At 62.0% G+C, this 57671-nt stretch carries 49 protein-coding genes and 1 pseudogene (2 of these 50 running past the window's edge); 30 read left to right on the top strand and 20 right to left on the bottom strand.

What is annotated here, in order from left to right; all coding sequences use genetic code 11:
• A protein-coding gene (locus LQ220_RS15060; protein ID WP_230189006.1) for a hypothetical protein crosses the window boundary here: on the bottom strand, nucleotides 1–885 show its 5' portion. It extends 243 nt beyond the left edge of the window; the window shows 885 of its 1128 coding nt (coding positions 1–885); the start codon lies at nucleotides 883–885; its stop codon lies beyond the left edge, outside the window.
• Nucleotides 886–1360: 475 nt separating this feature from the next.
• Between LQ220_RS15060 and LQ220_RS15055 the strand changes: the two genes are divergently transcribed.
• Both LQ220_RS15055 and LQ220_RS15050 read left to right on the top strand, forming a co-directional pair.
• Nucleotides 1361–2335 carry a DUF2493 domain-containing protein gene (locus LQ220_RS15055; RefSeq protein ID WP_161731455.1) on the top strand — a complete coding sequence of 325 codons (975 nt, stop codon included), beginning with the start codon at nucleotides 1361–1363 and terminating at the stop codon, nucleotides 2333–2335.
• A gap of 208 nt (nucleotides 2336–2543) precedes the next feature.
• Entirely contained in the window at nucleotides 2544–3122 is a 579-nt protein-coding gene (locus tag LQ220_RS15050) for a hypothetical protein (RefSeq protein WP_230189005.1), read from the top strand.
• Nucleotides 3123–3655: 533 nt separating this feature from the next.
• On the opposite strand, the gene LQ220_RS15045 is transcribed toward LQ220_RS15050, so the two are convergent.
• Nucleotides 3656–3829 (bottom strand): hypothetical protein, encoded by a 174-nt coding sequence (locus LQ220_RS15045; protein ID WP_230189004.1) that lies wholly within the window; start codon nucleotides 3827–3829, stop codon nucleotides 3656–3658.
• A gap of 249 nt (nucleotides 3830–4078) precedes the next feature.
• Here LQ220_RS15045 and LQ220_RS15040 point away from each other — a divergent pair, with 249 nt between their 5' ends.
• Nucleotides 4079–5200 carry an IS110 family transposase gene (locus LQ220_RS15040; RefSeq protein ID WP_096064031.1) on the top strand — a complete coding sequence of 374 codons (1122 nt, stop codon included), beginning with the start codon at nucleotides 4079–4081 and terminating at the stop codon, nucleotides 5198–5200.
• 522 nt (nucleotides 5201–5722) lie between these two features.
• On the opposite strand, the gene LQ220_RS15035 is transcribed toward LQ220_RS15040, so the two are convergent.
• Together LQ220_RS15035 and LQ220_RS15030 are read right to left on the bottom strand one after the other, a co-directional pair.
• Nucleotides 5723–6109 carry a hypothetical protein gene (locus LQ220_RS15035; RefSeq protein ID WP_230189003.1) on the bottom strand — a complete coding sequence of 129 codons (387 nt, stop codon included), beginning with the start codon at nucleotides 6107–6109 and terminating at the stop codon, nucleotides 5723–5725.
• Nucleotides 6103–6642: a hypothetical protein gene (locus LQ220_RS15030; RefSeq protein WP_230189002.1), complete on the bottom strand. Its 540-nt coding sequence runs from the start codon at nucleotides 6640–6642 to the stop codon at nucleotides 6103–6105. The genes LQ220_RS15035 and LQ220_RS15030 overlap by 7 nt, the downstream gene beginning before the upstream one ends.
• Nucleotides 6643–6917: 275 nt before the next feature.
• On the opposite strand from LQ220_RS15030, the gene LQ220_RS15025 reads away from it, so the two are divergent.
• Nucleotides 6918–7142 carry a hypothetical protein gene (locus LQ220_RS15025; protein WP_135965690.1) on the top strand — a complete coding sequence of 75 codons (225 nt, stop codon included), beginning with the start codon at nucleotides 6918–6920 and terminating at the stop codon, nucleotides 7140–7142.
• Between the two features lie 112 nt (nucleotides 7143–7254).
• Here LQ220_RS15025 and LQ220_RS15020 read toward each other — a convergent pair whose 3' ends face one another.
• On the bottom strand, nucleotides 7255–7473 hold the full coding sequence (locus LQ220_RS15020; RefSeq protein ID WP_126849486.1) for a hypothetical protein: 219 nt from the start codon (nucleotides 7471–7473) through the stop codon (nucleotides 7255–7257).
• A 706-nt stretch (nucleotides 7474–8179) separates the two neighbouring features.
• Here LQ220_RS15020 and LQ220_RS15015 point away from each other — a divergent pair.
• From LQ220_RS15015 to LQ220_RS14990, 6 genes and pseudogenes are all read left to right on the top strand, one after another.
• The gene (locus LQ220_RS15015) at nucleotides 8180–8470 is read left to right on the top strand and encodes a hypothetical protein (RefSeq protein ID WP_010405779.1); all 291 of its coding nucleotides are present in this window, start codon (nucleotides 8180–8182) and stop codon (nucleotides 8468–8470) included.
• Nucleotides 8460–10772 (top strand): type IV secretion system DNA-binding domain-containing protein, encoded by a 2313-nt coding sequence (locus LQ220_RS15010; RefSeq protein WP_230189001.1) that lies wholly within the window; start codon nucleotides 8460–8462, stop codon nucleotides 10770–10772. The genes LQ220_RS15015 and LQ220_RS15010 overlap by 11 nt, the downstream gene beginning before the upstream one ends.
• Nucleotides 10773–10775: 3 nt before the next feature.
• The gene (mobF, locus tag LQ220_RS15005) at nucleotides 10776–13838 is read left to right on the top strand and encodes a MobF family relaxase (protein ID WP_230189000.1); all 3063 of its coding nucleotides are present in this window, start codon (nucleotides 10776–10778) and stop codon (nucleotides 13836–13838) included.
• 45 nt (nucleotides 13839–13883) lie between these two features.
• Nucleotides 13884–14084: a hypothetical protein gene (locus LQ220_RS15000; RefSeq protein ID WP_230188999.1), complete on the top strand. Its 201-nt coding sequence runs from the start codon at nucleotides 13884–13886 to the stop codon at nucleotides 14082–14084.
• 52 nt (nucleotides 14085–14136) lie between these two features.
• Nucleotides 14137–14742: a DUF2726 domain-containing protein gene (locus LQ220_RS14995; protein ID WP_230188998.1), complete on the top strand. Its 606-nt coding sequence runs from the start codon at nucleotides 14137–14139 to the stop codon at nucleotides 14740–14742.
• Between the two features lie 84 nt (nucleotides 14743–14826).
• Nucleotides 14827–14925: pseudogene (locus LQ220_RS14990) on the top strand (ferredoxin); the annotation flags it as partial.
• Between the two features lie 51 nt (nucleotides 14926–14976).
• Here LQ220_RS14990 and LQ220_RS14985 read toward each other — a convergent pair.
• Complete coding sequence (locus LQ220_RS14985) at nucleotides 14977–15636, bottom strand: hypothetical protein (protein ID WP_230188997.1); 660 nt, start codon at nucleotides 15634–15636, stop codon at nucleotides 14977–14979.
• Between the two features lie 51 nt (nucleotides 15637–15687).
• Nucleotides 15688–16101, bottom strand: a complete 414-nt coding sequence (locus LQ220_RS14980) for an SOS response-associated peptidase family protein (RefSeq protein WP_230188996.1) — start codon at nucleotides 16099–16101, stop codon at nucleotides 15688–15690.
• A 152-nt stretch (nucleotides 16102–16253) separates the two neighbouring features.
• On the opposite strand from LQ220_RS14980, the gene LQ220_RS14975 reads away from it, so the two are divergent.
• Nucleotides 16254–16868, top strand: a complete 615-nt coding sequence (locus LQ220_RS14975) for an SOS response-associated peptidase (RefSeq protein ID WP_230188995.1) — start codon at nucleotides 16254–16256, stop codon at nucleotides 16866–16868.
• A 100-nt stretch (nucleotides 16869–16968) separates the two neighbouring features.
• Nucleotides 16969–18081, top strand: a complete 1113-nt coding sequence (dinB, locus tag LQ220_RS14970) for a DNA polymerase IV (RefSeq protein WP_290369050.1) — start codon at nucleotides 16969–16971, stop codon at nucleotides 18079–18081.
• A gap of 47 nt (nucleotides 18082–18128) precedes the next feature.
• Here the strand turns inward: dinB and xth are convergent, their stop codons facing one another.
• Both xth and ligD read right to left on the bottom strand, forming a co-directional pair.
• Nucleotides 18129–18929, bottom strand: coding sequence for an exodeoxyribonuclease III (gene xth, locus LQ220_RS14965; protein ID WP_230188993.1), 801 nt, complete (start codon nucleotides 18927–18929; stop codon nucleotides 18129–18131).
• 4 nt (nucleotides 18930–18933) lie between these two features.
• Nucleotides 18934–20823 carry a DNA ligase D gene (gene ligD, locus LQ220_RS14960; RefSeq protein ID WP_230188992.1) on the bottom strand — a complete coding sequence of 630 codons (1890 nt, stop codon included), beginning with the start codon at nucleotides 20821–20823 and terminating at the stop codon, nucleotides 18934–18936.
• Between the two features lie 148 nt (nucleotides 20824–20971).
• On the opposite strand from ligD, the gene LQ220_RS14955 reads away from it, so the two are divergent.
• The 4 genes from LQ220_RS14955 to LQ220_RS14940 all read left to right on the top strand — a co-directional run bounded on the left by LQ220_RS14955 (nucleotide 20972) and on the right by LQ220_RS14940 (nucleotide 23160).
• Complete coding sequence (locus tag LQ220_RS14955; protein WP_230188991.1) at nucleotides 20972–21148, top strand: DUF3606 domain-containing protein; 177 nt, start codon at nucleotides 20972–20974, stop codon at nucleotides 21146–21148.
• Nucleotides 21149–21161: 13 nt separating this feature from the next.
• Nucleotides 21162–21869, top strand: a complete 708-nt coding sequence (locus LQ220_RS14950; RefSeq protein ID WP_230188990.1) for a hypothetical protein — start codon at nucleotides 21162–21164, stop codon at nucleotides 21867–21869.
• A 149-nt stretch (nucleotides 21870–22018) separates the two neighbouring features.
• Nucleotides 22019–22810, top strand: a complete 792-nt coding sequence (locus tag LQ220_RS14945; protein WP_230188989.1) for a hypothetical protein — start codon at nucleotides 22019–22021, stop codon at nucleotides 22808–22810.
• Between the two features lie 152 nt (nucleotides 22811–22962).
• Nucleotides 22963–23160: a hypothetical protein gene (locus LQ220_RS14940; RefSeq protein WP_230188988.1), complete on the top strand. Its 198-nt coding sequence runs from the start codon at nucleotides 22963–22965 to the stop codon at nucleotides 23158–23160.
• A 60-nt stretch (nucleotides 23161–23220) separates the two neighbouring features.
• Here the strand turns inward: LQ220_RS14940 and LQ220_RS14935 are convergent, their stop codons facing one another.
• The 5 genes from LQ220_RS14935 to LQ220_RS14915 form a co-directional block, all read right to left on the bottom strand.
• A complete protein-coding gene (locus tag LQ220_RS14935; protein ID WP_230188987.1) occupies nucleotides 23221–24375 on the bottom strand; it encodes a hypothetical protein in 1155 nt (384 codons plus the stop codon).
• Nucleotides 24368–25180 (bottom strand): hypothetical protein, encoded by an 813-nt coding sequence (locus tag LQ220_RS14930; RefSeq protein WP_230188986.1) that lies wholly within the window; start codon nucleotides 25178–25180, stop codon nucleotides 24368–24370. The genes LQ220_RS14935 and LQ220_RS14930 overlap by 8 nt, the downstream gene beginning before the upstream one ends.
• A gap of 72 nt (nucleotides 25181–25252) precedes the next feature.
• On the bottom strand, nucleotides 25253–28567 hold the full coding sequence (locus tag LQ220_RS14925; protein WP_230188985.1) for an error-prone DNA polymerase: 3315 nt from the start codon (nucleotides 28565–28567) through the stop codon (nucleotides 25253–25255).
• Nucleotides 28564–30108, bottom strand: coding sequence for a DNA polymerase Y family protein (locus LQ220_RS14920; RefSeq protein WP_230188984.1), 1545 nt, complete (start codon nucleotides 30106–30108; stop codon nucleotides 28564–28566). The genes LQ220_RS14925 and LQ220_RS14920 overlap by 4 nt, the downstream gene beginning before the upstream one ends.
• Entirely contained in the window at nucleotides 30029–30760 is a 732-nt protein-coding gene (locus LQ220_RS14915) for a damage-inducible mutagenesis protein (RefSeq protein ID WP_230188983.1), read from the bottom strand. Before LQ220_RS14915 ends, LQ220_RS14920 begins: the two co-directional genes overlap by 80 nt.
• A 75-nt stretch (nucleotides 30761–30835) precedes the next feature.
• On the opposite strand from LQ220_RS14915, the gene LQ220_RS14910 reads away from it, so the two are divergent.
• The 6 genes from LQ220_RS14910 to LQ220_RS14885 all read left to right on the top strand — a co-directional run bounded on the left by LQ220_RS14910 (nucleotide 30836) and on the right by LQ220_RS14885 (nucleotide 37930).
• The gene (locus LQ220_RS14910) at nucleotides 30836–31441 is read left to right on the top strand and encodes a hypothetical protein (protein WP_230188982.1); all 606 of its coding nucleotides are present in this window, start codon (nucleotides 30836–30838) and stop codon (nucleotides 31439–31441) included.
• Between the two features lie 133 nt (nucleotides 31442–31574).
• Entirely contained in the window at nucleotides 31575–32132 is a 558-nt protein-coding gene (locus LQ220_RS14905; RefSeq protein WP_230188981.1) for a hypothetical protein, read from the top strand.
• A 201-nt stretch (nucleotides 32133–32333) separates the two neighbouring features.
• Nucleotides 32334–33314, top strand: coding sequence for a type IV toxin-antitoxin system AbiEi family antitoxin (locus LQ220_RS14900; RefSeq protein ID WP_230188980.1), 981 nt, complete (start codon nucleotides 32334–32336; stop codon nucleotides 33312–33314).
• Nucleotides 33311–34168: a nucleotidyl transferase AbiEii/AbiGii toxin family protein gene (locus LQ220_RS14895; protein WP_230188979.1), complete on the top strand. Its 858-nt coding sequence runs from the start codon at nucleotides 33311–33313 to the stop codon at nucleotides 34166–34168. The genes LQ220_RS14900 and LQ220_RS14895 overlap by 4 nt, the downstream gene beginning before the upstream one ends.
• Nucleotides 34169–34190: 22 nt before the next feature.
• Nucleotides 34191–35300, top strand: coding sequence for a metallophosphoesterase (locus LQ220_RS14890; protein WP_230188978.1), 1110 nt, complete (start codon nucleotides 34191–34193; stop codon nucleotides 35298–35300).
• Nucleotides 35297–37930, top strand: a complete 2634-nt coding sequence (locus LQ220_RS14885; RefSeq protein WP_230188977.1) for an AAA family ATPase — start codon at nucleotides 35297–35299, stop codon at nucleotides 37928–37930. The genes LQ220_RS14890 and LQ220_RS14885 overlap by 4 nt, the downstream gene beginning before the upstream one ends.
• Nucleotides 37931–38049: 119 nt before the next feature.
• On the opposite strand, the gene LQ220_RS14880 is transcribed toward LQ220_RS14885, so the two are convergent.
• From LQ220_RS14880 to LQ220_RS14870, 3 genes are read right to left on the bottom strand one after another with little or no spacing between them, the layout of a single operon-like run.
• Complete coding sequence (locus LQ220_RS14880; RefSeq protein ID WP_290369052.1) at nucleotides 38050–38628, bottom strand: RES family NAD+ phosphorylase; 579 nt, start codon at nucleotides 38626–38628, stop codon at nucleotides 38050–38052.
• 2 nt (nucleotides 38629–38630) lie between these two features.
• On the bottom strand, nucleotides 38631–41438 hold the full coding sequence (locus LQ220_RS14875; protein WP_230188975.1) for an N-6 DNA methylase: 2808 nt from the start codon (nucleotides 41436–41438) through the stop codon (nucleotides 38631–38633).
• Nucleotides 41435–41887: a hypothetical protein gene (locus LQ220_RS14870; RefSeq protein WP_230188974.1), complete on the bottom strand. Its 453-nt coding sequence runs from the start codon at nucleotides 41885–41887 to the stop codon at nucleotides 41435–41437. The genes LQ220_RS14875 and LQ220_RS14870 overlap by 4 nt, the downstream gene beginning before the upstream one ends.
• Before the next feature lie 224 nt (nucleotides 41888–42111).
• Between LQ220_RS14870 and LQ220_RS14865 the strand changes: the two genes are divergently transcribed.
• From LQ220_RS14865 to LQ220_RS14835, 7 genes are all read left to right on the top strand, one after another.
• Complete coding sequence (locus LQ220_RS14865; RefSeq protein WP_290369049.1) at nucleotides 42112–42402, top strand: HigA family addiction module antitoxin; 291 nt, start codon at nucleotides 42112–42114, stop codon at nucleotides 42400–42402.
• On the top strand, nucleotides 42402–45137 hold the full coding sequence (locus LQ220_RS14860; RefSeq protein WP_230188972.1) for a DUF499 domain-containing protein: 2736 nt from the start codon (nucleotides 42402–42404) through the stop codon (nucleotides 45135–45137). Before LQ220_RS14865 ends, LQ220_RS14860 begins: the two co-directional genes overlap by 1 nt.
• On the top strand, nucleotides 45137–46126 hold the full coding sequence (locus LQ220_RS14855; RefSeq protein ID WP_230188971.1) for a hypothetical protein: 990 nt from the start codon (nucleotides 45137–45139) through the stop codon (nucleotides 46124–46126). Before LQ220_RS14860 ends, LQ220_RS14855 begins: the two co-directional genes overlap by 1 nt.
• A gap of 14 nt (nucleotides 46127–46140) precedes the next feature.
• Nucleotides 46141–49365, top strand: coding sequence for a hypothetical protein (locus LQ220_RS14850; RefSeq protein ID WP_230188970.1), 3225 nt, complete (start codon nucleotides 46141–46143; stop codon nucleotides 49363–49365).
• Nucleotides 49362–49859 (top strand): hypothetical protein, encoded by a 498-nt coding sequence (locus LQ220_RS14845; protein WP_230188969.1) that lies wholly within the window; start codon nucleotides 49362–49364, stop codon nucleotides 49857–49859. Before LQ220_RS14850 ends, LQ220_RS14845 begins: the two co-directional genes overlap by 4 nt.
• 9 nt (nucleotides 49860–49868) lie before the next feature.
• Entirely contained in the window at nucleotides 49869–52646 is a 2778-nt protein-coding gene (locus LQ220_RS14840; RefSeq protein WP_230188968.1) for an SNF2-related protein, read from the top strand.
• A gap of 523 nt (nucleotides 52647–53169) precedes the next feature.
• Entirely contained in the window at nucleotides 53170–54171 is a 1002-nt protein-coding gene (locus LQ220_RS14835) for a site-specific integrase (protein WP_230188967.1), read from the top strand.
• Here LQ220_RS14835 and LQ220_RS14830 read toward each other — a convergent pair.
• Nucleotides 54168–55220 carry a nucleotidyl transferase AbiEii/AbiGii toxin family protein gene (locus LQ220_RS14830; protein WP_230188966.1) on the bottom strand — a complete coding sequence of 351 codons (1053 nt, stop codon included), beginning with the start codon at nucleotides 55218–55220 and terminating at the stop codon, nucleotides 54168–54170. The genes LQ220_RS14835 and LQ220_RS14830 overlap by 4 nt on opposite strands.
• Entirely contained in the window at nucleotides 55217–55867 is a 651-nt protein-coding gene (locus LQ220_RS14825; protein ID WP_230188965.1) for a DUF6088 family protein, read from the bottom strand. The genes LQ220_RS14830 and LQ220_RS14825 overlap by 4 nt, the downstream gene beginning before the upstream one ends.
• Nucleotides 55868–56040: 173 nt before the next feature.
• Here LQ220_RS14825 and LQ220_RS14820 point away from each other — a divergent pair, with 173 nt between their 5' ends.
• Nucleotides 56041–56241: a hypothetical protein gene (locus tag LQ220_RS14820; RefSeq protein WP_230188964.1), complete on the top strand. Its 201-nt coding sequence runs from the start codon at nucleotides 56041–56043 to the stop codon at nucleotides 56239–56241.
• Between the two features lie 6 nt (nucleotides 56242–56247).
• Here LQ220_RS14820 and LQ220_RS14815 read toward each other — a convergent pair whose 3' ends face one another.
• On the bottom strand, nucleotides 56248–57671 hold the 3' portion of the coding sequence (locus tag LQ220_RS14815) for a conjugal transfer protein TraG N-terminal domain-containing protein (protein WP_230188963.1). It continues 1402 nt past the right edge of the window; 1424 of the gene's 2826 nt are visible here — the last part of the coding sequence; its start codon lies beyond the right edge, outside the window; it ends in the stop codon at nucleotides 56248–56250.

The following is a 57671-nucleotide window of genomic DNA, read 5'->3' as shown; positions in this document are numbered from 1 at the left end:
CGCCGCCTCGGATTGCGCCGCCGCTTCATGGTAACGATGATGCTCCGCCTGCGCATGATCGATCTTCTGGTTCAGCGTGCTGAACGCTGCTTTCTCCTGCGGGCTCATCGTCGGCTGCTGCGGAATAAGTGCATAAGCACCCAGCAGGGTCAGGATGAAACTGATGAAGCCTACCAGACCCATACGCTGCAACTCGGGCAGGGTGTTGGGACCAAGGCCCTGGAAGAAGCTCAGAACGAGGTCGAACAGAGAGCCTTGCAGGCGGGCCGTGTCTTCGTCCGTCTCTGCCGTGGCGATCGCCACGGCGACCCGCTGCATCTCGATCACCCTGCGCGCCGCAAACGACGTCGCGGTTTCCCGCTCATCGACGCTCGCGCGCAGCGTGAGCGTGTCGATCACGAGCATGCGCTCGGCAATCGCACTGAAGGTCGAGAAACGCGGCAGCGCCTCGGCTATCATGCGTTTGTAGGTCGCGCCGGCACTGGCGGACGCGATCGCCGATGCGACGAGCGACTTGTTCGCATCGAACGCCTTCACGGTGTCGAGAACCGAAGAAGCCAGATGACGTTGCTGCTCGACCAACGACGTATTCTGCTCAGCGAACCGGCGCGCTGTGTCCGTAACCGAAAGTGCCCAGGCGTTGCTGGTCAGGTGCTTCAAGCTCTCGCGGTCCCTCCGATCGCGCTCAAGCGTGTCGAGTATCCCGCGATAGGGTGCGTCGAGATCCAGCCCGCGCAGCATTTCGCTGGCTGTCTTCGCCTGCTTGACCGCGTCGGCGATCGCATTGCCGCCAAGTGCATTGCGGAAGAGGGCGGCACGCTCACGCTCTTCGCGCAGGAAGCGATCGACGGTGCTCTCGGGCAGGCCAAAGGAATTGTTTCTCATGAAGCCATAACTGTCAGATCGGCACGTCCTGCGCGACCAACATCTGGGCAACCAGAGTGCACCGCGGGCAGACAGTTCGACGCATCCCGGCAAAGCCGGGACCGGCGCTCTACTCGGCTATCGCCTCCCGGAGCCCCGTTTCACGGGTCTCCGCCCTTCGGGTGACGATCACCTTGCGATGGCGCCTGGGGCAAGCGGAGTGCCTTAAAAAATCTCTCTCTCTGAATGCCTAGATATGACGTGCGGGGATCCGAGCCCGTCAAGGATGAGCGGTTCCCCCAATTTTCACGCGGCCCGCCACTCTCGCTTCGCTCCCGTTCTGGGCCACGAGAAAATCGGCTCCCCCGCTCCCCGCTCACGCGGCGTTAACAGGGGTCCGGCTGCGCCGGCTTCCCGGTTAACGTCCCTGACTGCCACGACCGCCGCACGTCGAATGAGAAGCCTCATCGAATGGATGAGATTCATGGAGGCTATCATGACCAACTTCACGAACTTCGCCGACCTCGCCAGCCACATTGCGGCAGCGCGCGAGAATGAAGACCTGACCCAAACCTACGAGGGTGCGTTCATCGAGCATAGCGAGATGGCGAAGCTGAGCATCGTCGAAGCGCCCGAAGCTCTCGACATGCCCGATCCGGAGCAGGTGCGAGCGGCTGTCGAAATGATGATGCAGACGATGTTCGATGTGCTGCGCGACACGCGCATGGAGCCATTTGCCACCGATCTGGTCTGGGGGTTCGCCAACAGCTTCCATGTCGTCGCCAAGCGGATCGAAGGCCGCGAGGACGATGCGGCCAAGAAGCTAGGCGAACTCGCCCGTAGCTACGACCCTTCCGAAATCTACGCGACCGAACTGGAGGACACGCAACTGCTCTGCCAGACGCTGCAGGGGTGCCGCGAGGCAATGGAGTGCATGCGCGACCATGCCGCCGAAATGTACCGCGTCGAGACCGGAAAGCCCTTCTCACCGGTGCGGGGAAGCCGGGTATCGAGCGCGCTCAACGCCTCGATGATCGATGCCCGCGACTATCTGGCCTCACGTGCCCGGGAACGCCGGGAACAGTTCGCCCCCGAGGGCCCGGTGGTGGCCTTCTCTGGAGGCCAGGCGTGGGAGGATGCCGATCTGCTCTGGAAAGGCCTCGACGGGATCAAGGCGCGCATCCCGGAAATGATCCTCGCGACCACGGCGCAGGCCAAGGGATGCGATGCCGTGGCGCACGCTTGGGCGGCCTCGCGCGGCGTGAAGGTCATCCAGTTCCGCCTCGACCGCAGCCAGGGAAACCGCGCCGCCTTTGTCCGCAACGACCGCATCCTCAATCTGAAGCCGGTCGAAGCCGTCATCTGCGAAGGGTCGGGCATCCAGCAGAACCTCGCCCAAAAGCTGCGGCAGGCCGGCGTCCCGCTGCACATCGTCCGCCTCGCGCACCAGCGCACCGCACAGCGGGCGTGAGCCCCCTGTGGAGAGGTCCTGGCTTCGGCCGGGGCCTCTCTACTCTTTTCTTGTGTCGACATGCGGCGCTCAGGGGCATCGAGCCCCTTCGCGCCGCGCTGGACTGAGCGCCTGCGCTCGCCGATCGAGACCCGCGACCACAGATCAGGCTCGCGAAGCGGTCAGAGGGGAGGGGGGCAGGAGAAGCGGTTCAACAGGGGAGGACGAGATGTCCATCACGTTCCGCATCGCTACCGCCGCCGACGATCAGCCTCGTCCGATCGCCACCATAAATGCCCGCCAGCTCGCCGCCTTCAGAGCGTTCCTTCGCGAGGAAAGCGAGCGGACGTGCACTGTACTTCTCGATCCTGACGCGGACGAGGACGCGTTCCTGTCCTATCATTTCGAAGCGCGCGTCTGCCCGTTGGCGCTTGCCGCGGTGACTCGCGTCTTCGACTTCCAAACCGACGTCATCAGCGTCGTCGAGGAAGCGCAGTTTCGTTGCCGACGCGTGAGCGTCTATCGCATCGAGCAGACCGGCATGATTCACCTGCGGGTCGCCTTGACGTCCGATCGGGGCTTGGAGCTCGACTTGGCCGCCGCCAACGCCTTTGCACTGCTCGAAGGCCTTGGCCTTCGCCCCGACAGCGTCGGCGAAATCCCGATCGACACGGTGCGCGCCCGGCTCGCCAATCCGGCCGTCCGGCGACGCGCCGCCGAGCACGGCGTGACGGCCTATCTCGACCGGCTCGATCAGCTGCTCGCGACCGCAGATGCTGACGACACTTCGCGGCTGGAATGGGCCTAGCCTCCGTCCACATCCCGCCGACGAAGGAGGGCGCGCCGCTAAGGCTGGCGCGCCCTTTTTTTGCCCCCCTGTCTCAAGCCTTGAAATCGACCCGAACTGTCCCGATCTTCCTTATAAGGGCGTGGCCACGCCCTTCCATGGACAGCGAATCAGAACCAGCGAAACCGAAAACTCGAAACCAGCAAAACTCAGCAAACCGAAAAACAGCCAGCAAAACTCAGATCCAAACAGCGAACCCGAAAAACCAGCAAACAGCGAACCCAGATCCAAAAGCGAGACATGGAAACATAGAGGTTCGGCCTCTTAAAACACCGAGCAAGCGCGTTGCAACGTAATACCCCTTCAATCTGGGGGCGCGTCCCCATCGCTGGAAGTCAAAGCGATGGAATGGCACAATTTCGCAGAGATCCTGTTTGGACTCGCGGCTGTAATCACTGCCCTCAAACAGGGCGGCAAAAAGAAATGAACGACGGGGCGGCAGGTGCGAACCTGCCGCCCTTTCGCGTTCTGGAAAACCCGGACCGCCCCGCGTTTCAGGATGCGCCGGGAGCTTGATCCGGACGCTTCCGCAGGAGCGTGTCGATCGCGCGTTGAAGCTGTGTGACGCTCGCTTCTTCTCTTACGCCCTGGAGCAGGTTTTGAGCCTGCCGCATCAGCGCCAGTGCCATCGCCCGGGTAATGGCCGGGTCCTTCTCGTGATGTTCCATATCGCCCACTCGGAGGCGCGCTCATGTCGCGACAGTGCTGGTGCGCCTTCCCAGACAACTCCCGCGCGCTGGGCGCGGGAGCCGGGGCTGGTAACACGTCGAGACATGCGCCTACGCTTTTAGTGCCGAGGCACCTGGACATATAGGGTCGTTGCGGTGGCGGCGACGTTGAGCGATGATATTGCCCGGACTCGGTCGAATATTGGCTGAGATCTCGCACGCATCACCACCAAACTTCAGGAGGCGACCATGGCTATCAAGGTCAAGCCGGACGAAGTGATCCGGCATGAAGCAGTATACAGCGTCGGTCTGGATGTCAGCCAGCGCAGCACGAGCATCTGTGTTCTCGATCCCGACGGCAAGACCGTGATGGAGGGGCAAGCAAAGACCAATCCGTTCGAGATCGGCCGCTATCTGCAAAAGCGGATGGAAGGACCGCTCAAGCTCGGCATGGAGACCGGCAGCCTTGCATCCTGGCTCTACCATGGCCTGCGCAAGATGGGCTTCGACATCACCGTAATGGATGCAGTCCATGCCCACCGGGCGCTGTCACTCAAGCGTCAAAAGACCGATCGAAATGACGCGCACGGCCTGGCGGAGATGGTACGGCTCGGGTCAGACTGGATGAAGGCCGTGCACATCAAGGAGCAGGCGAGCCAGGAACTGAGAGTGCAGCTCGCTGCAAGGGCGCGTCTGGTGAAGCAGAAGATCGACCTTGAGAACGAACTTTGTGGTTTGCTGAAGCCCTTTGGCTTGATCGTGGCGCGCGGGAATGTCAGCGCCGACACCTTCCGCGATCGCGTTATCGACGCACTATGTGAGGCCCAGGACAACGGCTTCCATATCCGGCCGCTGTTGATGCCGCTACTCGACGTACATCGGATCATCGCCCAGCACATAGCGGAGGCCGACATGCGGCTTGAGATCGCGGCCAAGGCCGAACCGGTCTGCCAGCGCCTCATGACCGTCCCGGGCGTGGGGCCGGTCACCGCATTGGCTTTCCGCGCGACGATCGATGATCCGACCCGCTTCAAGAGCGCATCCGATGTAGCCGTCTATCTCGGCCTCACCCCGCGCCGATACCAATCGGGCGAACAGGACTATCACGGGCGCATAAGCAAGCGAGGGCACTCGCCGACCCGGCTTCATCTTGTCCAGGCGGCCACCGTGCTGCTTATCAGCGTCAAGCGATGGTCTGCGCTTAAGGCGTGGGGGGTGCGCCTCGTCAATCGCATTGGCTTCAACAAGGCGAAGGTGGCGGTGGCCCGAAAGCTCGCCACAGTGCTGTACAGGATCTGGCGTGACCAGAGCGAGTTCCGGTGGGGAAAGGCGACCATGGACCCTGCGGCATCTGCCGCGGCTACCAGTTAGTCGCCCCATCCACGGAACCTGGACGGGAGAATCCAATCCCGGACGGGCGTAACCTGCAGGAACGGCGGGTAGATGACCTTGAGCGCGTATTGTCGGGTCTATCCTTACGGAAGGCATACGGCGTTGTTGACATATGAAGGCATCACTCGTGGCAGAACCCTAAATGACGGCATCCGGCTATGCCTCCAGAAGAGGCTTTCACAATCAACGTCGGCATGACCTCGCAGAGAATAGTGAATCCTGCTCAACGCCCTTACGCACAACCACAAAAGGAAGAAATTATGAGAGACTGATCTTCACTCTTGACCACCGCAACGAGAGAATATGCGCAGGCACCCCGGCGTGAAGCTCACACCGAGTTGCTGCTCTCGACGGGATTACCAGTCCCGGCGCTGCCGCTTCGCAGCGCGGGATCCGACTAACATGAGGGCATGCTTCGAACCATGCTTTTGTGAATCAGCAGGCGACGCCCCAATCATCGACGCCACGGCGGGCGCCCGATTTCAACAGCACGCGCGACACTTATTCCGCCGCCTGCAAGTTAAGCCTTTCCCGCAGCGCGAACGCACGGAGCATTTCATCGAAACCCATCATGATCGCCCGCAGCTTGATATCTGGACCATCCTTGGGATCGCCGCCCTCCCAGATTACCGGAACGCCGTCGTGAGGAATCTCAAAGAGCCGATAAATGGCAGCGGCATAATGCGCCATTTCATCAAGGCGTGTTGAATAGAGACCGAGCACCAGCGCCATCAATCCGTCATGGGCTTTCATGTAGTCCGCCGCGAGCGTCGACAGGTTCAGCGGCTCGGTGCCGAGCGCCTTCAGTTCTGCCCGGACTTTCTTATTGACCCGGCCGCTGGACGCCAGTGTCGCCGGAAAGAGCTGTAGGCCGATCCGCGCTACCATCGACCCATCTGGCCCTCGCTCGGCACGAACGAAATCGGAAGTTCGTGGTGCTGCGCATAGTTTCGCAACTGACACAGGCAGCGATAGGCGAGGCTGGTGTCGAACCAGTGGTTTGTCGCCGCCTCGAAGGCCAAAGCCTCTACGCTCCCCGCGCCGAATTCCGACAGAAGACGCGTCTTCGCCCGATCGCGAAATGCACTGGCTGCGCCAAGGAAGTTGCCGACGCGCCGCTGCGCGCTCGCGTTCGCATCGACCCCAGCCGGGATCGCGATCATCCCAACGTCCAGCAGTTTTGACAGTGTCTCGCCGATCTCCATCTCCGCATTCCTCACCGCTTCAAAATCTGAGGTCAGCGCAAGATAGTCGACCGTGTACGGCCGCAGATATTCGACGACGCGCGTGAGACGCCGGAACTCTACCCAATTATCCTCTTCGAGAGGGCGGGCGATGATGCTGTGGTCCATCGTCGCGTTGGGCTTCGACCGATACCATCCAAACCTTCGGCGGCCGGGCAGGTGGCTATCGTCGTTCATTCGCCTGGCACTCCTGTCGCGCTCCCATCAGAGGATAAAATCTCTCACAGAATTCCGAGTCTGTCGTTGAGGGAGCCGCCGCGTCAAGGACGGCGGGGCCCCACCATTTTCTTCGGCGGAGCGAGCGGCAGTGCTCCCTTTCGGCGGCGGTGGCCGCCGAAGAAAATCGTGACCCCCACCGCCGCTACGCGGCGCCGGCTGTGCCGGCGTCCCTGACCCGGCGGCTCCCTCAACGACGACCTTTCCCCTGTCATTCAAGACGACAGGAGGACCACATGCAGATCATCTCGACCGCCGCCCACGCCGACACCGCCAACTATCTCGCCGCGCTGGCCTTCGCCGAACGCCGCGCTCTGCACAGTTTCTTCGACCAGCACGTCATTGAGGACGCGCCCGGGCGCTACGTCGCCATCGACGAGGGCGACTACAACGCGCTGCCGATGACGCTCATCGACCGGGTGGTCCACACGGTCCCGGGCCGGATGTCCGACGAGTTCTAAGGGATCAAGGGAGGGGCTCCGGCCTCTCCCTTTTTTTGCTGGGAGAGGTACGGACATGGGGGGCATCGAACCCCCCATGTCCGTGCCGCGCCGTTGGCGCGGCGGGTCAGGTTCAGGCTGCCAGCCGCTTCTCGACTGCCTCGATTCCGAGGGTCTTGATCCGGTCGGTGAGGGCCGCCAGCCGTTTGGCCTCGAGCTTGAGCAAACCTGATCTTTCGACCGTCGAAATGGCCTGCTCGCGCTCTTTTTCTTCGAGCCTTCTGCGCCGCTCTTCCAGCCGACGCGCATCCTCTTCGAACGCCAAACGCTCCTGTTCCAATGTTTTTGCCATATGGGCCTCGTGTTCAACGCTAATCGGGCTGTGAACATGGTAACTATAACGGCGATTGCACCGCGCTGGAAGAAGCAGGTGAGGGCGGGGGGCGCATCGGGCTATCCGCCCGATGACGGCTCTATTCGCCAGAGATCCCGCCGCCCTGGACGGCCGCCAGGATCAAAGCTCACGGAGCCAAGGCAGACGCCTTGTCTCCGCCCTGCCGGGTTACGATCCTCGCCTGGCCAATGGGGCCGGTGGCCCCAATTGATGCGCGCTTCGGCACCAAAGTCCCGGCGCGCATGGGGAAGGTATCGCTCGCTTGCCCGTCCCCGATCGCGCAGCCTGACTGCTTCGCAGCAGACGCTATGCACGTTCCGCCCATTGGCGGAGCGGTGCCCAGCCGGCCCCGGTAACGGGCACCCCAGCAGACATCGCCAGACAGTCCAGGGACAGGGTATCGGTCTCTGAGGATATGCACACCCTACGCACCTGAAGGTGCAAGGTTTCCGTTGCTGCGCAACGGTTTAGCGCGGATGGAAAGGCGACTACATTGTAGTACGGTTCTTGCGGCGCGTAAAAGCCACGCAAATCCGCCACTTGGGCGTAGTACGGACGACTACGATGGTTTGGCACTCGACGATCAACTTGCCGCGTGCCAGCCTCTAGGCTATAAGTCAGGACTTCTTCAGTCCCCACCAGCCTCCCTGCTAGGAGGTTGGTCTTGGCTACCAGTTACCGGCACTATAATGTGCGGCTCGAGCGGACCCAGTGGGATCGGCTGAGCACCATCGCTGCGGAGCGCAAGCTCAGCGTCGCCGACATCATCCGGTCGGCGCTGGACGTCTTCCTCTCCTCGTCCGATCTGCTGACCGCCAGCCACCGCCGTCTTGCACGGATCAGCGAGTTCCAGCAGCTCGCTTTGGACATCATCATCCGCGAGCAATATCCCGAGCTTCGTGAGCGGCTCGTCGCCGAAACCGACAAGCGCCTGGTACAATATCATGGCGCGTGAGGACATCCGCTCCAACGGGAAAAACATCCCGCTGACCCATCACTCCGCGCGGGGCCGGGTTCAGCGCAACTCGGGCAATTTCACACGCGGCAGCCAGCTCCTCACCCATGAGATGCTGATGTGGTTTTCGGGCGCGAAGCTGCCCATCATCGCCTGGTTCTTCGCCTTCCTCGCCGCCTGGTTCATCATCCTTTCGCTGCGCCTCGACGAGCATGGATTCCAGCTCGTCTGCATGAAGCTCTATTCGGCGCTTTGGAACTGGGTCGATCTCAATCCCAACAAGCGCGTCAATGTCACGCTGCCGAACGGCGAGATCTACAAAACGATCATGCCGGCCGTGCCCTATATCCCCGCCGTCCAGAAGGCGTGGGCAACCACGGTTCACGCGTTTATCGGCTCGATCCTCGTCTCGGTTTTCGTCATCGCACCGATCACGATCTGGTTTGTCGATATCTCCCGCCGGCGCGGCAAGACCATCCTCCAGGAACGCCACGAACGCGGCGCGATGCTGGTCGAGCGCGACGTCCTTTTCGCCGAAATCGCCCAACATAACGCCGCCAAATTCGAGGAAGATGCGCGTCAATTCTTCCCCCGGCTAAGCCCTTCGGCGGTGCTCCGATTGCCCTTTGCCGAGCGGAAAGCCGGCGGCATTCACCACCCCTATTCGCTTGCCGGCGTGCCCTATCCGCACCGCATGGAGCAGTCGCACACGATGCTCATCGGCACGACCGGATCGGGCAAGACTACCGAGCTTCGCAGCCTCGTCGCGCAGATGCGGGCGCGCCAGGACAATGCGGTCATCTTCGACCTGACAGGCGCCTATGTCGAAGCCTTCTACGATCCCGAGCGGGATACGATCCTCAACCCGATGGACCAACGCTGCCCGGCCTGGTCGATCTTCAACGATTGCCGCACGCATAGCGAGTTCACCGCTGCCGCAGCGGCCTTGATCCCATCCGACGGCGGCTCGTCAGAGCCGTTCTGGGCGCTCGCCGCACGCACGCTCTTCATCGAGATGTGCATCCGGCTGCAGGAGCGCGGGCAGACCACCAACCTGGCGCTCAGCGAGAACCTCATGACGGCCGACCTGAAGCGGGTGCACCGCTTCCTCGCCAACACCATCGCCGACCCGCTGACCGCCCCTGAAGCCGCCCGGATGGCGGAATCGATCCGTGCCGTCTTCAACACCAACGCGCAGGTCCTGCGCTTCCTGCCCGACGAGGGTGAGCAGTTCTCGATCCGCGACTGGATCACCGGCGACAAGCAGCCCGGCTCGATCCTTTTCATCACGTCCAACTATGTCGATCTGGCGATGAACCGGGCGCTGCTCACGCTCTGGATGGACCTGTGCATCAACCGCCTCATGACCATGCCGCGCACCCGTTCCTTGCGCATGTGGTTCATGTTCGACGAGCTCGGCGCGCTTCACAAACTGCCCGCGATCGAGAATGGCCTCCAGACCGCGCGCGCGTTCGGCGGCGCGATGATCCTGGGCATCCACAGCTTCGAGAAACTGGTCGAGGTTTACGGCGAACAGGGCGCCCGCAATCTCGCCTCGCTCGCCCGCTCCAAGCTCATCCTCGCAACCGCAGACCTCGATACCGCCGAGCAATGCGCGCGTTACATCGGCAACCGTGAAGTGCGTCAGATGGATGAGGCGTACAGCTATGGTTATAACAACAATCGCGACGCCTCGACCCTGACCCCGCGCAAGCAGGTCGAGCCGCTCGTCATCGCCGACGACATCACGAATCTGCCCTCGATGCACGGCTTCGTGAAGTTCCCCGACGGCTTCCCGGCGGCGCGCATCCTGCTCGAATGGCAAGACTATCCCCAGGTCGCGCAGGGCTTCATCGCCCGACCCAATATGACCCCCGTGCGGTCGAGGCGCGGAGAGGAAGTGTTCGCCGAAGAGGACGGCGCGGGAGGCGAGGCAGGTGGGCGTGATGGCGCCGTCCAGATCGTGGAGGAGGTGGTCGAGGCGACCAATCTCGCCAAGGAGATGGCGGCGCGGATCCTCAGCACTCCGACCGAAGAGGAGAATGCCGAGACGATGCGCGCGGCGCAGCGCAGCGACGATCGCAACGAGCAGACGACGCCCGCTACCCATGCGGCTGACAAGGCGCAGACAGCGCGCGACAAGCCGGAGGAGCAGGCCGCCGGCACCCGGACCAGCGAGGAGCGCCGCGACGGTCGCGACGCGCAACCGCGGGCTGCCCAGGTCGAGGATCAGACCCTGGTCGAGCTGCGGGAAGGCTTTGCCAGCGGACGGGATTCCGATGGCATGGACATGGGGATCTAGGGCGTGCTCTCGGTCGCCTCGGTCCGCTCCGCCTCGGGTGCCGCGAACTATTTCGCGAAGGACGACTTCAAGGACAATTACTACACCGCCGATGGCTCGGCTGAGCAGAGCGCTTGGGGCGGGGAAGGGGCCGGAGCTCTGGGCCTTGAAGGCGAGGTTTCGAAACAGGCGTTCGAGGAAATCCTGAGCGGGACGCTGCCGTCAGGCGAGGGCGTGGCGCAAGTTGAAAACCGCCGCAACGGCGTCGATCTCACCTTCTCGGCGCCTAAGTCGGTGTCGCTCATGGCCTATGTCGCCGGCGACAAAAGCGTGCTCGCGGCCAACATGGCTGCCGTCCAGAAGACCATGGCGTGGGTCGAGAAGAATCTCGCCGAGGGTCGCAAGGATGTCGAGGGCCGCAAGGTCCCGGTCCAAACTGGCAATCTGGTCTATGCGCTGTTCCAGCACGACACGAGTCGCGCGCTCGACCCGCAGGCCCATGTCCATGCCGTCGTCGCCAATCTGACGCAGATGCCCGACGGCAAATGGCAGGCGCTCCACGCCGACAAGATCTGGAGCAGCAACACGACGATCGGTGCCATCTACCACGCCTATCTGCGCGCCGGCCTCGAGAAGCTGGGCTACCAGGTCGAGCTCAAGGGTAAGCACGGCACGTTCGAGATAGCGGGCGTGCCCAAGGCGGTGATCGACGCCTTCAGCCAGCGCCGCGAGGCGATCCTGGAAAAGGCGGCGGCACTCGGCATCGTCTCGGCCAAGGGCCGCGACGGGATCACCACCAACACCCGTGATCCCAAGCTCAATGTCGATGACCGCGACGGCCTGTTGAAAGGCTGGATCGACAAGGCAGCGGCGCTCGGCTTCGACGGAAAGGGCCTGCTCGCTTCGGCCGAGGCACGCTCAAGTCTGAGCGCCGCCGACGGCCGGCTTGAGCGCGGCTTCCGCGCGATCAGCGACGCGATCGCCGGCGCGCGCGACCTGGTCGGCGGCTTCCTTCGCCCGCACGATCCGCTGGTCGATTCAGGGCTCGCGCGCGTCACCCAGTCTCCCGCGACAGCCCGCTCGCAGCTCGCGGTTGCGTCCGCCGTCCGGATCCTCTCCGAGCGCGAGGCGGCGTTCAACGTCCACCTGCTGGCGAAGACAGCGCTGGACCTTGGGCTGAAGGGCGTGACGGTCGACACCGTCGAGCACCGCATCGGTCAGCTGATCGAGAATCGCCAGCTTATCCCGGGTGTCGCGCGCGCCGGCGACAAAGGCGTGAGCATGGTCACCACGCAGGACGCGCTACGCACCGAAGAGAGCATCCTGAAGGCAGTCGAGGCCAGCGCGGGGCGGGCCGCGCCGGTCATCTCCGCCGCCGATGCCCCGGGGCGTCTGCAGGCTGCCGCTGATCGCCCGCTCAATGCCGGGCAGCTTGCCGCCGCCACGCTGATCATGGCGTCTGAGGATCGGACCGTCACCATTCAGGGCGTCGCCGGCGCAGGTAAATCGACGATGCTGCAGGCGGTCGCCCGGGTCGCCGAGAGTGAGGGCCGCGACGTTTTCGGTCTCGCTTTCCAGAACAAGATGGTCGCCGATCTTGCAGAAGGGGCCGGCATCAAGAGCCAGACGATCGCCTCTTTCGTTCTCGCCAACGAACGGTTCGTGACCGAGCGCGACACGCCTCGGTTCGAGGCGGCGCAGGCGAAGTTCGCAGGTGCCATGCTCGTCGTCGACGAGACCTCGATGGTCTCGAGCGACGACATGCTGAAGCTCCACCGGATCACCGAGGCGCTCGGCGTCGACAAACTCGTGCTGGTCGGCGACCGCCAGCAACTCTCCTCGATCGACGCGGGCAAGTCGTTCGCGATGATCCAGGCGGCCGGCGGCACCATGGCGCGGATGGACGAGAATATCCGCCAGCGCACCGATACGCTGCGGACCGTTGCTGCGCTCGCCAATGTCGGCAAGGCGGGCGAGGCGATGAAGGTTCTGGGCGACAACGTCCATGAAAGCGCCAGCGCGCCCGAGACCGCCGCCGACATGTGGCTGGCACTGTCACCAGGCGATCGGGAGGCGACCGCCGTCTTCGCGTCCGGCCGGGAATCTCGCGCGATCATCAATCAGCGCATCCAGGATGGCCTGGCCGACGAGGGCACCGTGCGGGGGCAGGGCATCCACCTCACCGTCTACGAACGGGTCAATCTGACCCGCGAAGAGCTGCGCTACGCGTCGACGTATCAGGCCGGCCAGACGCTCGATGTCGGCCGCGGCGGCGCGCAGGACATCGGGCTCGAGAAGGGGCGGTACGACGTCACGCGCGTAATGCCGAACGGCAAAGTCGAGCTCAGCGATGGCCGCCGGAAGATCCGCTTCGATCCGCAGAAGCTGTCACCCACCGAGAAACGCGACCGGCTTGAACTCATCCAGAAGAAAGACCTCCATGTCCGGGAGGGCGACCGCATCCGCTGGACCGCCAACGACAAGCCCCGCGACCTCCACAACGCCGCCTTGGCGCGCGTGCTGACGGTCGATGCCAATGGCGTGACCGTCGAGACCGCCGGGCAGCAGCGGCTGACCCTGGATCTGGGCGATCCGATGCTGTCGCGTCTCGACCTTGCCTACGCGCTCAACATGCACATGGCGCAGGGCATCACGACCGACAAAGCCATCACGGTCATGGACAGTCGTGAGCGCAATCTGTCCAACCAGCGCCTGTTCAATGTCGGCGTGACCCGCGTCCGCGACGAGCTGACGATGGTGGTGGACAACCGCGAGAAGCTCGAGCGCCAGCTCGACCTCAACCCCGGCAACAAGACCTCCGCGCTCGAGACGGTCGGTCGCCTCGATATCGACGGGAAAAAGGGACCGGCGCCCGCGGCGAAGTTCGACCCGGGTCCGATCGAGGGCATCAACCTGGTCGATCAGCCCGACATCTTCGCCGATCTGCCACCGGTCCCGGACGGACCGGTCGCGCCGCCCCCGGCCACGGCGAAGGCCGGTGACCTCAAGCCACCGCCCGATTTGAAGCCGGACAAGAGCGACCTGCTGCCCCCGCTGCCCGAGCGCAGCCTGGGGCTCGATTTGTGAGTGCGAAACGCCGGCACGGTGCCGGTCCAATCAAGGAGACAAAGCATGGCATGGGATTTTGACGAAGGCGGCAAGTTCGGCAGCGAAAAAGCGGCCGAGGATTATGCCCGCCGTAACGGCCTTAACGACGCCGATTTCCGCACGCGCCGCAAAGGCGACCAGGTCGAGCTCGAGATCCGCCGCTCCGCGATCGACGGCCGCAACCTCAAAGACAGCAACGAGGGCCGTCGCGACGGCTGGAACTGAAAGGCGCTCCGGCATGGGGCGCCAGCCTCATGTCCTAACCGGGAGATGTTCAATGTCAGAGTATTTCGGCCGGCTTGGCCAATTGCCACATGGCACCCTGGCGCTCGCCATGGGCGCGCTTGTGGTGATCGGTCTGGCGGTATGGATCGCGTCGCGCATCCGCAGCAGGGTCAAGAACGACCCTTTGCCGGTGCCGGTAGCAAAGCCCTTCCTGACGAACCGTAAGCACGCGATGCTCGCCGCTCTCGAGCGGGCCCTTCCGATGTATCGGATCCACGCCCAGGTTTCGATGGGTGCGCTCCTCGCGCCGGGCGGTCGCCCGGGCCACTGGCAGCGGGGGACGGACGGCAACGCATTCCAGCGGAGGATTGTCGACTTCGTCATCGTCGATCCTACCTCAAGTTCAATCGTCGCTTTGATCGAAATGGACGAACGCTTCGCCGAGCCTGACGAAAACCTGCAACGTGAGGCGATGACGACGCAGGCGGGCTATCAGACGATCCGCATTTCCGCGTCGGACCGCGCGACCATCGCCACGGCCCAAGCCGCGGTCGGGCACCTGCGAGACGCTGCGCTGCAGTCAGCCCCCGCGGTGACGCGCTTGCCAATGCCGGTGCGTACATGGCCACTCGAAGGGCGCTTCAATGGGACACGATGATCGGGACTATATGCGCGATCGTCGGCGCGCTGAGCGCGAGGCAGCACGGCTAGGCAGCGTGTCGTGGGTCGACAGGAAAGGGCGGCTGCATCGGATCGCGATGCGTATTCGCGTCTGTCGTGCCAGATTCCGGTGACGGATGCGCTGGATGGCTTGAGGGTTACGATCGCGGCCGAGGATTGATCACCGATGCGGTGCGCGCTCAATATCCCGTAAGCTGCCACCAGTGACACTTTACCCAGAAACGCTTGGTAAAGTGTCATGGCTGACAATTCCTAGGGCCCGACCTTCCTTGGTATAGTCGCGATAGGCGAAATCGATGAGGTCCCGGACGAGCTCGATGAGCCCGCTGGTCGGAAGCCCATCGAACGGATCGCCATGCGCCAGTCCGTTGCGCCGATCCGCGAGCGTCGGCTTCGTCGTCCCGGTCAATTGGCCTACGGCCGTCCCACCACACCGCGCGATCATGGGTATGTCCGCGTCGGTTAGCCCATCGCCGTCGACCATATGCTTTAGCAACGCAGCGAAGGATCGTTGTGGCGGCTTGTCGGTAAGGCTCGGAGCCTGGCCCGATTTGAGCTTCTTCTTCGGCCGGCCGGCCACTTGTCCGCCGTATCGGTCATTCAATGCCAGCTCGAGCGCGGTCAGCGCGACAAGTTCGCCAGCCTTGATCAGATCGCCGTCGATCCATGCCAAATAATGGAGCTTGAGCGCACGCTGGAATTTGAGCCGGACTACGCTCGGGATCAGCGGATCGAGCGCCATGCCTTCGACAAACCTGCGCCACTCATCGAGACTGGCAAATTCCAGCTGCGCCGACGGGACGCCCGGCGCCGGCCAATAAAGGACGAGCGGCTCTGTCCGAGCCGCAAAAGTGATATCAGGAAATTCCATGGCCACCCCGCTACCACGAACCTACCGCTTCGCGTCCATTTAGCAGTTAGATCACAAGACGAGAGCGGGCTGGCGAGGACCGTTCGGAATCTCATCAACGACGAAAATGCGCGCCGGAGGCGTCTCCAGCAGATCGGTCTTACTAAGCCACTGCATGACCTGGCGACGCAGGATGATGGCCCCGTGGCGATCCTGATAGCGACTGACCTCGGCGTTGGCAGCGACCGTGATGATGCGGAAAGCGAGTGGGTAGCCGGCCATCGGCGGTTCCCAGACGCCAGCGAGATAGAAGAAATTTCCGTCGTCGAGCCGAACCCGGTACCGCCGGTCTTTCACCGTCATATGGAATTCGGTAGCTGGCATGAGGCAGCGATGGCTCGGGAAGGTCTTTCCTTCCGAGCGAACGAACCGGTACGACGTCCCATCGCTGAACCGCGGGTTTGAACCCCATGTCGCCTCGACCATTTCAAGCTCTGCGCTATTATCCGGATTGTATCGGATGATGGCGCGTTTGCTCCCGACGGGTGCATCCGAGTCGAATGGAGTTGGCGAGTCCATGCGATGGAACATAATAGGAACGCCGAAGACTCGCAAGGCGCGCCTGAACGGAGCGATCAATGTGTAATGACTATCGCCTGGAGGTCGACATAGCGTCGATCGCGCAGGACTTCGACGATCTGAAAATCAAGATCGATATGCCCGAGGGCACGCCCAACATCGAAGCGCGAGAGGACATCAAGATCAGCGACGTGGCGCCGATCGTCCGCAGCGGCGAGGTTCGCGGAACGGGCCAGCTGATCAATCGTCGCTGGAGCTGGGGAGGGCAGGGCGGCAAGCCGGTCTATAATTTCCGCGCGGAAGGCAGAGAATTCACATCCCACCGGTGTCTTATCCTGGCGGACGGTTTCTACGAATTCACCAAGCCTGAGGATCCCAAGCAGAAGCGTAAGACCAAGTGGCTGTTCACGCTGCGCGATCACCCGTGGTTCTGCATCGCGGGCATCTGGCGCGAGACTCCCGAAGGTGAAGCCTTCACGATGCTGACGATGGAACCTGGCGAAGACGTCGCACCCTATCATTCGCGCCAGATCATCCCGCTCACCCGGGCCCAGTGGTCCGATTGGCTGGACCCAACCGTGCCTGCAAGCGCGGTGCTGAGGGCCCTGCCGAAAGGGAGCCTGGGGGTGACACAGGTCTATCCGCCGCTCACGACGCAGAGTGTCTTGCTTTAGGTCGCGGCACCGGTTCCGAAGAGACCGCGACACTCGCTCAGACGCGTCTGATGACCGTTCGGCGTTCTCTTTATGTTCGGTTCATGTTATTTCACGCGCCATGGTTGGCGAGTCTGCGGTCCGAAAGGTAATCCATGTCGACATGGACGCGTTCTTCGCGTCCGTGGAACAGCGTGACGACCCGTCGCTCAGGGGCAAGCCGGTCGCAGTTGGGCACGGCGCGACGCGCGGTGTGGTCGCCGCGGCGAGCTACGAGGCTCGCACATACGGCGTGAAATCGGCGCTGCCGTCCGTCACCGCGCTCAGGCGCTGTCCCGACCTCATCTTCGTTCCGCCGCGCTTTGAGGTCTATCGCGCTGTGTCGCAGCAGATCCACAGCATCTTCGCCGATTACACAGACCTCATCCAGCCTCTCTCGCTCGACGAGGCCTATCTCGACGTCACCGCCGATCGCCGCTGCCTGAAGACCGCCTGGCTCACCGCCAAGGAAATCCGAGCGCGCATCCTGACGGAGACCGGCCTCACCGCGTCCGCTGGCATATCGTACAACAAGTTTCTCGCCAAGCTTGCGTCCGACCATCGCAAGCCCAACGGGCAATTTGCAGTCACCCCCGACATGGGCGCGGCCTGGGTCGAGACGCTGCCCGTCTCGCGCTTTCACGGCGTCGGCCCGGTGACGGCAGAGAAGATGAAGCGGCTGGGTATCGAGTCCGGCGGCGACCTCCGCTCGAAATCGCTCGCTTTCCTCCAGCAGCATTTCGGCAGTTCGGCCGACTGGTACTTTGCGATCGCGCGCGGCGAGGATGAGCGTCCGGTCAATCCTAACCGGGTACGCAAATCATCCGGATCGGAGACCACATTTCGGCAGGACTTGGTCGCCTCCGACGAGATCGAGGCGGGCGTGGTTCGCATGGTCGAGGAGGTCTGGTCGTGGTGCGAGAAGCGCCAGGCATTCGGGCGGACCGCGACCGTGAAGGTAAAATATGCTGATTTTCAGCAGATCACTAGGCGTCGAAGTCGTCCGTCCGCGATAACATCGTTTGTGGAGCTTCGCGAAGCTGCCCTCGACTTGATCCGGTCCGTCCTGCCAACGGCCAAGCCAATCCGCCTTGTCGGAGTGACCGTATCGACGTTCGAGGATGCCTCTTCGGCGCCAGCAGGGCACCTGTTCGAACAAGACGCGCAACATACCTACGACCCAGCAGCGGCCTGAGCATCATGCCAGGCATGCGCGTCATCATTGCCGGCCTCGTGCGAGCGTCATACGCGCTTCCTTCGCACCGGCTTTGCCGGGGCCAGTTCGATCCAGGTCGGGGCGTGATCGCTGCTCTTTTCCCATCCGCGCACATGACGGTCGACCTGCGCATCAACAAGTCGGTGCGCGAGCGCGGGACTGAGCAGTAGATGATCGATGCGTAGCCCGGCGTTGCGGCCATAGGCATTCCGGAAATAGTCCCAAAACGTGTAGATCGTCTCATCGGGATGAACGGTCCGCAACGCGTCCGTCCACCCTTGTTCCAGCAGCCTGAAATAAGCGGCGCGGACCTCTGGAGCGAAGAGTGCATCGTCCACCCAGCGTTCGGGCTCATAGACATCTCGTTCGGTAGGCATCACGTTGAAGTCGCCGGCCAGGACCACCGGCGCGCCGGTTGCCAGCAAATCGGCCGCATGCTCGATCAGTCGCTCGAACCAGGCGAGCTTGTAATCGAACTTCGGGCCCGGGCGGGGATTGCCGTTCGGCAGATACAGGCCTGCGATAAGGATGCCGTTCACTGCGCCTTCAATATAGCGGCTCTGGGTTGGATCGGGGTCTCCCGGTAAACCGCGCCGTGTTTCATGGATGTCGCCGATCCGGCTCAGCATGGCGACACCGTTCCAGCTCTTCTGCCCATGCCAGCTGACGTCATAACCAAGCTCCCGGATCGCGCTCTCAGGGAACTTCTCCTGCGGCGCTTTCAGTTCCTGAAGCACCGCAATGTCGGGTTGCGCCTCGGTCAGCCACCGAAGGAGCACGGGAAGGCGGCCGTTTACACCGTTCACGTTGTAGGTGGCGATCTTCACCGTGTCACAGATCCGGCAACGTTTGGTCGGCGCGGCCCCAGTCTTTCAGCGCTTTGGAAGCAGCCCGCTTCACGAGCTCGGCGGCATCGCCGATATGAAAATGGTTCGGCGCATCGATCGTCTCCATCTCCTTCCAGCTGATGGGCGCGGCGACGGGCGCTCCCGGGCGTGCCCGGACCGAATAGGGCATGACAGCCGTCGCACCGCGCTGATTGCGCAGATAATCGACGAAGATACGTCCCTTGCGCTGCGCTTTGGGCAGCGCCGCGGTGAAGTTTTGTGGATCGCTTTGCGCAACGGCCTGGGCCAGCCTGTGCGCGAAATCCTTCACCTCCGGCCATTCGGCCGCCGGTACGAGCGGCGCGATTACATGGACGCCCTTGCCGCCGGTGACCATCGGAAAGGTCTCAAGCCCGATCGACTTCAGGATGTCGCGGAAATGAAAGGCGGCCGTGCGCACATTCTCAAAGTCCAGCCCCTCGTCCGGGTCCAGATCGAAAACAAGCCGGTCAGCCTTTTCGACATCCTCGATACGGGCACCCCAGCCGTGGAATTCGATCGTTCCCATCTGGACGCAAGTCATCAGGCCATCAGCGGTATCGACGAAGAGATAGGGCTCCTCGTGGCCGTCCTTCTCGAGAATGCCGACATGTTTGACGGCGTCGCCAAAGCTGCCCGCATCATGTTTCTGGAAGAAGCACTTTTTGGCGCGGCCCTGCGGACAGCGCACCAGACTGATCGGGCGGCTGCCCATCCAAGGCAGCATTATCAGCGCGACAGCCGCATAATGGTCCGCCAGCTGGCCTTTGGTGATGCTGGATTCTGGAAAGATGACGCGATCGGTGTTGCTGATCTTGATGCGCGACACCGCCGGAGCGGCGATCTCGCTCACCGGTTGCTCGACCTCGAGAATGACTGCTTCAGCCTTCTTGTCGGCGCGGAGCCCGAGGTAGCTGGGATGGCGCAGCGTGCCCTCATTGGTCATTTCGGTATAAGCGATCTCCGCTACGAGCTTGGGTTGAAGCCAATGGGCGCCGCGGACCTCTGCGCGAGGCGCCTTTACGGTCGGTGTCGCCTGTTCGAGCGGGCGCATCGTCTCCATCAGGCGCAGGATCTCATCCATGCTGAAGCCCGTTCCGACCTTGCCGGCGTATCGCAGCTCGCCCCCCTCATGGATCCCGAGGATCAACGAACGAAACCCGCGCGACTTGGCCGACGGCGTCCAGCCGATGATGATAAACTCCTGACGCTTGATGCATTTGGTCTTAAGCCAGCCGCCCGAGCGCGAACCGATGTAGCGGCCGTCGGCCTTCTTTGAGATGACGCCCTCGAGCCCGGCGTCGCAGAAACTGTGAAGCAGCTTCTCACCGTTGCCCTCGATATGTTCCGAATATCGGATGCGGTGGCTTCCTTCGGGGAGGATCTCCCGCAGCTTCGCCTTCCGCTCCGTGAGGGGCAACCGGGTAAGATCTTCCCCGTCGAGCTCGAGCAGATCGAAAGCGATGTAATCGATACTGGACGGCGCGCCTTTGAGCGCTCCCTGGAGACCCTGGAAACTGGAACGCCCGCTATCATCCATCACGACAGCCTCACCGTCGAGCAGCGCCGACCGAATGTTGAGCTTGCCCGCCTCGCCGACGATGCCGGCGAACTTTTCCGACCAGTCCAGGCCGGACCGCGTGTAGGCGCGGGCTTCCTTGCCGCCGACGGCGACGAGCAGCCGGTAGCCATCATATTTCATTTCGTGGAGCCAGCGATCGCCGGTTGGAACTGTGTCGACCAAAGTTGCCAGCTGGACGGGTTGAAAAGGGGGCGGTCTCAAAGCTGGTAAAGCTCGAGCCCTCGACGGTTTCCGCGCCCTTCCTTCCCCTGGTTCTGCGAGCAACTTGGCCATGCCTGATAGACTCGTGCCTGGCGGACTCGTTCCAGCGCTGATGTGACTCGGTTCATCGACACAGCGCGCCTTCGTGAAGGGTCGGCGGAAACACCGATGACGATCGGCGTTCCATCAAGGTCACACGCCGCATCAAGGAGGTATTCAAATGGCTGACGACAAGACACTCCGCTCGCCGCAGGATAGCTCGCGCATCGCGCTCGGCGAGGATTATGAAGTCGCGTATTGGACCAAGAAGTTCGGCGTCACCCGCGACGAACTCGAAAAGGCGGTGAAGGCCGTCGGCAACGGCGCCGAGGCGGTTGAAGAGTATCTAAAGCGGTAGGAATCTCGAACGCATGGCCTCAGCCGAACATCCAGACCCGTTCACTGCGGCCACTCTAGCGGAGGTCTATGCCGAGATTTCTGCAGAGGGCGGCGTTACCGTCGCGACGCTTCGGGAGCGGGTTACGGCGTTTAGCACGCTCCCGATCGCCGACGCCGACATCCAGGCGTTTCGCGAAGGCAAGAAGCCCTGGAAGAAACTTCGGGACGAGGTCGTGCCGGTCGAGCATTTCCTGTCCGCGGAGTATCCGGATTCCGCCCGGGTGCGCTTTCCGCTCGACGATCAGCCACCCGATGCCTGGCTGACGCCCGAGCCCGGAGCTGAGCCGATCGGCATCGAAGTCACGGGAGCCTTGGCCAGATCTGGTATTGAAACGGCCAAAAACATGGCCGGCGGCAAAGCGGTCCCGGGTTTTATTGCGCTTCCGGACGACGCAACCAAGGAGACCTTCGCAAAGGTCAGGGACCGAGGCAGAGTGATGAACGCAAGGACCTCGGTTGACCGTGTGATTGATGATTCAATCACCAATCGGATGGCGGGCAAGGATCACGTAAAATTCAGCGGACACATCCTGCTTATCACCGCGCCTATCGGCTCTTCGCCTAACCGTCAGACCGAAGCGCTCGTTGAGGCCCATGCTGCTGCTGCCGCCGACCTGCCTTTCGCAGAGGTATTTGTCCTCGACCGAGCGCGCGGCTCCCCGATCGTCCGACTGAAGTGACGTGACTCATTCGTCTCGCCTGCTCGACATTCCGAGAAGGTGGCACGTGTTAACCTGAGTCCCAAAGGCTCACGCACCACTTCCACGGGGTGTTGACGGTACTTCCAGTTTGTGTAAGTGTGATTCCACTCACACAAACTGGAAGTTTCATGGCTCGCCCGTTTCATGCCAAAGATCGTTTCAGCTCACGCGAGCTTGCCGTTGCTGCGGAACTGACGCCCCGCAATGTGTCACTCCTCATCGAGCAGGGGTTGGCGCCACCGGCTGCCGAGGGCGAAGGTGGGCGAGGAGGGCACCGCAGCTATGACGGCGTCGGCTTAGGGGCGATCGCGCTGCTAGGCGCCTTCCACAAGGCGGGTATGGAATTGCTGGTCGCGGCACGCCTCGCTGGCGTGATGGCAGAGGATTACCGGCATACGAAAGGTCGGCTGCCATCAAACCTGCAGACCTACCTCCAGCGCCCGCTCAACCCCACGCCCGGGCACCAGCCCTGGGACCGCTGTCTTCCCCAGTTCGACCTCGATGACGACTATTGGCTCCACGACCGTCTTCGTTTCCACACCGAGATCTACCAGCCCTGGACGGCCTTGCGCGGGGACATGGTCGTCGAGATAGTCGACCAGACCTATGTCCTGACCCGGTGGCACGATTTGGAGATCGGGGTCTTCTCGCCAGTGTCGAAGGCGATGCCAGCCAGTCCCGAATATCGCATCACCGGCCGAGGAAGCGAGGCCCGCATCGCAGCGATCCATGAAGGGCTCAAGAGCTTCGACTTCTCGGTCGATCGCGAATCCGCCGACGCCCTGCGCGAACAGGAAGCTGCTTATCTCCACGCCCACCAAAATGCCGTGACCCGACTGCGCATCAATGTCGGGCTCGCGATCCGCAACAGTCTTGATCGCCTCGCCGACGATCGCGCCGGCCGGCGTAAGGCAGCCTGAAGCCGGGGTCCGATCCGATCGAACGCGCAAGCGGCGATGAGAACATCGCCCTTAACGATCAGCGCCGACCTCCATACATCGCGCGTTCCTTCGAGGGAATCGTGCGACGCCGCTAGACGTCCGGTCTACAAGGGAGTTAGTTTTACACCGCTGTGAATAGAGACGAAGAAGCAAAAGCGTACCAGACCGCACGCGAACTCATCGCCACGCATGGCGACGGCGTGGCCGCCTTCCTGCAGGCGAAGATAGATGAGTTTACGACGGCGAAGGACTATGAGCAGCTGGCGACCTGGTTCGTTATTCGCAACGCGGTTGCCCTGACAATGACGTCCGGTACGACGCTTCAGTGATGGTTCCCACGGCTCCTTCGGGATCCGCTTCGCCCACCGCAATAATAGGGGAAGGTCCGATCAGATTTGCTGGCGCAGTCTTGCGATCATCAAAGCGAGGCTGACGATGAGCGCCACGGTGACGCCGGCGATCCACTGGCACACCGAGATCCCGGCCTTATTCGCAACGAAGATCAACGGAAACTGGATCAGGGAAATGGTGACCGCAAACGCGGTTCCCAACGAGTCACGCGCTGCCGCGGACAAGATGCTCCGCCGCACCATGAAGGGCGTCAGATAATCGGCTGCCTCGGCGGGCCTGTCCGGATTGATGCCTTTCGTTCTGGCATCGCGGTCCATGAAGATAGACGGCACGTCGGTCTCTGTGACCTCGAGAGCCGCCAACCCTGTCACAACATTGGGTTCGATCATTCCCGCATCTGCGAAGGTCTTGTAATCGTAGAGGAGATCCTTGGTCCTCGGATAACGCAGATTTAGGGGCAGGTGCGTCGGGGGCGATGCCATTCGGAAACGATCCAGCAGGCTGCTCTTGGCAGGCGGTGCAAGTTGCCCCGACCCTGACCGGTCGCGCCGATCGTCAAGGAATCCCTTGCTGGCGATCGCGGTGCTCAGCTTTTCCGAGATGATGCGAAACTTGGTAAGCTTAGGGCCACCGACGGCGATCGGCCGCTCGACTACCACGTCGTCGGCAGGAAGGGCGCCAATAACAGACAGCAAGTCATCCGGGAGTCGGACGTAGCCCTTCTCGATATCGGCCACGGCTGCGGGGGCCGAGCGGGCTGCCAGGAAGCGGAGACCGAACACACTGGCGACGATCAGGCGTAGCGTTGCCGACCAAGTCCGGCTCGCCGGGAACAGGAATAGCGGGAGCTCAGGTTTCAGCGCCGGAAAGAGACCGAACGGAATGCCAAGCGCGTTCCGCAAAGTCTGGTCGAGGCAGACCTTGCCGAGTTCGTCCGGCATCCTCCTATCCACCCGAACCCGGCAGTGGATCGCGAGATAGTCTCGCATTTTTCGGTCGTCGTCGATGTGCGCCAGGACAGGGTGAACGAACACCAACGCTGCCCACCGGCCCAAGCCCAACGCCTTCTTCGTCTTGGGTGTCACGATGACATAATAGCCTCGTGCCAATCGGGCTCGATCGGTGGTTGCGCTGGCCGCTATCGCATTCTCAGGCGGAAAGATTTCAGGATCGAGGGCGGCGGGTTCAACCAAGGCGCTCGAACCCCTCTAAATCGGGACTTGAAGCGAAGCGGTCGATGATCCGACCGCGCAGTTCGGCCCACCACGCCTTATCACCAACCTGTTCAGCGAAGCGATCGGGCGTGACATCATAGCCCAATCGCTCAAGCAAATCGCCAACCAGCGACCTCTGCGAGACGCCGAGATTTTCGTCGGCTTGAAACTCCGCCAATCGACAGATTTCGCCATCGAGCAACAACGGCCCAAAGCGGCATATGAAGGCATAGACCGGCATTTCGCAGTCGATCGCGGCGTTGCCCTCTATCGAGCGATAAAGATCGTAATTTCCTGTTCGGGTCTCGGATTCCACCATCGCGTCCAAATTCGTCGCATCGGTGATGATCAGGAACGGGAGTGCGCTTCCTGACCGCGCAGCGAACGTCGCCGGTACGCTGCCATAATAGGATAGAGTGGCCCCGTAGCACGGCACATAGGAAGTGGTCGAAACACGAACACCTAGTGCTGCGCTGCTCGTACTGCTGTTCAGCTTCTCTGCCATCCTGCGTGGGCTGGCATTCGATCCGCAGCTCAAGAGACCTATGGGATTGGGTATATTAAAGGCGCTGCGGCGCGGGTCGATACTGGCGGGCTCTAGCTTCGCGACGATCGATCGATAGTCACCAAGGTTGTCGAGCGGCAAAGACGCTACGGGCAGACGCTCGGCCTGACCATTATGCAGCGCGAAGCAGGCCGGCCAGATCTCGAAAGGGTAATCGAGCGGTGTGCTTGTCAGAGCGTCCTTGGTCGTTCCTGCCGCGACGAATCGTCTCCCGCTCAATATCCACGCTCAAGCACCGATCATGGCAGTGGCGACCGGAATATGAAACCACGGCGCGCGGACAAAAGCTTATTAGCGGAAGTCACGCGGCTTAACCTTGATGCCTTCTGTCGGCTGCCCTGGAACGATACCAGACCCAAGGCGGAGATCCGGAATGAAGATATCCCGCGGTGACCTGCCAAGCGGCGACGCGCCGAGGTCGCGTGGGTCCGGGCGCATCGGGCTTTTGACTACATCGACACGACTGACGCGGTAGACTTCGGAAACGTCGGCACGATGGCCGACGCTGGCGAGAAGGGGCGACAGGTCATCGAGGCGCTGGGCAATGAGGTGAATGACCTCGCCCTCACGCTGGACCTGCCCTCGCACGCCCATCATCGAGGCGCCGAGCACCGTGCGACGGTTCTTTTCGAACACATTGGTCCAAACGACGAGGTTGGCGACATTCGTCTCGTCCTCCAGCGTGATGAACATGACACCCTTCGCCGACCCGGGTTTTTGACGCACCAGCACGATGCCGGCCAGCTCGATCCAGCGTCCGTCCTTGACGGTCTGGAGCTGCTCGCAGGTGATCATCTTTCGCGCCTTCAGCTCATCGCGAAGGAACGCAAGCGGGTGCGCACGCAGTGACAGCCCCGACGCGCGGTAATCCTCCACGACCTCCGCTCCCTCGCCCATTGGTGCCAACAGCACGGTCGGTTCGATTGCCTCCTGCCGAAGCTTGCCATCGCGCTCGTCAGCAGCTGCGAACAGGGGCAGGGCAGCGTTGCCGAGCCCTTTCACGTCCCACAAGCCCGAACGACGGCTGAGCGCCAGTGAACCGAACCCATCCGCCTCGCCGATGCGATCAAGCGCCCCACGACCAACGCCGGCCCGGCGCTGGATTTCTTCAACGTTGGAATAGAGCTGTTTTCCGCGTGCCGTGACGATGGCCGCGCCGTCCGCATTGGCCAGATCGCGCACCATACGGAGGCCAAGCCGCACGGCCTTGTAACGACCGGCTGCCTCCTCGAGCGTGCAATCCCATCGGCTGTGGTTCACGTCGATCGGCCGGATCTCGACGCCATGCTGGCGCGCGTCGCGCACGATCTGCGCCGGTGCGTAGAAGCCCATCGGCTGCGCATTGAGCAGCGCTGCGCAAAACGCGTCGGGATGATGGCACTTCACCCAGGACGAGGCATAGGCGATCAGCGCGAAGCTGGCGGCGTGGCTTTCAGGGAAGCCGTAGGACCCAAATCCCTCGATCTGCTTGAACGTCTTCTCGGCGAACTCACGGTCGTAGCCCCTCGCAACCATGCCATCGATCAGCTTGTCGCGGAAATGCGACACGCCGCCTGTCAGCTTGAAAGTGGCCATCGCTCGCCGGAGAAGGTCGGCCTCGCTCGCCGTGAAGCCGGCGCACTCGATGGCGACCCGCATCGCCTGTTCCTGGAACAGCGGCACACCGAGCGTCTTCTCCAGGACCCGCCGCAGCTCCTCGGTCGGATAGGTCACCGCCTCCTCGCCGTTGCGGCGACGCCGATAGGGGTGAACCATATCCCCCTGAATCGGTCCGGGCCGCACGATCGCGACCTGGATGACCAGGTCGTAGAATGTCTTCGGCGCCATCAGCGGGATCGATGCCATCTGCGCCCTGGATTCGATTTGGAAGACGCCAAGGGTGTCCGCCTTCCGGATCATCGCATAGGTCGCGGGATCTTCCGCCGGGATCGTGGCGAGGTCGTGTTTGATCCCTTTGTCATTCTCCAGAAACTCGAACGCCCTGCGCATGCAGCTCAACATGCCAAGCGCCAACACATCGACCTTCATGAAGCCTAAAAGATCGATGTCATCTTTGTCCCACTCGATCACCTGGCGGTCTTCCATTGCCGCAGGCTCGATCGGAACAAGCTCGTCCAGCCGGTCGCGCGTCAGGACAAAGCCGCCAGGGTGTTGCGACAGATGGCGCGGGGTGTTGATGAGCTGCCGCGCCAGTTCCAGCGTCAGCATAAGCCGCTTGTCGCTAAGATCCATGTTGAGCTCGGCCGCATGCTTTTCCTCGACGCCTTCCCGGCTCCACCCCCACACCGCACCGGATAGCCCTGCGGTCATATCTTCTGAAAGCCCCAGTGCCTTGCCTACCTCGCGGACCGCACCGCGCGCGCGGTATCGCGTCACCACCGCGGTCAGAGCGCTGCGGTCACGACCATAGGTTTCGTAGATCCACTGGATCACTTCCTCACGCCGCTCATGCTCAAAATCGACATCGATATCGGGCGGCTCCCTGCGCTCCGCGCTGACGAAGCGCTCAAACAGCAGCTCGGAGCGCACGGGGTCGATCGAGGTGATGCCGAGGACATAGCAAACGGCGCTGTTGGCGGCCGAGCCGCGCCCCTGACACAGGATTTCGCGCCGGCGCGCCTCCATCACGATCGAGTGCACGGTCAGGAAGTAAGGCGCATAATCGAGATCCGCGATCAGTCGCAGCTCATGCTCGAGCTGCGACCGCACCTTGGCATCCAGGCCTTCAGGATAGCGCTCGGGTGCCTTCTCCCACGTCAGCCGCGCAAGCTCCTCTTGCGGCGTGCGACCCGGGACCTGGATTTCGTCCGGATACTGGTATTTGAGCTCCTCAAGGCTGAACGTGCATCGGGCCGCCAACTCCACCGTACGGGCGACCGGGCTCACATCCTTCAGATAGCGTCGGAAAAGGCGCTCCATCTCCGCTGCTGTTTTCAAATGGCGGTCGGCAAAGCCCTCACGGCGCTCGCCCAGATCATCGACCGTGCATTTCTCGCGGATACAGGTGACGACATCCTGCAGAAGTCGGCGGTCGGGTGCATGATAGAGGACGTCGTTGGTAGCGACCGTCGGCACCCGCGCTGCGGCAGCCATGGCGGCAAGATCGCGAAGCCGGATCGCGTCGCGTGGGCGCCGGCGGATCGACAGTGCCGCATAGCAGCGATTTCCAAAGATGCGGCGCATGCGAGCAAGCGCGGTCTCGGTCGTGGCATCGGCGCCATCGGGTACGAGGAGCGCGATCAAGCCATCGTGCCATTCTTCGAGGTCCGACCAGTCCAGATGGCAGGCGCCTTTGCCTGCGCGTCCCTTGCCGACGCTCAAGAGTCTGCACATGCGACCATAGGCCGCTTTGTCGGCGGGATAGACGAGCAGTGCCGTGCCGTCAGTGAGATCCAGTCGACAGCCCACTATCGAACGCACGCCGGTCGTCTTTTCCGCGTCCCAGGCACGTACAATGCCCGCGACCGAATGCCGATCGACGATGCCAAGGGCCGGCAACCCAAGCAGCGCGGCGGCGGCAAAAAGCTCCTCTGGACTGGAGGCTCCACGCAGAAAGCTGAAATGGGTTGTGACCTGCAGCTCAACATAGCCGCTATCGGCGGTCACGCGAACGCTCCATGGATAAACCAGCGCATCGGCCCTGTGACCGGATTCTCCCCGTCGCCTGCGCGAAAGAGCCAATAGCGGCCGCCGGTTTCGGTCTCGACCTGATAATAGTCGCGCACCGTATAGGGCTGCTCGCCTTCAACGCTGTGATCGCGCCACCACTCGCCATATAGGCGCTCGGGTCCGTCGCCTTGGGTAACGCGGTATCGCCTTCGCCGCCAGATGAACAAGCGAGGTGCCTCGTCGGGGAGCAGGGCAACCACATCGATCGGTTCCGGCCGATCCAGCATGCGCGCCGGTCGAGGCAGGTCGCCAGCCCAGGCTATGCCGCTGGAACTGGCCAACGCCGCGAACCGCGCCACGGAGCGTTCAGGCATTGCGCTTGGCTGAGGCCCCGCGCGGTGAAGGTGCCTCTGGCCGAAGCGATTAGCGAGCGCATCGATCAGCGCGGCAATGTCCGGACCCTTGCGACCGGAACCTGCCAGGCCGTCGCTTTGCGAAGCGCTCATCGCTTCGGCAAGCGGCGTCACGAGCGTCATTGCTTCTATGCCCAGCCCTGGTTCGATCGTCTCAATCTTCGCGCACAGCAGCTTGGTCAGATGCGCGTGATCGCGCGACGGAGCGGCCGTTCCGACCCGAATCGCCTGCCGGTGCCCATCGACGCGAGCGAAATGACAATCGAGCCGACGAGCTCCTTTGCCCAACGCGGTCAACTGGACCACGATGTCGGCGACTAGATCGCCGATCACCCTTGCGAATGCCTCTGGCGTGGCGATCGGCTCCATCAGGCCACGGCGGGCCCGAGGCAGATGGTCCGGGAAGATCGGGTCGATAGGCTCGGGTATCTGGCCCAGCGCCTGATCGAGCCGGCGATAGAGTTGGCGTCCGAAGCGCTTGGCGAGGGGCGCCCGCGGCGCACCAACGAGTTGTTCAATCCGCTCGAACCCGAGCTTTCGAAGGCCTTCCACGTCTCGCGCATCCAGGCGCAGCGCAGCGATCGGTAGCAGCGCCATCGCTTTGCGGTGGTCGCCGGGAGCAATTGTCACGGGGCGGCCAGCGGGAACCTGGCGGGCCACCGCATGCGCACATCCCGCCGTGTCCGCGACCGCGAGCTGCAACGAGAGACCAAAACCAGCGACCCGCCTGTGCAGATCCTTCAGAAGCGCCTGCTCGGACCCGAAAAGGGGGGCGCAACCCGTAATGTCCAGCCAGATGCCATCTGGCACATCGGGCGCAACGACGGGGCTGTACCGCTGCCCGGCCCAAAGCGCGAGACGCCGCAACCCTTGAAGGTCGGCTTCCGGCTCCGCGTCGACGACCAGAAGCTCTGGCGCGAAACTGCGTGCCTTGGTGATAGTCATACCCGGTACGATCCCGAGTGTCCGTGCTTGCCCGTCAACGGACGCCACCACCCGTCTCCCATGGTCCGGGATCGCCGTGACCATCGGTGCAGGTGCCGCGTCAGGCCGCGAACTGGCGTTCTTCCTGCGCAGCCGGTCGGTCGACCAGTGCGGCAGGAAGAGCGATACGACCCGTCGCATCGCAGCCCTCCACAATCCAGCTGTGCGGATTTCCGCCGCGCACGCGTTCCAGCTCAACCCGCCAGCGTGGTCGCCCGAGGCTCGGAATACCAAGGTCCTCACTGGGGTGAGCTGTCACGCGCCAGCGCGTCACCGCAGCCGTTCCCTCTACGGCCTGCTCAACCCTCGAGGCGCGTCGGAAGACGAAGGCGGCTACGCCCGAACCCTCTGCCGCGAGCTGCAGGCGTTTGGAGGCAGTGGTCGAATATTTCGCGACTTCGCCAACCACCCCGGCAAGGCCTGGTTGGCGCAAACATTCCTCCATCGCGAGGAGCACGTTGGTGTCGCTGCCGGCCTCGACATGGATCACCCGGTCCGGATGCAGTCCAGCCAGGTGAAGGGCAGGGGCAAAGAGGTCACGCCAGCGCAGACACCAGAAGACCGGACCCTCGACACGCGCTAGAATGCCTGCAAGGAACACCGTTGCGCTGGCTTCGTCAGCCAGATCGGTACTGCCGGCGATCTCATGCAGCGCGCTTGTGGCTATGCCACCGCCAGGCAGGCGACAATCAATGCTCTCGATCCCGAACGGAATGGCGTAGTGGCGCCCATCAGTGCCCTCGATCTGCGCGATGCGCGCACGTAGATCATCAAGGACGGCTGACTCGCGCATAGCATCACAGAGACTCGGAAGGCGGTTGATTCGTTCCCTCTTTGTTCTGCTGAGGGCGCGCCCGAGTCAAGCGCGATGGAGATCGCCTCTCGCGCCGTTGCCGCAACGACCGGCAAAAAGGCGCACGTCTCCGACGCAAAAAAATTCGTGGAGGTCTCTTGGATAGCGGCCGACGTTGGAATCCGGCAGATTGCTCCGATGAACGATCTCAACGGCAAGTCTATCGCGGAGATGCTCGCGCTCCATGCCGCAATCAACGAGGAACTACGATCGCGCAACGTCTTGCGGTCTGCCAACAATCCGACCGGAGACTTGGCCGAATATCTCTTTTGCACAGCTTTCGGTTGGGAGCAGGAGGCGAATTCGAAGAAGGGCTTCGACGCGGCGGACTCGGACAGCGTCCGCTATCAGATCAAGGGCCGTCGGCTGCACAAGCGCAACAAGTCGCGTCAGATGTCTGCGATCCGGTCGACGGACGGTTTCGATATATTGGCCGGCGTTCTCTTCAACGACGACTTCTGCGTCATTCGCGCGGCGCTGATCCCTGCAAGCGTGGTGTTCGAGCGAACGAGCTTCGTCGATTATACGAAGAGCCATAAATTCTACCTTCGCGATGATGTGTGGGATGCACCAGGCGTCAGCGACGTTACCGAGCGCCTCCGCGCCGTCGAGCAGGCCTAGATACCAAGTGCGACTGACTTGAGGTGGTCGCCGCGTGAGCGGCCAAGCGGGCCAGAAGTGCCCAGCAGAAAAAACTGACGAAAGACGCACGAACGGGATTCACATTGCCGCAAGCGATGCTAAGATTCATCTTATGTTCCACCAAGCCGACCTTTTCGATGCCGTTGAAGTCGGCCAGGGAGCGCCTGCCAAGAGCCTGAATCTGCCGGCGCTGATCGAACGGATCGCGGATTTCTCGCCGCGACCGCGCTACGCGTTCATGGTCCTCAACCTCATTGCCAAAGCCGCCGGGGGGAACAGCGGTTCAGCGGGCCCCTATGTCGATACCGAGGACGAGGTTCGCGTGCCGCTCCGCGATTGGCTGTGCGATTCACTGGTTCCGATGGCAAAGCGTGATGCCCGTCGCCTGATCATCGTCGAAGAGGTCAAAGCTTCGCTTGCTGCGCAGGATGCCTTGCCGGACGACGCCGAGCAGGCCGCAAGGGCGATCGACAATGAGGTCCGCGAACGGGTCCGGCGCTCAGGCCGGTGCAACGTCAGCCGCGCCGTCTCCGATCTCGTCCGCGCCGGTCTGGTCCGGCGACACTATCAGGGCTACCGTGTAGACCACCATAATCGGGGCGCTCAACGTGAGGCGGTGTACACGATCACTGAGGCAGCCGCGCGGGCCCTTTGGTCGCAAAGGGCCTGATATCCCATCAGATGGAACTTGTTTCACGGATTTGCCATTTTCAACGGTTTGTTGAAAGGCGCGTTTCACTGAAATCTGTTGCTATTTCAGCCGAATCGTGGTTTCAACGGTTCGGTGAAAGACCCAATTGGCATCGAACGACGGGCGGCAGAAGCGCTTGAGGCCTTTCTAGGCTCAATCCCTCAATTTGCCGTCGGCCCAATGACGCTGGGTGGCAGGCCAGGCGAGGCTGATCGAGGCGTAGACATCATCGCTGAAACCGAATTCGGCGGCCGACCACTCAGGCTCGTGGTCGAGGTCAAAAGCAACGGGCAACCCCGGATTGCGCACCAAGTAGCCTACCAGCTCAAACGTTATCTGGATCAGACCGGCCAAGAGGGCGTGCCGATGTTCATCGCCCCCTATTTATCCGAACAGGCGCAGGCGGCATGTCGCGAGGAAGACATCGCCTACCTTGATTTCCAGGGCAACGCGCGCCTCGTTGTCGATACCATCTTCATCGAGCGCAAGGTTGAAGGGAAACCCGATCCCGAACGACGTTCCCTGCGCACCCTGTTCAAACCAAAGTCGACCCGGATCCTGCGCGTATTGCTGAACGAGCCGCATCGGCCCTGGCGCGTGACCGAGCTTGCTGAAGAAGCCAAGGTTAGCCTCGGGCTGGTCAGTACAGTTGGCACCGCCTTGCGCGAACGAGAATGGGCTGACCAGACGGAGCAAGGGCTACGTCTCGTCGATCCTTCCGGTCTGCTAGACGAATGGGCCCGCAACTATGAGCAGCCCAAGGGGGAGGAGGTCCGCCTCTATACCCACCTTCATGGCAAGGCTCTGGCGGAGCGCTTGGGTAATCTGGCGTCGGAGGAGGGCAGGGTGGCCTTGGCCTCGTTCAGCGCGGCTGCTTGGTACGCGCCGTTCGTGCGGCAGAGCACCAGCTATTTCTATGCCGACGAAAAGGGACTTGGTGCTCTGCAGACGATCCTCAATCTGAGCGCGCCGGCCAAGGGTGCGAATGTCGTGGTGCGCGTCCCCGACGAGGATGGCGTGCTTGATGACGCACGGTTGGTCGCTCCAGGGGTCATCGTGACCAGCCCCGTCCAGACCTATCTTGATCTCATGGCGGGCGGCGAGCGGGGCGCCGAAGGGGCCGAACATCTCAAGGACAAGCTTTTGCGGTGGCCAGCATGAATGACGAACCGCAATCGGCCAACGACTACGACGATCGCACAAGCGCCGCGGTCCGATCAGTTCTCGTCGAGATCGGCCAGACGCTGGGAAGCTTCCGCGGTAAGTTTGCGGCGATTGGCGGCGCCGTGCCTTGGCTGCTGCTCGAGGACAGCGAGATGCGCCACGTCGGCACCCTCGACATCGATCTCAGTCTCGACGCGCAGGCCCTTGCCGCCGGCGAGGAGTATGTCGCTCTCGTCGACGCCCTCCACGGGCAGGGTTATGCTCCCCGCGACACGCTCAAATATTTTCAGATGGTCCGGACTGTCCAGCCGAAGGATGACGGACCGCCGATCGACGTGATCGTCGATTTCCTGCGGCCCTATGACGCGGTGCTGGAAAAGAACCGGCCGCCACTTACCACCGAGTTTGCGACCCAGCGCGCCTCCGGCGCGGAACTCGCCATTCATTTCCACGAGCTCGTTGCGATCGAAGGCGACATGCCCAAAGGCGGGACCAACAAGGTCATGATTGCGGTCGCCTCAATCCCGGCGCTTCTCGCCATGAAAGGCTTCGCGCTCGACGGACGGTACAAGCAGAAGGACGCCTATGACGTCTATTACTCGATCCGGAATTACCCCGGCGGGATCGATGCGCTCGCGGACGATTGCCGCCCGCTGCTCGAGCATCAGAGTGGCCGGGATGGCTTCGCGCACGTGGTTGCGAAATTCGACGACCCAGACGGCTACGGACCGACATGCGTGCGCAACTTCGTAGAGGGCTCCGATACCTTGGACGGCCGGACGCCGGACGAGTGGCAACAGGATGCCTTTGGTCAGGTCGATGCCTGGGCCCGTGCGATCGGACTAAGATGACACACGCATCTGCGGGGCCGCAATGAAGCTCATCCATACAGCCGACTGGCAGCTCGGAAAACCTTACGGGCGGTTTGAACCGGAGGTGCGTGCCGCACTTTCCGAGGCACGCTTCGATGCCATCGATGAGATCGGGAAGAAAGCAGCTCTCCACGGGGCGGCTCATGTCCTGGTCGCGGGCGATGTCTTTGACACCGAGGGGCCTGACGACCGCACCATCGTTCAAGCCATCTCCCGAATGGAGCGTCATGCGTGTCGATGGTGGCTGCTGCCGGGCAATCACGACTTTGCCCGCAACGGCGGTCTCTGGGATCGTGTCCGTCACCGCGCGGGAAGCGGCATCACCGTCTTATCGGAAGCGCGGGCCCACGAAATCGAGCCCGGAATCTGGCTCCTTCCCGCGCCGCTGACGCATCGCCATAACCTCGATGATCCCACCGAGCTGTTCGACACCATGACGACACCGGGCGGCCACATCCGAATTGGCCTCGCGCACGGATCGATCCGCGACTTCGGCACACAGGGCGAGACCAAGAATCAGATCGCGCCCGACCGGGCTCGTCGCTCCACGCTCGATTATCTCGCGCTGGGAGATTGGCATGGGACGCTCAATATTGATGCGCGAACCTGGTATGCGGGCACGCCCGAAACCGATCGCTTCCAGCGCGATGACCCCGGCCAAGTGCTATTGGTCGATATCGACGGAGGTCGCGACCCAGTGGTGACGCAGATCCGCACGGGTCGCTTCCAGTGGATCAAGCGAAGCTGGACGGTGAACGATCAGGCGGGGTTCAATGCGGAGTGCGACCAATTGTTGGGAGCGATCGATCCGCCTTCTACGCTGCTCGAACTATCGCTGGCCGGCATCACGAGCCTTACGGACCGGGTCGGCATGCTGGGCAGACTGGAAAACGATGTCGGGCACCGTGTCCGCTATCTCGACGTTCGCGCAGCCGATCTTGTCGGCCGCCCTAGCGAAGACGATCTTGCCAGCCTCGCGGTTGAGGGCATGCTCGGCGTCGCCGCGGCGAAACTGTCTGCCGCAATTGAGACGGGCGGGCCCGATGGCTTGATTGCCAAGCGTGCCCTGGAGCGACTCTTCGTCGAATATAGCCGGGAGGACAGGGCATGAGCCTGTACCTGCGCCGGATCGCCATCGACGGCTTTCGCAAGTTTCGTGAGCCGATGGCGATCGAGGGCCTAACCGACGGTCTTAACATCGTCATCGAACCCAATGAGACCGGTAAGTCGACGGTGCTCGAGGCGCTTCGCGCGGCATTTTTCGTTCGCCATGGTACGAAGAACCAGCTTGCCCAATCGTTCGCGCCTTATGGCGAAGCGGTTGGTCCGGAGATCCAGGTGTCGTTCGATGCCGACGGGGCACCATGGACGGTGACGAAACGCTTCCTGCGCAGCGCATCAATCGAGGTCACCGGTCCTCAAGGCAAAGCACAGGGGGAAGAAGCGGAAGCTCGCCTGCATGCACTCCTGGGATCGGTGCGCGACACCAGCCAAAAGGGTGATGCCGGGAGCTATGGCGCTCTGGGGCTCCTCTGGGTTGCTCAAGCTGAGGCGCTCGCGGTCACCGGACCAGGGCAGATCGTGCGCGACACAGTCCGATCGACCCTGGAAGCCGAGGTCGGCTCGATCATGGGAGGCCCGGCCTATGCGCGTGTCCGCGCCCGGATTGATGAGCAATATGGACGGTACTGGTCTCCCACCGGACAGAAACGCGGGCGACAAAACGAAGCCCGCGAGCGGGTCGAACAGGCCGATGCGGCCGCCCGCGAGGCCGCCGAACGTCTGGCGGGGCTTGAGCGGACCTTTTCCGAACTCGAAAATGCGCGCTCCAGACTGAAGGTCGTTCACCGCGAGATCGCGGACGACACAGACGTGCAAACACGGAAGGATCTTACCGCCTCTCTCGAGACCGCTCGCGCAGCTGCCCAGATTCTCGCGACGCGGCGGGCCGAGCATGAGGCCATCAGCGCGAAGACGCGCAACCTTGAAGACCTCGTCGATCGGCATCGCAAGGCAACCGAAGAACGCACCAGCGCCGAACTCGCGCTCGAGGCTGCGCGCTCACGCCGCACCGAAGTCCGCGAGGGATTGGCCACCGCGCAGCACCGGCTTGCTGATGCGCGCAGCGCGTTGGAAGCCGCGCGCACCGCCCGCCAGGAAGCTCGCCGTGCCCTCACCGCGGGCGAGGAGCTTTTGCGCGCCACGCGCCGCCGAGGCGCGGTGTCAGCGGCATGCGCGCGGCACGCCGAGCTGGTCGACCTAGAGCGGCTTCAGGAAGAGGCCACAGCGCTGACCGCGACGCTGATACCGGCGAAGGCAATGGACGCGATCGAGGCAAACGAGCGGCTCGTCGCTGCGGCGCGCGCCGCGCGCGCCGCAGGTGCGACGCGGATTGCCCTTGTCGGGGACGCTGAGGGCATATCGATCGACGGTGAACCGATGGCGATCGGTGAGCGAACTTTGTCGGGCGAAACTCGCCTTCGCCTCGGCAATGCCGAGTTGATCATCACGCCGCCAGCAGGGGCGGCGAGTGCCGAAGTGGCGCTTTCTTCAGCTTTGGAGCGACAAACGTCTGCGTTTGCGGACCTCGGGCTTACGAGTTTGGCGGAGGCGCGCGCGCGCAATGATACCGCGCGAGATGCCGTAGGCGAGTTGCGCACGATCGCGGCGCGCATCGCGGCAGTGACGCCGGCCGACGACATTATCGGGCTCGCCGCCGGTCCGGATGCGCTCAAGCTCTTCATCGTCGAAATGATCGACGAGGATGAAGCGGTCGCAGCCGATATCCCGGACGTCGCGCTGCTCACCGCAAAGCTGGAAGCGGCCGACACCGCTCTTGCGCGAGCCGAGGGTTCGCAGGAAAGCGCTGTTGAGGCCCTCCGCCGGGTCGAACAAGAGGATGCGCCGCTGGCCAGCGCGGAAGCAGGCGCGGCCAGCACGCTGGCGAACGCCAACAGCCAGATCGAGGCGATCGAGGGTCGTCCGGAATTCTCAACCCTGACGGCAGACGTCGCTCGGGCCCGAGAGCAGACCGCTGAAGCAGCCGTGAAGCTTGAGGAGGCGACCCGGGACGCGACCGCGCACGACCCTGCGGCGATCATGCGCAGGATCGAGACAATCGATGCGCGGGTGCAGGCGGCAGGGGAGGCTCGTGCCAAACTCGAAATGGACGTCGCGCGGCTCGAGGGGACCATCGAGAGTGAGGGCGGGAAGGGACTTGCTGACAGGGAGGCCGGGGCGCGGGAGGAGGCGGAAGCGGCACGTGCGGCGCTGCAGCGGATCACCGAGGAGGCCGACACGCTGGAGCTCTTACGCGACACCCTCGACGAAGCGCGCGATGAGACATCGGCGAAGTTCGTTGGGCCGGTTACAAAGCGCGCGAAACGCCATATCGAGCGGCTGTTGCCATGCTGCGACCTGAGCTTTTCTGAAGACCTCACGCTGGAAGCCGTCGTGCGCGGCGGGATCAGCGAAGGGTGCGGCGATCTGTCGCGCGGCACACAGGAACAGCTGGCGGTGCTGACGCGGATCGCATTCGCGGACATGCTTCTGGAGCAAGGCCGCCCCGTCTCGCTGATCTTGGACGACCCGCTCGTCTATGCCGATGATGCGCGGCTCGACCTGATGGTCGAGATTTTGAGCGAGGCGGCCGAGAGGATGCAGGTCGTTATACTGACCTGCCGCGATCGCGCGTTTCGCCATGTCCTCGGCAATCGGGTTAGCATGGTAAGCTCCCGATAGGCCTGGCATCGACGTAACGGCGTAACGACCGCGATCCTAACCTGCGCCGCGGCCGCTACGTTGGCGTAGTCGCTGCGGGCTATGTGGGAAATAGCGGCACACGGCGGCTTATGGTGGACTCAACCAATCAATTGGACGTTGAGTTTTTTCACGGCATTACTTACGCGCTCAAGCTGGAACAGGGGCGCAACGCTACTGACTGTAAGATGCGTAGTCGTCGCGCGATCAAAAATCGCGACGCAGTTTTGGCTCGTCAACCGTGACGCGTAGAGAATGCCGTCGATATTCGCATCTTTGTGAACGAGGTCCGAGAAGCTCTGTGCTTCATCGAAGCATTTGGCTCCAGCGATGTCGGTAGACACACCGAGCTTGAGGCAGCCGCCCTTGCGCAAGTCCACAAGACGCAGGGGCTTGATCGTATCAATCTGTACCGCAGCGCGATCGGACAGTTCCGCAGCGAACAGGCGGCGATCTTCAAGTCCTTCAAAACGGTCGCGGACCACGGTCTCCGCAAGCGCCGTCGCGAGGTCGCGGGCAGCATACAGCACCGCAAAGCTCTTGTCGGTTCCGCCGAATCTCGAATTTCCGGCCGCACAACCGAGAGGCGTCGCCTGATAGACCGATGGTATGATTCGGACATAGTTGGAAAATTCGAAGAGAACGGTCTGACTGGTGAGCAGAGACCCATCCACGACCATGATCACGCAAAGTCACGTTTGGCCAGGTCCAAGACCCGATTGATCTTGCCTGCTTTCAATAGCGCGATCGGTGCCGGTTCATCCGTCGCTGGCCGGACAGTTCGCAACCATAACCAAGCGACGTTCGGCTTGCCGACGATCTCGATGACGGACCGCACGCCGGGTGTCGGCTGACCCTTCGTAAACTGCTCTAAAGGATAGAGGGGGCCACGCCCATCGTCGCTGAGGGAAATGACCCCGCCTTCTGCCGTCCACCGCGCCAATTCGCCCGGCGGCAACGCTAGCTCTGCTTCGAGAGCCGGTGCGTCGAGCACGTGACCTGCCCAATTGCTTACCGGAGTCGGGACTATAGCCTCTGCAATTCGCCGCTCGCCAATCACCCGCGCGACGATGGTGCCGAGTCCATCGCCCTGGTCGCGCTCAATGCTCTCGGGCGCGAACAAGCTTTGCGTGTGATCATGACCGCTACGCTCAACCTTGACCAGTCGCCGACGAGAAGCGGTGCCCACCACCGGGCGATCATCACCCATATGCGCCAGGATTGCTGCCTGATCTTCGCTGCTTAGGCCGTAAGCATCGAAAACCAGCGCGTCGATCGCGGTGAGCTTATCCGCGAGTTGCTGCGGATCGGCGCCGCGCGCAGCGGCTGCCGCATAGTCACGGCTGAGCGCGCCCAGTTCAGGAGGCAGTTCGGCGGGGATCGGCGCCTCTTCCAGCTTGCCGATCCGGAATCTTTTGTCGAACGAATGCTCGGATAAGAAGGCGTTGACCACCGGCCCGTTGATGACCGCCGCCAATGCATCGAGATCAACGTCGACACTTGGTTGCGGCCACAGACCCATGAACTGCTGCGTTGCGCGGCGACCCAATCGATCGACCGCGGCAGCCAACCGCCAATAGCCGCGACTGAGCCGCGTTGCATTACATAGGATTTTGGGCTCGTCCCATGCAAGATTGCCGCCTGCCAGGATATGGTCTGCGCGTACGTCCATCCAGCGCGCATTCCCGAGCAGATATTGATGGAGACTCGCGCTGTCCTGATAGCCCAGCTCGTGATCGGGACCAGGCATGTCGCTAGTCCGCGCTCGCTGTCCCGAGCGCCACCTGAGGCCCCAGCTTCCCTTTAGCAGTGATCCAAGCTTCGGGAGGTTCTGGAACCGGTCCCATAAATCCTGCGACGGGTACACCCATAGATTCCCGGTCGGCACGCTTGCCGGAGGCCGTGAACGCTCTCGCTCCAGCGATGTCAGGCCAGTCGCAGCAAAGGATCTTTTGTCGCCGTCTAATACAACCGCGGAGCGGAAATGCTGGTCATCATCGGCCGCCACTTTGCGCGCGATTACCAACGCGCTGTTTGCCTGCGACACATTGAAGATGCCGTCGGGTAGCGCCACCATCTCGATTTCGCGGTAGAGCCGCTCAAGCGCGATACGCTGGCGCTGATATCGCCGATCAACCAGCACGGTGTTGGGTAACACAAACGCTATCATGTCCGGCTCGGCACGCAGCGCCATTTCAAGCGCATAGACCGCCTTCGAGCGACTGACCTTCACCGCTTCCGGGTAGGCTTTCGCCTCGTCCTCGGTGAATGCTTCGAATGGGGGATTGCACAGCACGACGCGGGCGCCGTTGAGACACGCCCGCAACCTGTCGACTTCAAAAAGATCGGCCTCGTCTATCCGCCAGCCGTTGGCATTCGGATAATCGGCGAGGATGAGCGAGAGCTTTGCCACCTCAGCGGCGAACGGATCAATCTCGGCCCCGCCGATATGCTTGACCAAAAGATCGTGGCGCTGCTCGTCGTCCCAATCGGCAGGCAGAGCATCGCGCATGAACCGGAGAGCTGAGCCAAGAAACACGCCCGCGCCGGTGAATGGCTCGACAACGCGGGGGGGCGTCGCCCCAAACTCCCACAGTCGCAGTCGACCAACGATATAGTCGGCTACATGCCTCGGTGTGCTATGCGTACCGAACTCCGCTCGTGCTTTGTCGGTGACGAGCGTTGATTCATATACATGGGCAAGGTCGTCGGCCGAGATATTGGCGACGTTGAACCCCGATCGAAAGATTGCCCAGACCGGCTCAAGCGCAGCGATCGCTGACGGTGGCCACGCTTGCGACACATTGCCCAGTTCGTAGAAGTCGTCCATCGCGTTGAGTACGGATCGGACGTCTTCAACATTCCAACTCTGCGCGCGCGCGTGCTGGCGATCCATCAGTATTTTCGCGGCCAGCAGTCGGAAGACACCGCGAAAAAAAATACGGATCGCGTCGTCGCCATTAAATTCACGCGTGTCGGCCACCGCCTCCCGAATCAGCCTGTCGAGCTTCACATGAATTTCGCCGGCGATCGCCGGCATCAGACCAAGGTCGACAAAATCGAGCTGAGCCTTAGGTTCGATATGACCAATCGACTTAGCCCGATGGATGCGATCGGGAGCCCAACTGTCGCGCCGTTCGGAAAAGAAAAGCGGAATCGCATCGAGTCCGAACTCGGCAAACTTGTGTGGCGGCTTGTTGGCATGAACCTGCCAAGCGGAAATCTGCGTCGGCTCGATTACTAAGAATACCGGCGCACCGAGCGCGCGATATGCGCGGATTACTTCAGCTGCAGTGTCTGGACTGGCTTCGATCACGGCGAAAGCGGCGGAACGATATGAGGGCGGGGTCTGCGTAAACGCCGCAAACGGCACCGAGTAGGTCGTGTCCCCTTCGCCCCATATATTACTAAAGGCATAGTCGCGGCGCAGCGCTTCGCCTCGATAGCCGAGTTTGACCGATTCACGCTCGATGACGTCGATGAAGCTCATCGGCGCGTCCCGGCGATCATCGGGGGGAAGGCAAGATCACGCTGCTGGTCGGGAACGCCGGTCAGGAGATGTTGGCGAAGCTCGGCAACGAGCGGCGCCAGTTCGACAAGCAGAGCGACCGCTGCGGCGGTAACGCGACGCTCATGATCAATGAGTTCGACCCGATCCGCCTCAAAATCGATCAAAAGGCTAGACCGCTCCAGCTGCGGCCAAGGAAATGCCGCGCATAGCTCGAACAACGCTGTCGCAACGCTGGTGAATGTGGATAGTGGAATCGAAAGGGCCGTGCTGACCTGATGGACAACGCTGGCTGCGAGCAAATCGTTTGCGCTGAAGCAGCCTGATCGACCCTGCTCTTTTGCCAGCGGCGGCAGAGCCTCGCGATAGCTTCGCCATTGCTGCTTGCTGAGGCGGAATGCTGAGCGCAGCTGCCCGGTCGTGAAGAGCATGACGGATATCACTCCAAGGTGTTGAACAGCAACACCAAGCGGTGGTTAGCACACGCGACATATGGGAACAAACTATGATTCTTCACCTTGCCACCGTCGGTGCCGACCTCGGAGCCGTCGAGCAAAATTGAGAGGCGTGCAGCAACCCATCGCCTGATCGCCTTGTCGAGCGTCGATTATCACTCTACAGGCAGGTCTTGGGGACAGGGGTAAATCGGCAGGCGATGCATCCAGGAACGACGGTTCGGCAGGATTGCCTTGAAAAGAATGGGTTGAGTGTCACCGATGCGGCCCGCGTCCTTGGGGTTGATCGGCAGACGCTCAGCAATTTGTTGAACGCCAAGTCCGGCATATCACCAGAGATGGCCGTCCGGTTAGAAAAGGCGTTTGGCACGCCCGCGCGTGACTGGCTGGTGCTTCAGCTCGAGTACGAGCTGGCCGAAATCATGCAGCGAGTCGAGAAGATCAATGTTGAGCCTTTCCGCGCGTCGATCACGGAAAGCGGGGGGAAGTGATGCTTGGGCTGACGTTACGAGAAGAATTTCGGGGCAAGCGCCTCAAGGGCACTGCCATTGAGCTGGCTAACGATCAGCAGACGGGCGCAACCCAGGTCGCAGCCAGCCAATTCCTCGAAATCACTTATCCCACGCATGATCTGCTGAAGGGAATTGAGGCCGTCGGCCCTAACCACGGGCGGCCCGTGGTGGTGATTGGCGAACGGGGCCTCGGCAAGTCCCACTTGATGGCGGCGCTCTATCACGCAGTCACGAACCCTGCATCGACGGGCGCATGGCTCAATGCGTGGGCGACCACTCTGAACGATCCGTCCATCGGTACGATCGAACTGCGCGATGGGATGCACGTCATCGGCGAAAGCCTACATCGCCACCGATACAAGTACCTGTGGGACGTGCTGTTTGAGAACCATCCGCACGGCGCCTTTATAAACGGCAAATGGGAAGGCCAAGGCGCATCCAAGACCGAGATTCCGTCCGACAAGCTCATCATCGAGCTGTTGGAAAACAAGCCGACGATGTTGCTGCTCGACGAGTTTCAGACATGGTACGATGGACTCACCAATACCAAGCAGTACCCGTGGAAAAATTGGGCGTTCAACTTCATCCAAATCCTTTCGGAGATCGCCAAGGAGCGTCCCGATCTGTTGGTGCTGGTGATCTCGGTACGCAACGGCGGCAGCGACGCCTATCAACAGGTGCATCGCGTCAATCCCGTTGCGATTGACTTCAAGGCCGCCGGTAGCGCCGAGCGCATCCAGCAAGACCGCCGTCGCATGCTGATGCACCGCCTATTCGACAACCGCTTGCAGATCGCTAGCGGCACGATTGACGCATTGGTCGCGCAGCATGTTGCTGAGTCTTTCCGCTTGCTGGACGTGCCGCCTGCCGAGCAAGAGCGCAAACGGCAGGAGTTCACAGAATCCTGGCCCTATGCGCCCCATTTGCTGCGGCTGCTTGAAGAGCAGGTGCTGATCGCCACCGACGCGCAAGAAACGCGCGATCTGATCCGTATCCTTGCCAACCTGTACAAGAGCCGTGGCGAGGCCGTGCCTGTGCTCACCGCTGCCGACTTCAGGCTGGACGATGACACCTCGGGCATCAGCGCATTGCTGGAAGCCGTGGCCAATCAACACCATCGCACTCTGCGCGAGAAGGCTCAACAGAATATCATTTCGGTGCAAGAGGCGCGACACGACCACGCCAGTATCGCCCCGCACCTGCAGGAAATCATCAGCGCCTTGTGGCTGCGCTCGATCGCTGTGGGCAACCTCGCCGGCGCCGAACCGGCCACGCTGCAGCTCGATATCACCCGCAACAAGCCAGTCGACGACAATGCCTTTCAGGTCGAGCTGGCGACCATCATCGAGAACAGCTTCAACATCCATCAGGAAGGCACGAAGCTGCTCTTCCGCGAGGATGAAAACCCGCGCGCCAAACTGATAGCCTACGCGCGCAATGACAAGCTGTTCGCCGATGGCGCCGATCAGGCGCAGCTAGCCAAGCAGGTGCGCTACGTCATCGGCGGCAGCGACGAGGTGGCGAGGACCTTTCGGGTGATCGCGCTGCCGAAGGCTTGGGTCAACGATCCATGGACATCGCTTGACGAAGCCGAACAGTCAAACAACTGGGATGACCGTTTACCCGTCCTTGTCTTGCCTGAAGAACCGGACAAGCTCGACGCCACACTAGGTCGCTGGCTCAAAGATCAGTTGCAGAAGCGCCGAAACACCGTTCGCTTCCTGCTGCCGCGCGCAGGCAGCACGAACGCCTTTCAAGATCGCGACCTGCTCATCCTCGCTCGCGCCGAGATGAAGGCGCAGGAATGGAGCGGTCAAAATCCGGAATACAGAAAACTCCACAAGGAATTCGAGACCACTCTCCGCGACAATCTCAAGAAGCGGTTTGACCGCTTCGCGGTGCTGCAGCGCTGGAATTTTGCCGACCCGGCGCAGTGCAAATTCAGCGTCGAGCGTCTGGATAAGCAAGGCTCGCAAATTCCTGAGGCCATTGAAGAGGCGCTGACCAACGATCTGTTCGTGCCTGAGGATTTCGAGGATTTGGTGCTCGAATTCGCCGACAACAACGATGCGGTCGGAAAGCTGCTACGCGAACTCCAAGAGCCACGCCCTGCCGGGCAAGACTGCATCCCGTGGCTGGGCGAGACGGCGATGAAGGAGCGTCTGCTGCGCCTGTGCGCCAAGGGCAAGATCGCCCTCAACGTGCGCGGAATGGAATATCTGCAAACCCATCCGGGCGAGGACGAGGACACCGCATGGCGGCGGCTGCGGCCCAAACTCTCACTCACGGGCCGTCACCTCGACGACGTGTTCGTGATGCGTCCTTCTGCGGTGCCTGCGACGGGCGGCTCCGCGCCGGCCGCGCCCGTGCCGACGCCAACACCGGCCGGCGGAGATCTGCTCGGTGGCGGCGCAATATCAACGCCAGGCGTCGCTGAACCCGCACCGGGTGATTCTCCGGTGCCGGCCCCTGCGTCCAGTGACATCTTCGGCGGCGCCGCCACGGCGAGGAGGCGGACTGCTCTGTCAAACCCGGCTACGTCGCCGCTCAACCTGATCGGCAAAATTGAAGGCTGGGGCATCGGCCCCGCCACGCGCTTAGACGAAGTGTCGATCAAGGTGTCCACAGCGACCGGCGCTCAGCTCAGGGAACTGCTTAAGAAACTACCGGAAGGTATGACCTTCGAGCTGAATCTTGAGAAGGAGGACGACTAGTGGCCCTGACCGTCAGCGCCCTCCGCAGCCTGACGCAAGGCACGGACGCTGACGCTTGGCGCGTCATTGTCGCCCAGGCCGTCGAGATTGCCTCGAAGCCCTTGGCGATGGGCAACGCACCCAGCGAGGTCGTTAAACGCGACCGCGAAATCGGCGGACTCGATCTGTTCCTTTCCTCCAGCGGTTGGGATTTGTGGCAATCCTTCGGCGACAGCGTTGAACGCAACTCTTACCGTTTGTTGCGCTGGTGGGCTGAGCCCTTTAGCGCCAAAGCGGTGCTAATCCTCGACGGTCTGTCGTTGCGCGAGCTACCATGGCTGTTGCAGGGCGCGAGGGAGCGGGGTTTGACCGTCCATGAGGTCAGCGCCAATGGCTCTGAACTGCCCGGCGAAACCAATGAATTTGCCCGCGCGCTTGGCTTCGCCAGTCGGAGCAAGCTTCAGAACAACGGCGGCGGCGGCTCGCACAAACTACAACCTGCGCAGACGGAAACCGTCGATCTGCCTTGGAAGGACTGCGGGGCGCTGGTCGGTAGCACGCCGAACCAAGTCTTCTGGCATCACTGGCCCGACGCCAAGCTCCATGACGGGTCCGGCGCCGGCCAAGGGCTGGAGCCGCTGACGAAGGATGTGGCCGAGCAACTGAGCAGCGACGACTTCTGGGCCTTCGTCGAACGTCTCGCCACCGGACGGCGGCTGGTGATCACGTCCGACCACGGCTACGCGGCCACAGGTTACTTCCCCGATGCCGACGGTGAGGTCGGCCAGTTCCTGAAGCAGACGTTTTCCAGCGGGCGGAGCAAGCCGGGTACGGGTGAGACAGGCCCCTTTGTGCCGCCGGTTGCCCTGCAGATTAACAGCCCGCACGGGGCGCATCTGTTGGCCTTGGGCCGCAGAAAGTGGCGCAGTCAGGGTGGCTACCCGACGCTCACCCATGGCGGCCTGTCACTGCTGGAAGTGTTGTCGCCATTCGTCGAGCTGACCAAGTAAGGATTGCAGTAATAGTGGCCACCCAGAAAGATCAAGTCGCACTAGAGGTCGCTAAGGCCGTCGGCGCAGGAAAGGCTGCCGCGCTGGAAACTGTCGATTTCAGCGACCCAAACCGCCCCAAAACCTGTCTTGAAGTGGATTTCCCGATCCTGCCGGTCAACCAGGTCGCGGTGATCGAGGGCAATGCGGGCAAGCCCATCTATCAGATGTCTAAGTGGTGGGCGCGGCGGCGCTCCAGCGTTTTCCGTTCGATGCTCATTGCGGCGGCGACCAAAGCGCCTGAAGACCCTTCACACGCGGCAAAGCTCGTGTGGGATAACTACTACGCTAACCACCAGAAAAAGGGTGCGTTCAAGCATCTCAAGGTCGCCGATATCTTCATGGGCGGCGGTACCACGCTGGTGGAGGGCTCCCGTCTCGGGATGCAGATGGCCGGTAACGACCTCAACCCGGTGGCTTGGTTCGTGGTCAAGCAGGAATTAGCCAGTGTTGATCTAGAGGAGGTGAAGAAGCTACTTGCGGACATCGAGGCTGAGGTAAAACCTCAGATAACACCATACTATTATTGCGACGGCCCCGAGGGCGAGAAAGGTAAATGGACGCATTTACCTAGCAACAAGGTGATGTCTTCCGCCTTTGATCCGCTCTCTCTTCCCCGAGATGAGCGCAAGGACTACAAATATGATGGTCCAGAGACAATTTATACATTCTGGGGGAAGCACGGGCCATGCCAGGTCACCGGCTGCGGTCACCGCACGCCGATAATGACGAGTCCGGTGATGGCGGTGAAGGCGATCACCGTAAAACATTGGGACCACACGTGCGGCAAATGCGGCGCCGACTTCCACGTCGAGGAAGAAGCTGCGCGAATGGTTCCCGATGCGCCGCTCTACGTCGCGCCTTCCGAGCATCCGTTCTCCGTCCTCGACCGCAAGAAGGGTGTGATCTGCCCGCATTGCGGCCACGCCGCGCTGGTGAACCTTGGCAAGGGTAAGAACAAGAAGGTGGAACTCAGCCTGCTGGTACATCCGCAGTGGCTGGCGGGCGAGCCGAAGCAGGACGCGAACGGCCAGCCCTACGGCGGCTCGGCGCAGGACGGTGTCGCCGCAACCACGCGGTGGGATCAGGCACGCGCCGCAAAGATTCGCCTGCTGGAAGTGCGCGGTAAGCTACCCGACGAGGTGACTTGCCCTGAAACGAACATCACTTTCGCCCCGGAGAGCGGCACGGTGCCGAAGAGGTCGCACTACGCCTGCGCGGCCTGCGGCACGGTGCAGGATGTGCTCACCACCGTCAAGGCGACAGGCAAGACTGGCCCGACGGCGGCATATGCCACGCAGGGCTATGCGCCCAAGCGAGATGCTGCGGGCAAACCCTATGGGGGGCGGTTCTTTGCCGCGTTCGATTTGGCGCACGCCCGACAGTACGATGCTGCTCTCGTGGAGTGGGAAGCGCGCAAGGACGCCGACCTCAAGGACTACTGGCCTCGCTCCGAGCTGCCTTTCGGGTTCATGACCCACATGAACAATGGGGGAATTCCAAATCATGGGCACACGCACTGGTGGACAATGTTCAATCCTCGCCAGATGCTTGTCCACACGCAGATGCTGAAGGCCATCGCGACTCTGGGAAACTACAGGAACGCCGAACGGGAGTACGTTTTAGGCGCGTTTCAGCAATACCTTCGAAACCAGAGCCTGTTTACATTGTGGAACATCCAGGGCGACAAGTTGGAACCGCAATTTGCGAACAACAACTATCACCCAAAATCGACAACCGTGGAGAACTGCGTTTTCGCAAAACTAGGCCGAGGCAATTGGGCGTCGTGCGCAGAGGGTATTCTTGAGGGGCGAAGCTGGGCGATCCAGCCCTGGGAGGCTGTCAGTGTCGAAGGCCTGCGGAGGACGAGTGCGACCCTCGCGGCAAATATTAGCGGCAAAAGCGAGAAGGTATTCCCTGGAGACGCAGTTGATGGTGCCGAGGTGTGGTGTGGTTCATCCACTGAACTGACGACGCTCTCCACTGGTAGCGTCGATTTGGTTATTACCGATCCGCCGTTCGGCGGGCTCCTACATTACTCCGAGTTGGCCGACTTTTTTTATGTTTGGTTGCGCCTCGTATTGAAAGATAAATACCCTGATTACTTCAACGCGGAATATACGCCCAAGTCACTGGAGGCAGTGGCTAATCGTGCGCGTGAGCCCGAAGACCCGGATGGGTTCTACCAGCGTCTCCTCACGCAGTGCTGGCGCGAGGCGCACCGCATATTAAAGCCAGGTGGCATTCTCGCTTTTACGTTCCATCACAGCGAGGACAAACCTTGGGTGGCTGTTCTGGAATCCCTGTTTGACGCGGGATATTATCTGGAAGCTACGTATCCGATCCGCTCCGACGAAACCAAGGGTGAAGGGTCGAAACCTGGGACGTTCGGCTCTCAGACCATCGAGTACGACATCATCCACGTCTGTCGGAAGCGCACGGAGGAACCCAAGCCGGTAAGCTGGGGCCGAATGCGCCGCGAAGTCATGGCTGACGTACACCAGCTGCAAGCCATGCTGGAAAATCACGCCAAGGAAGGTCTGCCCGCTGCCGATCTTCAGGTCATCCGGCGCGGCAAAGCGCTGGAATATTTTTCCCGGCACTACGGCAAAGTCTTTGTTGACGAGGGGCGCGCCATCTCGGTCAAAGATGCGCTCGTGGGAATCAACCAGCTCATCGACGAGGACGCCGACAAAGGGAAGGAGGCGCCCCCGGTCAACGCCGAACCAATGACTCGTCAGTTCCTCCGTACCTTCGGCAACGCGGTGGAGCTGAAACGCGACCAGCTTCAGAAATTCCTCAAAGGTTCGATCACCACGCCCGACGAATTCGTGCAGCGCGGCTGGTGTGTGGAGAAGAACAAGATCTTCACTCGTGCGGGTCCGCTTGAATTCGCTCGGGAATGGTCCGGCAGGCACCGCAGCCGCCTGACTTCCGACTTTGACCAGGCGCTGGTGCTGGTCGGCGCGTGCTTCGACGGCAGCGGAATCAATGCGTCGGATACGCTGAAGAACGAGAACTTCAAGCCGCACGTGGCACTGAAGCCGCTGCTGGAATGGCTACACCGCAACGGCCCAGATCAGGCGGCTCGCAACGCGGCCTCACGCGCTGTGTCGATCTTCAACGGATGGCAAGCTAGCCAGGCGCCCCGGCTCGCACAGGGATCGTTGTTCGATGATGACGAGGATTACCGGCGATGAGGCAACTGCTGGACACGGTGTGGCAGCGGCGCGGCACCAGTTGGGTGTGGGACGAGGAAGCGCGCAACCAAGTTTGCGCGGCCAGTGAAGTCTGGAGCTTGCGTCAATTTCTACGGGCGGTGGGTAACTGGCCAGAGGATCTGCCGAGCAACGGCAGCAATACCTTGGTGGTCGCCGGGCTGGACGGCAGCCTTGACCTGCTCGGGCCAACGGACGCCGAGTCATGGCTGGGAGATACGATCAAGCCCGCAATTCTATCGTTCCAGGACGAGTACGGGGGCGATGCGGCGCTAGTATTCTGGCTGCCCGGAGGGAACACGCGCATCAAGGCTCAGGCAGCTACCGACGAGGTGAGCTGGTTGTGTCACACGCCCCACGGCCATCAGATCGACCTCGGTCGCATTCTGTGGGGACAGGCGAACGAGTACCCGCAAGAAATCCTGCTGCGCGAAGGCGGCAAGGCCGCCGGCCTGTTCCATCTCCGGATTACGTGAGGGCAGCAAGTGACGGCAGGGGCACAGTTCCAACCCGGCGAGCGCATCACCCATCATGAATATGGTCAGGGTGTTGTGCTCGACCCGGTGCGTGACGGCTATCTGCGCGCCTTTTTTGGCATCGGCGAGCGCCGGGTTCCCGCCCTTTCATTGCGGCGCGAACTTACGCGTACCGAGCGCATCTTACGCGCTGTGGACGGCGGAGCTGAGCGCGGGCGCAAGGCTTGGCTTTCCTATGAGGCGCACGCACTTCCGGTGATGGAAAGCGCCTCGGCGCTGACCTCGGCCAAGATAGACCTGTTGCCTCACCAGGTGGTGCTGACACATCGCATCGCGACCGCTTCACCTCGGCGATACCTTATTGCCGACGAGGTAGGCCTCGGCAAAACCATCGAGACCGCGCTGATCCTTCGCGAGCTTGCCAGCCGGGGCGAGCTGAGGCGCGCATTGATGGTCGTGCCCGCTGGCCTCGTGAACAACTGGCATCGCGAATTGAACGAGGTGTTCAATCTCGACTTCGAGGTGTTTGGCTCAGAGGGCGATATTACCGATCGGAAGACCAACGCCTTCGCCAAACACGACCGGCTGATCGCCAGCATCGACACGCTGAAACGTCCGGCGCGCATCAAGCGCCTGCTCGATGCGCCGCGTTGGGATCTGGTGGTGTTTGACGAAGCGCACCATCTGACGGCGTACCGCACTGGCGGTAAGGTGCGCAAAACCGAGAACTATAAGCTGGCCGAGGCGCTCAAGGACCACTCCCGCGACCTCCTGTTGCTTTCGGCCACGCCGCACCAAGGCAACCATTTCCAGTTCTGGATGCTGGCGCAGTTACTCAATCCGACGCTGTTCCGCAGCCCTGAAGAAATGTTGGAGAACCGCCACCGGCTCAACACAGTAATGTTTCGTCGCACCAAGGCCGACGCCTGTCAGCCGGATGGTTCACCGTTGTTCGCGCGACGGTGGGTTCACACAGAATCCTTCGTGATGTCGGACGGTGAACGGCTTTTCTACGAAAAGCTTCGTGAGTATTTGGAGGACGGCTTCGACCTTGCGCGCCGCCAAGGCAATCAGGGGCGCGCGCTGGGCTTCCTCATGGCGATCTTCCAGAAGATCGCGGCGTCCAGCTTCGCCGCCGTGAGGCGCACCCTCAAGCGTCGCCTGCTGATGCTCACGCTGCACGAGGCATTCCTGCGCGACAAGGAACTCGACATCGAGGGTCGCGAACGGCTGACTGATGAAGCGCGCGAGCTGATCCACGAGGAGTACCGCCTGTCACGCGACAGCGTTGGGCGTAGCGAAGTGGATCGCGTCCTGGCCGAGCTGAAATACCGCTTGATTAAGAAGCTGGACGAGGAGGCACTGGAGATGGCCTCCGATCCCTACGACAGTGAGTTTGCGGCCGTGCATGCGGAAGAAGCCGCCTCGGCGGTAGTGAACCTCCATCTTCCCGAAGAGCGCCTGCGGATCGACGACCTGCTGAGTGTGTTTCCGACCCAGCGTGAAACCAAGATGCAAAAGTTGGTCGATGGCTTGGGCACTCTGTGGAGGCAAAACCAGAACGAAAAGATCGTAATCTTCGCCACCTACCTCGGTACGGTGGACATGATCTCCCGCGAGATCGAGCAGAACTTCCCCGGCCAAGGCGTAGTTGTGCTGCGTGGCGGCGATCATGGGGCGAAGGCGGCTGCCGAGCGTCGCTTCCGTCAGAAGGATGGTCCGCGCGTCTTGGTCTGCACGGCAGCGGGGCGGGAAGGCATCAACCTTCAATTCGCCCGCATCTTGTTCAACTTCGACCTGCCGTGGAATCCGATGGACATGGAACAGCGCATCGGGCGCATTCACCGGTACGGCCAGAATCACACGGCCCAGGTTTACAACCTGGTGCTCTCGGACACGATCGAGGGTCGTATCTTTCTGCTGCTGGACGAGAAACTGACCGAGATTGCGCGCACGGTCGGCAAGGTCGACGAGCAAGGCAATGTTGCCGAAGACCTACGGGCGCAGATTCTAGGGCAATTGTCCGAACGGTTGAACTACGATCGCTTGTATCAAGAGGCACTGTCCGATCCCGAGTTGAAGCGCACGCAGGTGGAGTTGGAAGCGGCGCTGTCGAATTCTCGCGAGGCGCGGCAGGTTGTGTTCGACCTTTTCCAAGATCTCGATGGATTCAGTTTGGACGACTACAAGCCGTTCTCGGACGTATCGAGCAGTTTGGATCGGTTGGTGCGTTTCATGTCGGCGGCTGTTGCAGATCGCCAGCAGAAATTGGTGAAGGTGGATAATGTCACCTACGATCTGGTCACTTCGGAGGGCACGCGGCGTGCCCGCTTCAGCCTGAGCCGCGAAGCTGCGACAATCCAGGATGAGCTACAACTTCTGGGCTTGGATCACCCGTTGGTCCTTGAGGAGTTGGGGCGGTGGCGAGGCCTGGCGCCGGAGGAAGTCGGCATTGCCGTGTCCGGCGACATGGATGAGCCGGTTCTGCTTTCCCTATGGATGGTCGAGACGTCGGCCGGCAATGGCGAGCGTCGAGTGGTGGTGCAGCCCATCGCAGTCAAACAGGACGGCACGCGCATCCCGGCGGTCGAGCGACAATGCGAAAAATACTTACAGGCGCCTGCGGGGACAACGGCCTTCCAGCCTGAGCAGCGCAGCGATCTGTTCGTTCACGCGGTCGAGCCTACTTTGCAGCGGGAATTGAAGCACAAAGGAGCTGTGAACGGTGACGGCAGCTATTCGGCAGAACTGATTGGATATGTCGAGATTGCCAGTAGCAGCGTCTGACGCAGGCGCTTCGGGTCTTGGAACAAGCCGTTGTTCGCGCAACTGCCGATGAACGGCGTCTGTTGGTCGAGGCTGTGTAAAAACGCCGACAACGAGTTCGATCACGCAACATTGATTCTTCGACAATCGCCACCGGATTCATTCCTTGCGCCACGACCGCTGCCCCGATTCCGAAGTTACTCGTTTCGTTTGCGACGAGATGTTTTTACACAGCCTCGGTCGGAAATCGCCATACGGCGCTATCACCGGATGACCGCAGCTTTCAGAGGTTGATCGTCTGAGAGCAGAGAGCGCGCATTCGGCTCAGCTTGTGCCATTGTGCCATCAATGACAGCGATCATATTTTGACTGCTCATTTTCTCTGCCCGCGAGCTATCGCTAAACGAGGCCTGCAGGAGGTCCGCGAGTACCCCTACTCGCGTGCCGGGCCTTAGTCGTGTCCGATAAACTGGATTCTCGGACATAACATTTGGCTTCGAGAGGGGTGCCGGTTATCGTGCCGCGAGCACCAGCACGAGACGATATGAGCCGCGACCTACTCCCGATCTCGACCGACCTGCCCGGCGACCTGCTCGCCGAGATCGAGGGCGCGCGCCACACCCTGGCGGCATCTAAGGCCAGCTCGACGCAAAAGGCCTACGCCGGGGATTGGGATCGCTTTTGCGACTTTTGCGAGGCGCGCAACGTCGAGGCGCTGCCCGCGCACCCCGACATGGTCGCGCTGTTTGCCCATGTCGAAGCGGAGGCTGGTATCGCGCCAGTGACGATCGGCCGGCGCATCGCGGCGATCAACCATCATCACCGCGAGGCAGGTCTTGCCTCGCCGAGCGCGCGAGACGGCGCGGGCATCATTGCCCAAATGATGGGCGGCGTCCGCCGGAAATATGCGCGGAAGAAGGGGCAAAAGGCACCGGCGGAAGCAGACGTGCTCAAGGCCATGATCGCGACGATCGAGGGTACGGGCATCAGGGCAACGCGGGATCGGGCGATTCTGGCGCTGGGGATGGCGGGCGCTTTTCGGCGTTCGGAGATCGCCGACATGCAGTTGGACGCGCTCCAGTTCGTTCCCTCAGGCCTGCGGATCACTATCCCGCAGTCGAAACGCGACCAGGAAGCGCTGGGCCAAGTTATCGCCATTCCCGAAGGCAGGTTCATTCGGCCGGTCGCATCGCTGCGCACCTGGTTGGAGGCGGCAGGGTTGAACGAGCCGGATCCTATCACCGGGGAACCGCGCCAGGGGCCGGTATTCCGGCGTCTGACCCGATCGGACGCCGTCACCGACGATCCGATTACCGACAAGACTGTCGCGCGCCTGGTCAAGGCGACGGCCGCCGCGGCGGGGCTCGATCCGTCGATCTTTTCCGGCCACTCGCTGCGCGCGGGCTTTCTGACGGAGGCGGCGGCCAAGCGGGCGAACCTGTTCAAGATGAAGGACCACTCACGGCATAAGTCGCTCGACACCGTCGCGGACTATGTGCGCGACGCCTCGATTTTCGATGATCATGCCGGCGAGCAGTTCCTCTAGACTTTCTCGCGCAGCGCGTTGAGCCTTGCTTCCAAACTGGCGACGTTTTCGATCACGGCCGCAAAGGACGGGGCTGAGCCGAAGATCATGCCTCGCATGGCGCTGTAGTCGCGAGCGAGCGCATCATACATGTCGCCTTCGGGCGTGAGCGCGAAGGTCGGTGGATGCGCGCTCGCCAAGTCGAACGCTGGCCGATTGAAAAATACACGAGCATGCGCGACGCAGTCGGCGCCGAGCGCCATGTCCTCGGTGGCACGTGAGCCGACATCGGATCCAAGCAACTGATCCATATCGTAGTAATGGCGCGAGACGCGGTGACCGTCCTGACGGAGCGAGCCCTTGCTGTCGAACCAGCGGCGGAGGCCGTGCAGGATTACGACCTTGTCCCAGAACGTTCGTTCAGCGTCGACAATGGTGACGTTCGGCACGGCCAGATCGAACTGAGGCACATCCTTGCTGAGATAAGGCTGCACCGTCCGCTGGGAATTGGGATCGAGCGCCGACTTGGCGCCCGACTCGATCCGCACCAGCTTGTCGACATATCCGTCCGCCGGCGTGGCCGACGGATATTGAACGAGCAAGGTCTGCAGATCCTTGTCGCGTCTGATCACGAGGCGCTCTGCGGCAATCCCGGTCCGCTCCGCCGTCGCCGCCGCCAGCCCGGTCAGATTGTCGAACAGCGGCCCGCCGATATAGGCTTCGCAGGCTTGGCGGATTGCATCGAGCGCCTTTTCCCGCTTCTTCCCGCTCAGCTTCTGCAATTCGTCAACGCTGTGTGCCTCCCCGAGATCATCGCGGAAGACGGTGACGTCGATGTCTTCGGAAAAGCGCTGGATCAGCCCGAAGCCCTTGGAAAGCGACGTGCCGCCCTTGAAAAGCAGACGCGGCCCATCCGGAAGGCCATTGAAAAGGGCGTCGAGTGTCCAGCAGACCCAGAAGTCCTTCTCGACGTTCTGTGGTGTTGTGCCGATCCGCTGGGCGGTGGTGTTGAACAGACCCGCGCGGGTGTCGTCGTCAGCTCTTAGGATCTCGTCATAGGACGGGTTCATGCGTTGCTTGCCTCGGGCATCAACAGGGGCCGGAGCAGGTCCTGCATCCAGGAGGGCAGCGTCGACAGGCCGTCGATCAGGTCGCGCCGGATCGCTTGGGCCTGAGGCCCATGGTTGACCAGAACATCGAGCTTGTCGACGAGATCGCCACGGGTATCGGCGGTGTCGGTATCCCGCAGCCAGTGCAATGCCTGGATCAACCGCATCGCCGGGCGCCCCGCCCAATATAATTTGCTCGCCGCCGTCGGCTTAAACGTGATTTCGAGCTTTCCCAGCCGGATCGGTTTCAGACGTGCGTCGGCATGTACGACGATCTTGGCGGGCACGGCATTCGTCAGGCCGAGATCGTTGGCGGCAGTCAGTCCGTCGACTAACACTCTAATCTGGTCGCGGCGTGCGATCGCGTCGATAACGCCTCGGGGGTCGGGCGCGTTGAGCTGTCCAGTCAGTCGATTGGCGGTCGGCTTATCGTACAGGCCACGATCGATGCGTCGCAGCTGGTCGGACCCGACGAGGCGCTGGAGCGTCTTATCCACGGCGTCGCGATTGGCGAGGTCGTGGAAGTCGCTAGGGGTCCAGACCGATCTTGAGCCCGCTTGTTTGATGCGGGTCAGAATCGCTGCCTTGAGATCGGAAGCAGGAGTCATGTCCGAAGCGTGTATACAGACTTCGGACAATAGCAAGCCTTAGTGTCCGAAGCGTGCCTACATATTTCGGACACCCCGATTGAGCAGCATAGCTGGCAAGGCGCCTTCAGAAGGCGCAGCCTACTTGAGCCAAGTGCCAAAAGCTGGTAATTGAAACACGTTCGGAGATCAGCATGAGCAAGCTTGATCACACCTTATACGCTTTCACGCAGGACAATCCTGGCGGACCGGTTCTTCAGTATGTCGACGATGAACCCGCTCCAATCGAGCTTTCGACCGACCCCGCTGGAAATCCCACGCGCGCCGGCTTGATTGGCTACGCGATTGCCTACGCTATAGCGTTCGGGGCGGCCGCCTATTTCTTGCTGATCTGATACAGGTCATTCCCGCAACTTCGGATCCAGGAAAAAGCCCTTGTTATGGGACTCGCCGACCTCTTGCTGGACGTCGACCGAGCCTTGAATGCGGCTTGCTCGTCCGGCTTCAGCGACCGCCTTATCCTCGCTGATCGCCATTCGTCCGCCGGCAATGATTGCTGCAGCTGCCCCTGGGTCGCCCTTTCCTTGATCACCACGAATGGCGTCGACCCCGTGAGGCCGATATGCCGCTCGCACATCACCTTGGCCGCCAACGCTGGTGCGGCTGACATCGACTAGGTCAGGCTCCCGGAGGCTCTCGTTGATCTCCTGGCGGATATCGTTGCGCTTCGCCTGCGCCCACTGCGAGATCATCGCTGCGCGCACCTCCCGCTGATGATCTGACAGAACAGTCGACCAGAGCTCTGGCACATCCATGTTCGGATGCAGGGCTTGCTGCGTGCGATACCATTGCGAGAGATCCTGGCTCATGTTTTCGCTGAGCTGCATGCCGTGCGTCTCCGCATAGCTTGCATCCCTGGAGAGCGATTGCGACAACTCCTCCATCTTACGTGCCGCCTCAGAGTAGGATTTCGCGCGGGCCAGAGAGTCCTCGATGCCCTGGGACGACGATGAGGACGTCGAAGCCCGGCTGAACTCGCCAGAGCGTGCGTACGTGCCATCCGACGTGGAAGCGGACGAGGACACGCCGTGCTCATCACGGATGCTACTCGACTGCGTGTTGGAGCTATCGCTCGAACGACTGTCCGAAGTTCCGTGCCGGAGCGAATCCTGCTGCTGCCCACTTTTCTGCACGCTCCCACTGACTCCTGGGAGCCGGCCCAGTAGCCTTGCGACGGTACCGGGAGCGCCGGCTCGACCGCCACCACCGGATCCGCCCCCACCAAGGCCGGCCGAAATCCCGCCGGTAACGGTGTCCAGGGTTTGCGCTGACCGATCATGCCCGTTGGTTACGCTCAAGCTCTGCCCGGTCGACGAGCGATCATCAATGCCCTGGCTGCTCGACGATGATCGCCGATCACTCTGTTCAATCGAGGTGTTGGCAGCCGTACCGCTGCTAGAATCGAAGCCGGAGGTGCGCTCGCTCGACGTTCCAAAGGCGCTACGGTTCGTGTGCGTGCTGGTTAGAATCTCCTGCGCCGTATTTTCGAACGACTGTGCTTGGCGATGTGCCTGGCTCGCCATCTCGCGCCACTCAGAAACCGTGCCCGTATTCATAGTCGGCGTGAAACCGAGACGGGATATGGCGCCTCCCATGTCGATTACTTCCTGGCCATTCCCGAACCCAGACACGACGGCGCCATTATCCTGTCGCCAGCCGATGCTCGGAGCGCCATCCATATAGCTTGCGGCAGTGGTCCATTGGTTGCTCTGCCGCATGTTGGACGTCGCATTGGCCCAGCTCACATTGCCGTAGGAGTAATTGC

Origin of the sequence: Sphingobium sp. CECT 9361, assembly GCF_918741285.1 — a bacterium.
Lineage (GTDB): Bacteria > Pseudomonadota > Alphaproteobacteria > Sphingomonadales > Sphingomonadaceae > Sphingobium.
Note: the sequence above shows the minus strand (reverse complement) of the source record. Positions and strands in the feature narration are given on the sequence as shown.

Bases quoted from the DNA above. Each gene is read 5' to 3' on its own strand.
- LQ220_RS15055 (WP_161731455.1), top strand. From the start codon at position 1,361: ATGACCAACTTCACGAACTTCGCCGACCTCGCCAGCCACATTGCGGCA.
- LQ220_RS15050 (WP_230189005.1), top strand. From the start codon at position 2,544: ATGTCCATCACGTTCCGCATCGCTACCGCCGCCGACGATCAGCCTCGT.
- LQ220_RS15045 (WP_230189004.1), bottom strand. From the start codon at position 3,829: ATGGAACATCACGAGAAGGACCCGGCCATTACCCGGGCGATGGCACTG.
- LQ220_RS15040 (WP_096064031.1), top strand. From the start codon at position 4,079: ATGGCTATCAAGGTCAAGCCGGACGAAGTGATCCGGCATGAAGCAGTA.
- LQ220_RS15035 (WP_230189003.1), bottom strand. From the start codon at position 6,109: ATGGTAGCGCGGATCGGCCTACAGCTCTTTCCGGCGACACTGGCGTCC.
- LQ220_RS15030 (WP_230189002.1), bottom strand. From the start codon at position 6,642: ATGAACGACGATAGCCACCTGCCCGGCCGCCGAAGGTTTGGATGGTAT.
- LQ220_RS15025 (WP_135965690.1), top strand. From the start codon at position 6,918: ATGCAGATCATCTCGACCGCCGCCCACGCCGACACCGCCAACTATCTC.
- LQ220_RS15020 (WP_126849486.1), bottom strand. From the start codon at position 7,473: ATGGCAAAAACATTGGAACAGGAGCGTTTGGCGTTCGAAGAGGATGCG.
- LQ220_RS15010 (WP_230189001.1), top strand. From the start codon at position 8,460: ATGGCGCGTGAGGACATCCGCTCCAACGGGAAAAACATCCCGCTGACC.
- LQ220_RS15000 (WP_230188999.1), top strand. From the start codon at position 13,884: ATGGCATGGGATTTTGACGAAGGCGGCAAGTTCGGCAGCGAAAAAGCG.
- LQ220_RS14995 (WP_230188998.1), top strand. From the start codon at position 14,137: ATGTCAGAGTATTTCGGCCGGCTTGGCCAATTGCCACATGGCACCCTG.
- LQ220_RS14985 (WP_230188997.1), bottom strand. From the start codon at position 15,636: ATGGAATTTCCTGATATCACTTTTGCGGCTCGGACAGAGCCGCTCGTC.
- LQ220_RS14980 (WP_230188996.1), bottom strand. From the start codon at position 16,101: ATGGTCGAGGCGACATGGGGTTCAAACCCGCGGTTCAGCGATGGGACG.
- LQ220_RS14975 (WP_230188995.1), top strand. From the start codon at position 16,254: ATGTGTAATGACTATCGCCTGGAGGTCGACATAGCGTCGATCGCGCAG.
- dinB (WP_290369050.1), top strand. From the start codon at position 16,969: ATGGTTGGCGAGTCTGCGGTCCGAAAGGTAATCCATGTCGACATGGAC.
- ligD (WP_230188992.1), bottom strand. From the start codon at position 20,823: ATGGCCAAGTTGCTCGCAGAACCAGGGGAAGGAAGGGCGCGGAAACCG.
- LQ220_RS14955 (WP_230188991.1), top strand. From the start codon at position 20,972: ATGGCTGACGACAAGACACTCCGCTCGCCGCAGGATAGCTCGCGCATC.
- LQ220_RS14950 (WP_230188990.1), top strand. From the start codon at position 21,162: ATGGCCTCAGCCGAACATCCAGACCCGTTCACTGCGGCCACTCTAGCG.
- LQ220_RS14945 (WP_230188989.1), top strand. From the start codon at position 22,019: ATGGCTCGCCCGTTTCATGCCAAAGATCGTTTCAGCTCACGCGAGCTT.
- LQ220_RS14920 (WP_230188984.1), bottom strand. From the start codon at position 30,108: ATGCGACGGGTCGTATCGCTCTTCCTGCCGCACTGGTCGACCGACCGG.
- LQ220_RS14915 (WP_230188983.1), bottom strand. From the start codon at position 30,760: ATGCGCGAGTCAGCCGTCCTTGATGATCTACGTGCGCGCATCGCGCAG.
- LQ220_RS14910 (WP_230188982.1), top strand. From the start codon at position 30,836: ATGGAGATCGCCTCTCGCGCCGTTGCCGCAACGACCGGCAAAAAGGCG.
- LQ220_RS14905 (WP_230188981.1), top strand. From the start codon at position 31,575: ATGTTCCACCAAGCCGACCTTTTCGATGCCGTTGAAGTCGGCCAGGGA.
- LQ220_RS14900 (WP_230188980.1), top strand. From the start codon at position 32,334: ATGACGCTGGGTGGCAGGCCAGGCGAGGCTGATCGAGGCGTAGACATC.
- LQ220_RS14895 (WP_230188979.1), top strand. From the start codon at position 33,311: ATGAATGACGAACCGCAATCGGCCAACGACTACGACGATCGCACAAGC.
- LQ220_RS14890 (WP_230188978.1), top strand. From the start codon at position 34,191: ATGAAGCTCATCCATACAGCCGACTGGCAGCTCGGAAAACCTTACGGG.
- LQ220_RS14885 (WP_230188977.1), top strand. From the start codon at position 35,297: ATGAGCCTGTACCTGCGCCGGATCGCCATCGACGGCTTTCGCAAGTTT.
- LQ220_RS14880 (WP_290369052.1), bottom strand. From the start codon at position 38,628: ATGGTCGTGGATGGGTCTCTGCTCACCAGTCAGACCGTTCTCTTCGAA.
- LQ220_RS14875 (WP_230188975.1), bottom strand. From the start codon at position 41,438: ATGAGCTTCATCGACGTCATCGAGCGTGAATCGGTCAAACTCGGCTAT.
- LQ220_RS14870 (WP_230188974.1), bottom strand. From the start codon at position 41,887: ATGCTCTTCACGACCGGGCAGCTGCGCTCAGCATTCCGCCTCAGCAAG.
- LQ220_RS14865 (WP_290369049.1), top strand. From the start codon at position 42,112: ATGCATCCAGGAACGACGGTTCGGCAGGATTGCCTTGAAAAGAATGGG.
- LQ220_RS14860 (WP_230188972.1), top strand. From the start codon at position 42,402: ATGCTTGGGCTGACGTTACGAGAAGAATTTCGGGGCAAGCGCCTCAAG.
- LQ220_RS14845 (WP_230188969.1), top strand. From the start codon at position 49,362: ATGAGGCAACTGCTGGACACGGTGTGGCAGCGGCGCGGCACCAGTTGG.
- LQ220_RS14835 (WP_230188967.1), top strand. From the start codon at position 53,170: ATGAGCCGCGACCTACTCCCGATCTCGACCGACCTGCCCGGCGACCTG.
- LQ220_RS14830 (WP_230188966.1), bottom strand. From the start codon at position 55,220: ATGAACCCGTCCTATGACGAGATCCTAAGAGCTGACGACGACACCCGC.
- LQ220_RS14825 (WP_230188965.1), bottom strand. From the start codon at position 55,867: ATGACTCCTGCTTCCGATCTCAAGGCAGCGATTCTGACCCGCATCAAA.
- LQ220_RS14820 (WP_230188964.1), top strand. From the start codon at position 56,041: ATGAGCAAGCTTGATCACACCTTATACGCTTTCACGCAGGACAATCCT.